Here is a 57,459-nt window from a genome sequence, read left to right as displayed (position 1 = left end):
GCGGCCCAGCTTGGCCTCTGGTCGCACCTTCCGAAAGGCCGCCATTGCCTGCGTCAGGATCTCGTCGCGATGGGCCACGAAAAGGATGCGGCCGGCCTTGGCTCGGATCGTGTCGAAGGCGGCCAACCAAGTTTTGCCGAGGCCTGTCGCTAGCACGACCAAACCGGCGCGGTGGCCGTTCGATCGGCTCAGCGTTAGGGCCTCCAACGCTTCTTGCTGGATGGAATGCGGCTCTGGCGGTGGGCCTTCCTCGGCCACCACGCGGGCAGTGAACTCGGGCATCGGCCGCGCTCTGCGGCGATTGGCATAGGCGTCGATCCAGGCAGAAGTCAGGGGCTTAACCTCTGGGCGTGCCACCAGGTCTTCGAAAGCCGCGGCGACACTGTCAGCGGCATCTTCGGAATGCAGATTCCACTCTACCCCCTCGGTCAGCGCCGACTGCGAAAGGTTCGAGCTTCCGACAATCGCTGCCCCCCGCGCATCCGCAGCACGGAACAACCAGGCCTTTGGGTGAAAACTTAGACCGCCGGTTTCGAAAACGAACAGCTCCGCCCCTTCTAGGTCCAAAAGGCGCGCTAAAGCCGTTGGATCGGTCGTTTCAAGGTAATCGCCCACGACAATCCTCAGCCGACCACCCCGCGCCAGCATCTCACGGAACCAAGGCTCAAGGAGTGCCACACCGCTGTCCATTGCAAAGGCAATGGCGAGGTCGACAGACTTCGCTGTATCCAGTCTTTCAGCGAGCAAAGGCAAAAGCGGGTCACGCCCCCCGGTCGTCAGACGCGACCCGGATCCTTCCCTGAGATGGAAATGGTCATTGGCCGATGAAGCGACAAAACCCGGAGTGCCGCGCCCTAGTGCTGCGCCCACCTCAGCCAGCATCGCCATCTGCTCCGGTCCGTTCAGCTCATCCCATGTCGCTACATGACGCGGCGCCGGGATCAACCCAGCCACTCGGCGCAAACAGATTGGGCAAGACACGCGTGGGTCAGACACGGAGATCCTTCAAACACAAGACTACGGCGTCATTGGACGGTATTGGATGAAACTTGTCCAGGCACTTGGTTTGTTTGAACAAATCGGTTGTGCGTCCGGTTTAGGCCGTTGGTGCCGCCGACAGGTCAAATCTACCTTTCCGGGAACAACCCAGGCATCCAGTCGCTCGCCAGCCTTGCTGGAAAGCTCAGCCGCAAAGGCGCGCGTTGGGTGTCTGATTTCAGCGCCCCCAATGCCAGCAGTTCGGCCGTGACCTTTCGCGCCTGACGGTCGCTGACGCCGAGGAGGCTGGGCAATGCCCCGCGCTCGATCTCGCCGGACATCAGCGCCTCGCGCATGACGATATCTGCCCCCTTGGCGAGCGTCCCCTTGGCCATTTCGCCTTTGCACCAGGTCATGATCCGCTCGCGCAGGCGTTGCGGTTGCATGAGGGTGTCCATGAAGCGGACCTGGTCGATGCAGGCCTCCAGGAAGAAGGTCGCGAATTCGGCCAGGCGCTGTTCGGAGAGGTTGCCTCGGCCGTCAGCGCCCCCGTGGCGGGGTTCGTCGGCGGCCATGAGGCGCTGTTTGTACTCGGCGTCCCGGCGGGCGAGGCCCCGCGCGGCGGACCAGAGGCCATCGGAGCCGACGGTGTCGCGCAGCATGGCGTGGGCGACCATGCGCGAGACGCGGCCGTTCAGGTCGACGAAAGGGTGGACCCAAACAAGGCGATGGTGGGCGCAGGCTGTAGCGATGATCGCGCCGCTTCGGCCCTGCAGCCCGTACATCTTGCGCATGTGCACCAGAAGGCGCGGTACGGCCCCGGGGCTGGGGGCGACATGCTTGCCGACCTGGACGAAGTCCGTACGGAATTCACCGGGGAAAATCGGGATCTCTGTGCCGTCCGGTCTGTGCACGACGAGCAATTCCGGGGGCAGGTTCTGGCAGAAGCGGCGGTGGATTTCGCGCAGGCTTTCGGGCGCAAGCGGGTGGTCGGTCAGGCCGCCCGTGTCGATCCAGCGCTGTACTTCGATGTGGGCGACGGCCTCGAGCTGAAGGTTCCGTTTCTGGGCATCGGCGCTGAAATCCTTGTTCAGGGCGCGCTCGATGTCGATCGGGTGGGTGTTGTGGCCCTCGATCAGGTTCGAGTAGTAGCAGTTCATTGATCGGACGAGATCGGCCAGCGGTGCCCGGATACCTTCAGGCAGGGACGATCGCAGCCCTGACGACTGGCTGGCCAGTTCTACGGCAAGGTCGTTCAGCGGAGCCCGATACTTTGACGCTTCCTCAGGGATCAGCGGCTCGACGATAGTGATCGCTTCGCCCTTGTCTGCTATGGTATCGGTCAACATGGTGCCCCTTGATGCACGGCTCCTTAGCCCTGTTCGAGTTCCGGTTCATGTTCCGGGTTTGGAAGGGTGTTTAGCTCATTTAACACCAATCAAATAGAGAAAAAATCTGCCGTCACATCGCAGAGAAAGTTCGCTCTGTTCCGCTACAAGTTCCGTTTCAAGTTCCGGTTCCTGTCCCCCTCACAACTCATGCCCCCAATCCCGTTCCCTTAGCGCCGCCTCAGCCGTTCTTCGGCGGCCTTCGCTTGCTTCAAGCTCTCGCTCAGCTGCCTGTCGATCGCCCCCAAGTTCGCGGCTTCGCTCAGCAAGCCACGCAAGGCCGTCATGGAGTCGATCTGCGACTGAATGAGCAGCGCCACGCAGTCGGCCAAGCCATCCATCCTCAGCCCCATCCGGTTGGTCGAGCGCGCTTCCAAGACGCGCAAGGCCTGTCCCGAGGTTTCGGAGGCTGTCGCCAACCGTTCGACGTAGCCAAGCAATTCGCGCTCCAGCGCTGTCAGCGGCGTCTGCATTCATTTCTCCGATATCTGAATGCACAACACCGATCTCTGATCGCTGATCGCGCATGTCTGAATACTCGCCCGTTCCGGGTCGGTCAGAAGGTAGGTCATCCCGCCCTGGTCGAGCCGCTGCAGGCCAAGGCGCGTCAGTTCCGACTTCGACAGCATCACGCTCCAGAACCAGCTGAGAACGAGCAGCACCGTGATCGCGGCGGTTGCGGTCGCCAGCAGGATCACCGGTGCAAGGGTCAGCCAGCGCGTGATCCGGCGCTGAAAGCTCTGCATCGTGTCTGAGGTCGCGTGCAGAAACATGCGGGTATCGGCTTCGATTGTATCGCGCGCGTGTTTCGCAATGGCCGTCAAATCGCTCCTGAAGCTCTGCAGCTGGGATGCCATCAAGGCGGCGTTCTCGTGCCGCAGGGCTTCCAGATCCGCGTTCAGCTTCTCGCTGAGCCGCGGGGTCGGCTTTCCAGTCGTCATGGAAGATGTCTCCTTTCAGTCGCCAGCGTTCGCTCGTGTCGGGGTCCTGGACGGTGAGGTATTCCTTGCCCGCACGCGGGACGGTGAAGCCGACATCGGTCATCAGGGCGACCATGCTGGCGCGGTCAGTGATGGAGCCGACTGAAATCTCGTCGAGGATCCATCTCTGGACCTCCTCACGGGTCTTGGCCCGTTGCGGGGTCTCAAGGACGGGCTGGACCTCCTGCGCGCGGCAGGCGCCCATTGGGTCGGCCCAGCCGTGGGCCTGGTTCATCAGGTCGCGAAGGGAATCGAAGGCGGTCTGATAGCCAGGCGGGGCGATGTTCAGGCTTCGGCCAGAGGAAAGGTCGAGGCGCGGGGTGCAGAAGTGCAGCTCCACGCGGCCCTCATGGCTGTGGCGAACCCAGAGGATGTCGAACTGCTCGGGGTCGAGGCCCGCGAAGGCGAGCTTTTCGAAGCCGTCCATGACCTTGGCCTGCTGCGCCTCCGTCGGGGCATCGTCGGCGGCGAAGCTGATGACACCGGCGCGGTAGGTCCATGCATGGGGGCTGGCGTCGATCAGCGCCTCGGTCCGGTCGGGGTTGCCGCGCAGGACTTCAGGGCGCGGGTCGCGGACCGTGTGCGTGGGCTGGCCAGTCGCATCGCGGATCAGGTCACGGTTGGCATCGTAGGCCAGCACCTGATCGGCGATCAGGTAGCCGACGGGGCCAGACCCGCGCCCCTGGCCGTTTGGGAAGAACTTGATCAGCATTCGCGGCCCTGGGCGAGGAGCTGGGCAAGCTGGCGTTCCACGGAGAGAAGGCGGCGCGCGACCTCGACCGCGTCGATGGTCGGTGTGAGGCCAGCGGCATGGGCGCGGTTCAGCCAGCGGGCGATCTGGTTGAGGTTGCCGCCGATCCGCCCGACGGCAAGCACCAGCGCCGGATCCACGCGCGGGGCGGGCTTGCGGCGGCGGGCATCCGTGCGGCCAAGGGCTTCGCGCAGAAGGGCCGCCACCGGGACCCCCGCCGCTTCGGCCTTTTGCCGAAGCTCGGCCTTCTCGGCCGCCGTGCAGCGGAACACGAAGGTGTCCGTCAACGCGGGCTTCTCGCGGGCAGCGCCCGCGCCGGTGGGGTTCGAAGGGGAGGCTTGCCACCCCTCGCAAGGCCCCGTGTCAGCAGCGCCAGCGTATGACACGGGTCGCCTTGCTCCCTGCTCATCCCGCATGACGCTGCTCCATCTGCCCGGATTCCTTCCCGGCAAGACAGCGCAGCCGTCGCACCTGATCCCGCCATTCCGGGCTTCCCCTTGGCGCGGGACTTCGGGCCGGAACCCAGAAGCCGCGATGATGGCCGTTCACCACCAAGGGCAGGCTTCGGTCGAGCGTCGCCAGCCCTTCCTGCGCCAATCGGTCGTTCCAGTCCCGGGCAAAGCAGATGCCCTGCGGGACGAAGACCAACGGTGGTGGCGGCGCGCTACGGGCCGGGGCTGTGCCGGATTGCCCTTCCTCGGGCAAATCCGGCGCGGCAGCGGCCGTTCTTGGTTTAAGTTCCTTTTCTCTGTTCGGGGGGCGTTCCTGTCCCCCTTTTCCGGACAGATATGTCCCCTCGGGCGGACAGGATTGTCCCCCTTTCGCACGGGAAAGGGGGACGATCTTGTCCCCCTCGCGCCGCCGCTGCGTGGCGCGCCGCAGGGCATCTTCGGTTGGGCGGTAGCGCGAGGCGTTGCCGCGATTGGTACCGCGCACGACGGTCAGGTGGCGCGCCATCTCGGGCTTATTCAGGGCGCGCTTCACCGATTTCGCATGCCGCCCAAGCGCCGTGCCGATCGTCTCGAACGATGGATGGCATTCGCCAGTGTCATGGTCGGCATGGGTCAGCGCCAGATAGGCGGCGACGCGGAAGGCGTTGTCGTCAAGCGCCTGGTCGAGGACGAGATCGAGGAGGTACTGCAGCTTGACATGGCAGAAGGGCAGAATGTCAGACATGCAGGCCCCCGATGATTGCGCCGGAGTCCGCGCTTTGGTATTCTGTCAGAGCAGTGACTTCGAATGCGCCGTCGAGGTGGGTGGCCGCCCCCTCGACGGTTTTTCTTTGCCCCGGATCGGCGGAAAACCGGTTTGACAATCGCCCCTTAAGTGCTTGATTTTCCGTAGGGGGTTTGACAGGAAAACGCCGCGCAACCAGTTGATTTCCCGCGCCGGTGGACGGCTTGAAAATCCGCGTGTCGCTGGTTCGATTCCGGCTCTGGGCACCACTTAAATTCCCTTGTTTTGTTGAACTTTCTGGGTCGAACCAACGGCGGGCTCTGCGTGGTTTTCGTCTGCTGGGCTACTTCTGGGCTACATTGCGCTAGTGGTAGAGCAAACATGCTGTGAACCCAGAGTTCTGCCTCAGGTCCCTTCCAGCGCTCGAACTAATTTTGTCAGAAACCAACAATCCCAACAGCGGAAAGTGACCAGCGGTCCTATAGACCTTGTGCGGTGCCCCCGCCAAGCCGCGCAGAGCGTGCTTGCGTTGACCGCACCTCGCCCACCACTCAGGTCGCGGATGCAGCCCAGCGGACGCCCTATTGCGTCTGGCGACGTGTCGGAGGCCTGAGCGGGCAGTTCAGGAGGTTGAGAGACGCCCTGAGCGTTCTCAGCCGGGCCAAGGAGAGAGAGCGTGCCTGCCCCACAAGATGCGGCGAAAGGCGCTGCAACCGGGCGATCGTGAAAATCGCTGACAAGCTAGGTGGAGCCCTATGCGAAGGACTAGACCTATTTCCGCAGATGCAGTTTCATCATGATGTTCGATGATGGTGAAGCAGCAGGACATGGAGGTCAGACGGAGGTGCTCGCGGTGCGAGGTTGCTGGGGAAGGACGGGCCGAGATCATCTACGATGGGGTATCGATGCGGTCGGCTGTGTGCCGGGATCGGGAAACGGCAGCAAAGCGGGGTCGGTCGACCGCAAGATGGTGGGCAGGACGAGCTCGCCCTGGTCATGCCCGACAACTCGGAACGCCGCCGCCGCCAGCAAGAGCTCAACATCCGCGTCATCATGGGCAACCCGCCTTACGCTGTGTCGCAGCACATCGACTACCCCCATCTCGACGGACGCATCGCTGAAACATATGCTGCGCGGTCGTCCGCAACGCTGAAGACCAAGCTCTACGATAGCTACATTCGGGCTATCCGCTGGGGAGCAGACAGGCTGGGGGAGAGCGGTGTGCTGGCCTATGTGACCAACGGCGGCTGGGTCGACGCAAACACTGCCGACGGCATGCGTAAGTCAATTATCGATGAGTTCGCGTCGATCTACATCTTTCACTTGCGAGGGAACGCACGAACGTCCGGCGAACAACGTCGGAAAGAGAGCGGCAACATCTTCGGAGAGGGCAGCCGCGCACCTATTGTAATCAGCGTGTTCGTCAAGAACCCCAGCGCCAAGCAGCAGGGCCGGATATTTTTCCACGACATTGGCGATTACTTGTCGAGGGAGGACAAGCTGAAGATCGTCGCCAGCTTCCGTAGCGTTCTCGGCATAAGAGTGAAGAGCGGGTGGCAACAGATTGTGCCCGATAATCACGGCGACTGGTTGAAGCAGCGCGATGACAGCGTGGCTGACTACATCGGCATCGGAGACAAAAAAGACCAGCAGGCGCCCGCGCTGTTCGAGAGCTATTCGCTTGGTGTGGCGACTGGCCGCGACGCCTGGTGTTTCAATTCTTCAAGGATGCGACTTGGTCGGGCTATCGAACACAGTATAAATCACTACAACTCGCGACTGGCAGAATTCGTTCGCGCTCGCGCGGCTGATCGGACTTTGGCGCCCGAGCCTTACATGGCATCGTCCCCGGGCGACCTGTCGTGGACGGCAAATCTTCGCACGGCATTTGCACGCGAAGAAACGTTGAACATCTACGAAGGGACTTTCGTCACTGCGACCTACCGCCCTTTCTTTCAACAGCACCTCTATTTCAGTAGGCAGTTGATCAACCGGGTAGGACTCTTCCCACGCTTGTTCCCGGAACAAGGCACTTCGAACAGGGTGATCTCCCTGTCGAGCACAGGTAGCCGGGCTGGATTGTCGACGCTCATGACTGACAATATCGTTAGTTTGCACATTGCGTCGATGGACGGCTCCCAGTGCTTCCCGCTCACCCTCTACGCCCGTGCCGACACCGATGCCGACGACGACCTGTTTTCGATGGTCGAGGACGCCAAGCCCACCTACCGCACCCGCCACGGCATCACCGACGCGGGCCTCGCCTACTTTCAGGCGGCTTACCCGGGCGAGACGATCACCAAGGACGACATCTTCTACTACACCTACGGCCTCCTGCACTCCGAGGACTACCGCCGCCGCTTCGCCGACAACCTGACTAAGGAACTGCCTCGCATCCCCTGTGTGAAGCAAGCCGCCGACTTCTGGGCCTTCGTCCAGGCCGGCCGTGCCCTGGGTGATCTCCACGTCGGCTACGAGACCATCGAGCCCTACCCGGTGACCCTGAAGCAGGGTGACCTGTCCCTCGCCTCGATCGACGACTCGGTGAAGTTCTTCAGGGTGGAGAAGATGGCCTTCGGCAAGGGCAAGGACCGCTCGGTCATCCACTACAACCCGAACATCACCCTGATCGACGTGCCGCTGGAAGCCTACGACTACGTCGTGAATGGCAAGCCCGCGATCGACTGGGTGATGGAGCGCCAGGCGGTGAAGGTCGACAAGGACAGCGGCATCGTGAACGACGCGAACGACTACGCGAACGAAACCGTCGGCGACCCGCGCTACCCCTTCGACCTGCTGTGCCGCGTGATCACCGTCAGCCTGGAGACGATGAAGAGCGTCAGGGCACTGCCGCCGTTGGAGATTTGAGATGAGCGAACTGAAGACCCTATTCAAACGCGTCGAATACGACCTGGAGGGCCTCCTGCACTTCATCGACCTTGGCGACATCGCGCTTCCTGACATCCAGCGGCCTTTTGTCTGGACCAACGCAAAGGTGCGCGACCTGTTTGACTCGATGTATCGCGGTTTCCCGGTCGGCTACTTCCTGTTCTGGGAGAGCGAGTCCGAGGCAGGGGTGAAACAGATCGGCGTGAGCGCGAAGCAGTTCAAGAAAGCGTCGCGCCTGGTAGTCGACGGCCAACAGCGCCTGACCTCGCTCTACGCAGTGTTTCGCGGGCAGAAAGTGCTCGACGCAAACTTCAAGGAAAGACAGATAGAAATCGCCTTCCGGCCGCGCGATGGAAAGTTCGAAGTGACGGACGCAGCGATCAGACGCGATGTCGAGTGGATCCCAAACATCTCGGATCTCTGGTCCAGCCGGAAATCCTCCTACACCCTTGTGAAGGACTTCTTGGGTCTGTTGAAAAGCAAGGTCGACTTGCCGGACGCGGATGAAGAGGTCATCGCTCACAACCTCGACAGACTATTTGATCTCCGCAAATACCCGTTCACGGCGCTAGAAATCGCCTCATCGGTCGATGAGGAGCAGGTCGCCGATATCTTCGTGCGCATCAACAGCAAGGGCGTGCCGCTGAATCAGGCGGACTTCATCCTGACCTTGCTCTCTGTTTTCTGGGAAGAGGGCCGTCGGGACCTTGAAACCTTCTGCCACTCTGCGCGAACGAGCGCGAAGATCGACGGCAAGGCATCTTCGTTCAACCACCTTATCGACCCCGATCCCGATCAGCTCTTACGCGTCTCGATCGCCTACGGTTTCGGGCGTGGGCGCCTCAAGAGTGTCTACCAGATCCTGAGGGGCAAGGACGCCGAGACTGGCGAGTTCTCGGACGAAAAGCGTGAAGCCCAGTTCCAGGTGTTGAAAGACGCGCAAGCCGAGGTGCTCAATCTGACGAACTGGCATCAGTTTCTCAGCGCGATCGTGGGCGCCGGGTTCCGTAGTGCAGAGATGATCTCCTCGAACAATGCACTGCTTTACGCCTACGCGTTCTACCTGCTCGGTCGCAAGCGCTACGGCGTTCCTGAGCACGTTTTACAGAAGCTTATCGGCCGGTGGTTCTTCGCGACTTCGCTGACCGGTCGCTACACCAGCTCTCCCGAGTCTGTCATGGACGGCGATCTTGCGCGTTTTCGATCAATCACCACCGCGGACGGCTTCTGCGCGGTTCTGGACGGCATCATCGAGAGCAACCTGACAAGTGACTATTGGCAGATAACACTGCCTTCGAAGCTCGACAGCTCGTCGGCGCGAAATCCCGAATTGTTCTGCTACATCGCGTCCCAGAACTTGCTCGGCACGCACGTCCTCTTTTCACATAAGACGATCCGCGACCTGATCGACCCAGCGCTCCAAACCAAGAAGAAGCCTCTAGAGCGTCATCATCTCTTCCCACGCGCTTTTCTCGAAGCCAGCGGGATCGTCGATCTGCGACACATCAATCAGATGGCAAACTTCGCGCTTCTTGAATGGCCCGACAACATCGGTATTGGCGATGACGCACCGGACGTCTATGTTCCTCAGGTGCTTTCTCGGCTCGACGGGGATGTCGCCCGCAAGATGATGCAAGATCATGCACTACCTGAGGGATGGCATAAGATGGTCTATGACGACTTTCTGACTGCGCGTCGCTCGTTGATGGCCGCAGTGATCAAGAAGGGTTTTGAAGCCCTTTCTTGAGTGGTCCGCAGGGGAGGCCTGACGGCGAGGCTCTCTGAGTGCCCAAGCGCAAGAGATCCTCGACTGCGCAATTCCCTATGATGGATGCTACGTCCTCCAGCCGCGCAGACGAAGATAAAGCGTCGTGTTAACGGAATGGCGCTTTCGAGAACATGATCGTCGTGTCATGTTAAGGAAACGCAGTTTTTCGAACATGACGTGATGCACATGTTAAAGCCGACTTACACACTTCCGACACTGCCGCCGCCGGTCGATCTGGAGACGGTGAAGGTGCTCAAGGCGCTGAACCTAGCGTCGCGGGCGCTGGCGGATCTGAAGGGGCAGGCGCGCACGATCCCGAACCAAGGCATCCTGATCGACACGCTCGCGCTGCAGGAAGCGAAAGCATCATCAGAGGTCGAGAACATCGTAACGACGCAGGACGAGCTTTTCCAGGCCGACCTCTTCCCTGATGGCCCGCAGTCTCCGGCCGCCAAGGAGGTCGCCAGGTATCGCGACGCACTGCGTCTGGGGCTCAGCAGGTTGTTGGAAACGAGTGGCCTGATCCCGAACTCGACGCTGATCGACATGTTCCGGCTCCTCAAGGATCGCGACGACGGTTTTCGTGTCACGCCCGGCACCGCGCTAAAGAACGAGCGGAACGGCGACATCGTCTTTGTGCCTCCTCAGGACGCGAACGAGATCGTCACGTTGATGACCGCCCTGGAGCGCTTCGTGAACGACGACGCGGTGTCCGACCTCGACCCTCTGATCAAGATGGCGCTGATCCCAACACGCTCGAAGCAGGCCCGACTGGCGGACTTCTGCGCGACCTCGGTAGCCATGTCGTCGACCAGATGCTCTGGCTCCTGGGGCCGGTCGTCTCTGTCGATGCCCAGATGGACTTCGTCGATCTGCAAAAAGGTCCGACCGACGTTGCGTTCACGATCACTCTTCGCCACAAATCCGGAGCGCACTCGCACCTATCGGCAAGCAAACTGAATCATCTGACTTCGCGGGAACTCCGGGCATACGGAGCCAAAGGCAGCTACGTGTCCCACGCTACCGATGTGCAGGCGCAGGCAATCTTCGCGGGCAAACGCCCCGCAGATGACCCCGACTGGCTTCGGGAGCCCGAGGCGGCGTGGGGGACACTGTTGCGATGTCCGCGACCGGTGCTGCAAGGGTGATCGATGGTGACACAGTGGAGATCACTGGCACCGCCTTCCGACTGTCCGGCATTGATGCACCTGAGCTAGGCCAACCCTGTATACGTTCAGACGGTGTCGCATTCGATTGCGGCGAAGTAGCCATGCGCGGATTGGAAAAGGCCATAGCTGGAGGTGAGGTGACATGTAATGCCGACGTCCTGGATTTCTATCGCCGCCCGGTACCCAAGAAAATTTTTGCGCTTCGTCGAGTTTTTCTCGGAAGAGGCAGACCGACGCAGAAATCACAAGAAAAGGAAAAACTATTTCCGAAGCACAGTGCGGAACGTTGCATTCAGGCTTCCGCGAAAAGCAGGCACCAGCGCGGACCTGGTCCGCCTTTTACAGATCGGCGTATTCGATCCCGATCGCTTCACCGATTGTGCGGATCTCATCCTCGACCGAAGCCGCCCGGACCGGCCTGGGGGGGCCGATCTGTTCGAGAGCATCCGTGCAGCGATCCCCGAAGAGCATCATCGCGAATTCGGGGCCGCACTGATAGGAGGTGTAATAGATCCCGTCTGCCCAGGGGGCGTGGGCATGGATGGCCTCGGCCCAAGCACGCGTCGCCGGGTAGTGGAGGGTGCCGCCGCTCAGGAGAGCATTCCCCACCAGACCGAGGACGCGCTGGCCAATTGCGGTCAGGTCGACGAATTCCAGCGCGCGCCGTGTCCGAACGGTCGAGTGTTGGTGCTCATCGAAGTCCTGGGGCGACACGACGGTCATCGCCGCCGGGTCCGGTATGGCGTCAGGAGCGCGAAGAATGATTTCGCAGGTCGCACAGCGAAAGGATTGCGCCGCATAGATGGTCGGGATGATCGCTCCGGTCCGGTCGCGGATCGGAGCGAAACGCGCATTCCCGCGATCGGTAGCGTTGAACTGGCAGGGGCCATATGCCCCGTGGTAGATCCGATGGAGTTCCACACCGACAGACAGGCCGATGCGGAGAGTTGCGCGGAAATTCTCCGGGATCGGATCCGCCAGATCGATCACGATCCGTGCGGGCATCAGCCATGGATCTCCGGCTCGATCTCACGGCGGAAGGCGTCGACGATCTCCTCATCCGCCCGGCCAAGAAGCTCCGCCGGCGCGCGGCCGAAATCGGCATGGGGCCGGGTCAGCCAGTAGCAAAGGCGAATGTGGCTCCAATGGTCCGGTCGCATGCGGTTCAGTTCGCGCAGCACCGGATAGATCTGCCCGGCCTCCAGATCGAACTGGAAGAGCGGATAGAAGGGCCGGCCATCCCGGTCGATACGGATGAGCTCCCCCCGCTCCTCTTTGCGCCGGAGCGTCGCGGAGGGGTTGGATTTGGACAGCCGCAACAGTTCGCAGGCCTCGGTTTGATCGGCCATGTCGAGTGTAGCCAGGAAACGCTCCTGGACCCGAACCCGGTTCAGGGCCGTCTTGACCGCGAGGTTCCGCCCGGAAGGCAGGGCCTCCCGGATCATCTTGCGATAGTTGTCCGCGAGCGCTCTCACCTCCGCGGAAAGAGCAGCCTCCGCCGCATCGGCAAAGCGGGACACCGTCCGGCGTTCCGATACATGTGCCGCCCCGATCAGATCTCCGATGAAGACCAGGACCATGCCGGTTTCCGTAGCATGAGCCTGCAATTGTTCGTGGTTCAGGATGCGGCGCGGTGCGGCACGATCCGACCGCCCCGCCACCTCGGAGACGATGGTCGAGATATTTTCTTCGGTCTGCACCAAGTAATGCATAGCTTCGCTATCTTGGATATATCGTCATCACTTACTATCCAATATAGCACAAATCCACCTATTTGCAAGAAGCTCAGTCCTGCGCGGCACATGCGGGCGACCGTGCGACCCTGGTCCTCGACAACGCAGGTCAGCATGGACCGCGCTGGCAGGCGGTGCTGCCAGTGCCGAACATGCAGTGGGTTAGCGACCTCACCTATGTCGCCACCCTGCGAGGCTTCGTCTGCGTCGCCTTCATCATCGACGCCTACCTGCGGCACCCGAATGCCCAACATCCTGTTCCAGAGACCAACAGCATCGATGTATCGACCCAGTGAAACTCTGCTCATGCTACAAGGGAGCACGCCACCCGAGCACTCGGAGACTGGATCAGCTTCTACAACAACCGCCGCCCTCATCAGGCGATTGCCATGCGCACGCCGGCCGAGGCATTCAGATTAGCGGCTTAACCTGAGCAGATTCCGCTGGGTCGATACAAAGAAGCTGGAGATCAACTTTTCTCTATTGGAAAAGATCATTGAATCTGGATATTTGACGCCCGAGAACCGCTCACCCAAAAAGGGTGTCGGCGCAATTCCCATGATTGCCGAGGCAGATATCATCCGTTTTATGGAGGAATATGTTATGCGAAGAATGCCTGATATGCGCGCGGATGCGGACCGCCCTAAAATCAGCACTATCATTGTTAAATAACATAGTCTCTATACTATGGCAAAAAACTGAGACTATCATTCCCGCCAGGGCGTGACGCCCAATGGACGGCGCCGGGTGTTGGGATAGTGGATGGTCTATAGACTATCCATGGAACTCCACCTCTATGCGGGAATGATTGGATTGTCAGGCGTATGTGGTCCGGGCACATGTCCAGCTGGCACAACGGCGGCGGCACCAAGAATATGCTTCTCTTGATCATCAAAAAAGATGTGTGCGCCCATAGATTTGAGGATAGGGGCCTTGCTATTGGGGCCAACGAAATGTGCTTCGTCTGCTGGAGTGCCCCAAGCACGAAAGGTATGCACAACGCGCGCATGAGCCGGAGCATTGCGCGCCGTAACGAGGCAGATACGAACTTTACTTACGCCGCGACCGTTGAGATGTATGGTTCGCAGCATGCTCAATTTCTTTAAAAACTCGCCAAAAGGTCCGCCCAACATAGGGTTCATCGCATTCTCCACTTCGTGCTGCAGGAAACCCTCAAGGCCTTTCTCTTTGTAGACGAGGTCTGATTCTGCGCTAAACAGAACGGCATCTCCATCAAAGGCAATGCGGACCTCGTCCTCGTCGACTAGCGCACAACCCTCGGAGGGAGGCATTCCTAGCTTGGCAGCGGCGGTGTCGGCCGCAACTGCGGCCTGAACATCAGAAGCATCATTCGATAGAAATAAGTCAATATTCCAAGCTGGAATATAGGGAGAAAGCGGGCGGCCACTTGTGAAGCTTCCAAGTTTTATGGGTAGGCCATAAGAATTGATTGAGTTAAACGCTCGCAGAGATAGGTCGGGCGAGTTTCTGGACATCAGAATGACCTCCACATATGGCTTCTGTGGATCGTCGTTGAGAGCCAGTATTCTCTGGATCACTTGGAATGCGGTGCCTTTGGGTAGCAAAATATTTTCGCGATCCCGCTGATACAAACAATAGGCTGCCACCCCTTGCTCTTCAAAAACTCTGTGCTTTTCGTCAAGATCGAATAGAGATCTGGTGGATATGCCTATCCGAAGCGGTCGGTTGATCAGACTTTCTCGAGCGGCTTCTTGTTCCAACTGCATACCCACATGAATCATTATTGTAGCTCAAATCGTGCGCAAAGATCTGCATCTGCAGATCGCACATGTGCCGATGCCAACCCATCGACCGTCGCATTTTCCAGCACGGCTGCCTCCGGGACGAGAAGATACGACCATGGCTTCTCGCCAGCTTGCTCCGCTTGCGCTTTCGTCGCAACGAACGCCCAGAGCGCTGCCGCTTCCGCCTTTCGCAAGACCACAGGATCGGCCATGTCGCTGGCCCGCTTGGTCTCGATGATCAACTTCTCGGCTTCAGTCTCCACCACGAAGTCTGGTTGGTAGGAGTTGCCATCACTGTCGAAAATCTTGAACTGGTTCGGCCCCGGCTTCATCCACAGGAGGACTTTCGGATCCTGTTCAAGGATAGCCGCCATCTTCCGCTCCGTGTCGGAGTCGAATTTGGCCATCTTATAGCAGCCTTTCTTGAAGCCGGTGAAGATGAAGCGCCGGATCTGGTTCAATTGCTCAGGAGGTTCGCGGAAGTCGCGCATGACTCCGGCCCCGCTACCGTCGAAGGTCTGCGGGCGCAGTTGGTCGAAGGCGGTGTTCACGGTGACGCGGTAGCTGGTCTGTCCGCGCCACATGTTCTGCTTCGTCTGAGCAAAGATCGCGTCCGCCATTGCCCGGGCGTGTCCCTGCAGGACTGCGTGGAGCTTCTCTGCTTCCGGGTATTTGGCTCGGAAGTGCGCCACAACCTGACCAGCCAGGTCGTAGAGAATGGCCGCATGGGCATCATAGTCGACTTCTGGGAAGTCCATCAACTTGGCGACAATATAGTCCTCAAGCCGCTCCGGCGTGTCGCCGCTGGTATCACCCGAGATGATATTGCGCTGCTCGGTCCGCAGAACCTGGATCAGAAGCTCTCGCGACAGCGGCTGGAAGTTCCAGCTCTTCAGGTCGAGCCGGAACGCCTTGAAGCCGAATGAAACCTGATCCTTTGGCGTTATGGTGAGCGTCGGGATCGCGATCGTCCGCGCGATCAGTTGCTTGCAGACCTCCTCGACGACAGCGGCGGCCTGTTCTGGCGTCACCGATGGGAAAAGGCCGTCCTGCATCTTCTGCGCCGCAAGGGCGGTTTCGGTGATGCGCTGCATGACCTTGGGATCCTTTAGATCCTTGATCGACGAAACCTGCTTGCTGACCCCGGGCAGCACAACGCTCAATACCGTTTTTGCCAGGTTGATTTCTTCGGGTTTGTTGAACCGGAAGGGTGGAGCGGATTCGGCCAGACCCGAGGCTCGCGTCGCGGCAGGTTGTTCATAAGCTCCTGCTGTGCCCCCTCGAGCCGCTGCCGCTGCAGACTGGGCCTCGGCCTCCTGGACCATCTGGTCGATGATGGACGGAGCCGTCACCAGGACCGGCTTCGACGACGGCACGTCCCCGCCATCCCCGATCGTCACTGTCTTCAGCTTGCGCGTGACGCCATTGTCTTCTTTCGCGCGTTCGATCAGGTCGTTGAAGCGATCATGGGCAATGACGGTCAACTGATCGACCACAGCCACGCCGGTGCGCTTGCCATAAGGCAGCCGCAGCCCGCGACCCAGCGTCTGCTCGGTCAGGATGTCCGAGGCCGAGGCGCGCAGCGGGACGATGGTGAAGAGGTTGGAAACGTCCCAGCCCTCTTTCAGCTTGTTGACGTGGATGACGATATCCGTGTCGCCGCCCTTTTCGATGTTCAGCAGGCGTTGGGCATTCTCGTCGCTTTCCTCTCCGGTCAGCTTGGAATGGATCTCGATCACCCGGCCCTTGTAACGGCCATCGAAGAACTGCTCGGATTCGATGAAATCCCGCACCTGCCTTGCATGGGTCGTGTCCTGGGTCACCACCAGCATGAAGGGCCGCACCACCCGCACATCATGCTGCCGGGCATAGGTCTCCAGCGCCACCTTCACATGCTCGTGGTAGTTTATGCCGTCTTCCAGCTTGATCCGTTCCAGCGTGGCCTCGTCCACCGACTTCGGGTTGAAGTTGGCGCGGGTGCCGACGGCGGGTTCCTTGACATAGCCGTCCTCCATCGCGTCGGGCAGGTCGTAGCGGTAGACGACGTTGCGGAATTCCTGTGACTTCGAGCCGACCGATTTCGGCGTTGCCGTCACCTCCAACCCCAAAATCGGCCTCAACTCGGCAATCGCCCGCGCCCCGGCCGTGCCGCGATAGCGGTGGGCCTCGTCCATCAAGAGGACAAGGTCGTCCAGTTCGGACAGATAGGCGAAGTAGCTGTCGCCGATATACTCCTGCAACCGCTTGATCCGTGGCGCATTGCCGCCGCGCACCTCGGAATTGATCTTCGAGATGTTGAAGATGTTGATGATCGCGCCTTCACGTCCGAAGAAATCGGTGCCGCGCACGCCGCGGCCTTCCTCGTAGTTCTCGGCATTGACGATCAGGGGCGCGTTATGGGCGAAGGCTTCGATGCCCCGGAACACGTATTTCGGACTGTTCGGCTGGAAATCCGACAAGAGCTTTTCGTAGATCGTCAGGTTCGGGGCCAGGACGAAGAAGTTCCGGCTTTTGCCGATCATGTAGAGATAGCTGATGAAAGCACCCATCAGCCGGGTCTTGCCGACCCCGGTCGCCAGCGCGAAACAGACCGAGGGGAAGTCGCGCTCGAAATCCTCGAAGGCCGCATCGGGCAGGTTGCCGTAGGCTTGGCGCACGGCGGCCTTGGCGGCCTCGACATCGGTGGTCTTGGAGGGCGCGATCAGGTCGGTGATATCATCCAGCCGCCGCAACGCCTCGGCCTGCGGCTTGCGCAGGGACAGGCGCTGCGTGATCTGGGTGACGGCGCGCTTGGGGTCAACGGGGTTCATCCTTATGCCTCCCCGTCGTCATCAGTACCGGTGGCGAAAAGGTCGCCGGTGTCGGTATCGCGTCTGGCACGGGGGACCGGTTTCGCGGCGGGAAGGTCCTCCTCCTCTTCCGCCATCATCGGCAGGGATTCGATCTTCAGCGAATAGTCGTCCTTGCCCCATTCGCAGGCCGCCAGCACCGCCTGCGGGATTTTCCGCAACGTCAGGTTGGCCAGCCTGTCGGCGCCGGATTCGTAGGCGGTGCAGCAGATCAAGAGGCTGCGGCTTTCGCCCACCTCGTCCGATATGGCGCGGAGCTGGTCGAAGGTCAGGCTGTTGGTGGTGACATAGATGAACGAGGTTTCCGAGGACTGGCCGTGCATCCAGTAATGTTCGGTCGAGGGGGCGTAGGTGTAGTTGAAATGCTTGCACATCGCCTCGGCCAGCATGGCAGGATTGTATTCCTTGCGGATCACCCAGTTGCCCCACTGGTCCTTTTCCAAGAGCGAGGGCGCGAGGCGGAAGAAGCGGTATCCGCCGCCGCCCTTCCAGCCCGCCGCCTCGGTCACGCCGCCCTTGTCCTGCCCGTCGATGACCTTGTTCAGGCGGGGCACGATATGGGTTTTGGCATGTTCCCCCAGTTCCACCATGATCCAGCGGCGCCCCATCTTGTGCGCCACCGCGCCGGTGGTGCCAGACCCGGCGAAGGAGTCGAGGACAAGATCGCCGGGGTTGGTAGCTACCTCCATTACCTTTCGAAGCAGTCTCTCCGGCTTTGGGGTGCCGAATAGGCTGGTTACAGGAATTTCAGGAAACAAGTTTTTCAATTCATACTTGGCTTGCCGATTGTGCCCTGTTTCATCCAAATCCACCCAGAGAGAAGATGGTGGCAGGCCTGACTGATCCGATAGATAGGTTCTGCGTATCAAGCGTTTCCCGTCCGGCGAGAATCTAATCTCGCCAGTTTTCATCTTTGCGTCGATTGTTTCGCGAGACCATCGCCAACCATTGGGGGGATGTTTAATAGTGTATCCTTGGGGAGATACCACATCAAATTGCAGATTTGGCCGCAGCCCCGGATTCTGCATATTGTTGCCGTCAAACCAAGGACCGCGAGGATCGTTGTCTGGATTCTTGAAGTGCTTCCTTTTCGATGGGTCATTAAGAAAATTCGGCCGCCAGTCCGGATCTTTCGCGTAGACCAACAAGCTGTTGTGATCCAGAGAAAATTTGGTGACGTTATTGTTGCTACTGTCAGATGTTCTCCAAATAGTGTCCGAGATGAAGCAACGGCGACCAAAAATCTCGTCACACATGACTTTCAGATAATGGCCTTCATTGTCATCAATGGCAATCCAAAGCGAACCGTCCTTAGAAAGAAGATTCCATATAATCTCCAGCCGATCCCTCATCATCCCCAGCCAGAGGGAATGCTCCAGCCCGTCGTCATAGTGCTCGAACGCCGACCCGGTGTTATACGGCGGGTCGATGAACACGCATTTCACCTCCCCCCGCACATTCGGGTCGGTCTCCAGCGCTTTCAGCGCCAAGAGGTTGTCACCATGGATCAGGACATTGTCGAAAATATTCCCCTCGCGCCGGGCCTCGGCGTGATGCGAAAACTCGGGGTCTTCGATCAGGATGCGCGGTTCCAGCCGGGGGCGGATGTCCTTGCCGATCCAGGTGAGTTCCAGCCTGGTCTTTCCCGTCGCCATGAAAGGCCCCCTTACGTCAACGTCCAGCGTATCGTGAACAGGTCTTCGACCTGCGGTGTCAGGTTCAACTGCTCGGCGATGGCGTCGAGCATCCGCTCGCGTTCCTCGTCGATCTCGCGCAGCCGGGTGTGCAACTGGTGGCGCAGGTCGTCAACCTGCCGCTTCAGCGCCTTGCCTTCGCGCTGCAACTCCAGCTTGGCCTGAAGATTCGGCGTGGCGCGGGCCAGCTTGGTCTTTTCGGTGGCCTCTTTGGTCAGGGCCTTCATCTGCTGTTCATAGGCGACCGCGGCATCGTTGCGCCATGCGTCGAGGCGCTCATCCTCTTCGTTGAGGAATTCGCCCAACCGCTCCTGCGCCCGGCCGATCAAGGTGGTCTGCCGGTCTTCCACCATCCCCGCCAGCGGACCTTCCGGCAATTCCTCCCCGATGGCCCCCACCTCTTGTCCGGGCACCATGAGCATCCGCTCGGCCGTGGCAGGGTCCAGCGGCGTGTCGTCATCGGTGAAACCCGCACAGATGATCTCATCCCAGGTCCGCGCCGGCGTTTTCAGCGTCAGCCGCGCCACCCGCATCCAGCCGGACTGGCCGCGCAGCCGGGCGACATCGCCCAGATTGCCGTCATAGGCCGGATAGTTGAAGACAAGCCGCGCCGGGGCCAGGCTGCGCCCCTTGGCCTGCGCAACCAGCCGGTCCGCCAGCCCGCCATCGGCAAGCCGGAAGAAGTTCCAGCCCCGTTCATCGGCCTCGGGCCATTCGGTCGACCAGGTCGCGCCGTCATGATCGAAGCGCTGCGCGTGGTCGTCATGGAACCGCGCCCCGGGCAGTTCGGCCCGCGCAAGGCCGAGAAGGGCGCGCTTGAATTCGCCCAGGGCCGCGCCGACGCTTTCCTTGCGGCCCAGCAGGCGCTCGATGACCTTGTCGTCCATCTCGGCCAGAAGCTTGTTGCGGGCGTCCTGCTTGGCTTCGTCGATCTCGACGCTGAATTCCGCCTGCAAGCGGTCGAAGGCGGCATTGATCTCGGCGTCCGTCCGGCTTTGCTGGACGATTTCCAGGATGCGGCGTTCGATGTCGACGCCGGATTCGATGGCGCCCAGCACCTCGTCGGAAGAGCCGAAGACGCCGTCGAACAGCTTGAACTTCTGCTCTAGCAGTTGATGGATGCGCTCCTCGGCCTGGTTCTTGCGGTTCAGGAAGTTGATGACGGTGACGTCGATCTTCTGGCCATAACGGTGGCAGCGCCCGATCCGCTGCTCGACACGCTGAGGGTTCCAGGGCAGGTCGTAGTTGATGAGCAGCGAACAGAACTGAAGGTTGATGCCCTCGGCCCCGGATTCCGTGGCGATGAGGATGCTGCGGTCATGGCGGAAAGCATCGACGATGGCGGCCTTCATGTCGGCCGTTTTCGAACCTGAGACCACTTCGGTGCCACGGTTACTGGCAAGCCAAGCCTTGTAAAGTGCGGCGCTGTCATTGTCCGAATTCGACCCGTTCAGGATGACGGTCTGCCCGGCAAAGCCGTTCGCTTCGAGAAGGTCGCGCAAGTAGCTCTGGGTGCGGACGGATTCCGTGAAGATGACGGCCTTGCGGCTCCCCCCCTTCCCGGTGATTTCGGTCATGACGCCGGGCAGGCAATCCAGGAGGGCCTTGGCCTTAGCATCATCGGTGATCGACTTCGCGAGGTCGCGGTAACGGGTCAGCTCGGCGATCTCGGCCTGAAGCTTCTTGGGATCCACCTGTCCGATCTTGTCGTCCGAATGATCCTCGACGGCATCCGCCTCGGCCCCCGCGCCAGCGTCGCGCCATTCCTCCGCCTCCTCGGAGAAGCCGTCAATGTCCTCAAGGGTCTCGTCGTCGACGATCAGCTTCGCTTCGAGACGATGGACGATCTTGTCGAGCGTTTGCGCGATGGCGAAGGACGACGATCCCAGGATCTTGCGCAGCATCAGGGTGACGAGATGCCGGCCATTCTGGCCGAGCGCGATGGTTTCTGGGTTCTGCAGATAGGCGGAAACCGAGTTGTAGAGATCGACCTCCAGCCGGTCGGGCGTGAAATCGAAGGTCTTCGGCAGGCGATTGGTATAGTTGATCAGGCCTGCCTTCTGAACCTGCCGCCGCAGGGTGCGCCTACAGATCGGATCGAGCCGCCGTGCCAGGAGCGCCCGCGACGTCGCATCCTCGCGCCCGCCGAACTCCGCGCGAAAGGCCTGTTCGGAACCGAAATAGGTGTCGTCGATGATGGTGACGAGGCCGTAAAGTTCCATCAGATTGTTTTGAAGCGGCGTGGCGGTCAGCAGCAGTTTATGGCATCCAGCCAAGGCATCGCGCAGGATCGCCGCCCGTGAGTGTTCTGCAGCTTTGTAGACGTTGCGAAGCTTGTGGGCCTCGTCGAAAACCACGAGATCCCACTTTACAGCGCGTAGGGCATCAGCGATACGAGCCGCGTATTCGTAGGACAGAATTATGATGCCCTCGCGCCGCCCGATCGGATTTGGCTGGTCGGCGGCGACAAGGTCTTTCAGTTTCTTCGCGTCCAGAATGATGGACGGCAGAGAAAACTTTTCCCGAAGCTCATTGGCCCATTGCTTGCGGAGCGAGGCCGGCACAACCAGAAGCAGGTTGCGGCTCCGCTCCCACCAACGCTGGCTAAGGACGAGCGCGGCCTCGATAGTCTTGCCGAGGCCGACTTCGTCGGCAAGCAGAACCCCCTTCGACAGGGGCGAGCGCAGGGCAAACATCGCAGCGTCGACCTGGTGGGGATTGAGGTCGACCCGTGCAGACGACAAGGACTGCGTAAGTGCCTCATCCTCTCCGATCCCCTCACGGGTCAGGTAGTGGGCAAAGTATTTTGCCTGGTGGGGGCTGAAGACATCGGTCAGTTCGGTCATGCACCTGAAATTTCAGCAAGAGTTGCTATTGCCACCCTTCTAGCACGATAAGAAAGGCGATCCAGTCGGAAGTCATTCGCCCGACCAGCGATGCCAGCCGGAATCACGTAGGGCGCCGTGCGTCGGATGGGGATTGAGAAGAGTCTGGGTTTGCCGAGCGACAGGACGCGAACCCCGCTACTCCTGCGCATGCATCCCTGGGGCCTTTACAATGAAGCGGATCATCGGGAGCAACGCCTCCCAAAGCACATCCTGTTCGGGTTTGTCCAGCTGCCGGTAGACTGCGATCAGGTCTCGCTCGCGCTCCGTCAGCATCTCGCCGGAACTGCCCGTTCCAATGGGGGGGGCCGAAAGCAGTTCGAACGGCTGACATGCCAGCGCGGTGGCAAGGCGCTCCATCCAGTCGACCGTCAGCCTCCGGCGTCCTTTTTCGAGGTGGCTGATCTGTTGGTTGGTCGTGCCAACGCGATCCGCGAGGTGCTGCAAGGTCAGACCTTGTGCTCTCCTGAGCTGTGATATCCTGTTCTCCATCCTGTCGGCATCCAACAATCAGTTGGATTGCGCAAGCGGATAGCTCCGGCGGAGGAGCGACAGGGCGACTGCCGGATCCCGACAGTTCTGCCTATGTATGAAAATCGGAAAAATAAAACAAAACGTATGGACTCGTGAGGGGCTCCTTCCTAACCTTGCAGCGCCTGCGCTGCACGGTCCTTGAGGCCGCACCTGGGGTACGGAGGCAAGAGTGACACGTAAAAAGTATCGCATCACCGTGCCTGGACGCGCGCTTTCATCTGAGGGGCGCCGGCGGGCGGCGGCCTATGTTCGCATGTCGACCGATCTGCAGCAGTATTCCACCGACAACCAATTGGCTGCCATCCGGGCCTACGCCGAGAAGAACAGGCTGGAGATCGTGCGGGTCTACGCCGACGAAGGAAAGAGCGGGATGCAGGCGAAGGGTCGGGATGCTTTTCTCGACATGATCCGCACCATCGAAGATGGCGAAGCCGATTTCGCAGCGGTCATCGTCTACGACCACAGCCGCTGGGGGCGTTTCCAGATCCCGCACGAGTCGGAGAGATATGCCTGGGTCTGCGCGAATGCGGGCATCGATATCCACCTCTGCATCGGCGGTGTGCCGGAGGGCGCTGAGCATCTGGGTGCCGTGATCTGGAGCCTTAACAGCTATGGCTCAGGCGAGTTCCTTCGTGTTCTGTCAGCAAAAGTTCATGCGGGCCACTGCAACCTGGTCCGGCTGGGGTTTCGTCAGGGCGGACCTGCCGGCTACGGTTTACGGAGGGTGCTCCTGAATGACAAAGGCCACATCAAGCAGGAGCTGAAACGTGGAGACCGTAAGAGCTTGCAAACCGAGCGGGTTGTTCTGCGGCCGGGCCCGCAGGCCGAGGTTCGACGTGTCAGATGGATGTATGAACAGTTCGCCTCGCACGGCCTGTCCGAGTCCGGCATCGCCGCCGAACTGAACGCGAAGGGTATCCTGACCGATTTCGGGCGCCCATGGACCAGCGCTACGGTGCATCAAGTTCTGACGAACGAGAAATATATCGGCAACAACCTCTACAACCGAACCTCTGCCAAGTTGACGGTGCCGCGACGGGCGAATGCGCCCGAGGACTGGGTTCGCGCCGATGGCGCATTTCCCTCTATCGTCCCGCATGATCTTTTCCTGACGGTGCGGCAGATCATTGCCGAACGGAACCGCCAGTATTCCAATGAGGAACTGCTCGAACGTCTTGCCAGCCTGTTTCATCGGCGCGGCATGCTATCCGGTCTCATCATAGACGAGACCGAAGACATGCCACCCGCCAGCGCCTACCAGTCGCGCTTCGGAAGCCTGATCCGGGCCTACGAGAAGGTCGGTTTCCATCCAGTGCGGGACTATCGTTACATCGAAATCAATCGTGCCCTGCGGCTTCTTCATCGGGAGACGGTGCAGTCCACAGTAGCGCAGATCGAGGCGCAAGGCAGCCGCGTCCGACGAAATCCAGTGAATGACCTTCTGGCGATAAACGATGAGTTCACCGCCTCGCTTGTCGTTGCACGGTGCCAGCAGACCGCAGCGGGCGGGCGGCGCTGGATCATCCGGTTCGATGCAAGTCTGGATCCCGATATCACCGTCGCCGTCCGGATGAATGGCGCGAACGATGCGGCCCTCGACTACTACCTCCTGCCACGCTCGGAAATCACGGGCCATAGGCTTGGCCTCGCAGAGGAGAATGGATTTATGTTCGATACCTATCGCTTCGACACCTTGGAAGACTTCGTCGTGATGACCCGGCGCAGCCAGATTGCGGAGCTCGTGTCATGGTGACCCCGCTTGCGCCGGCGCCGATACAATGGATTGCGATAGACCGGATCCAGATCTCCAACCCCCGTGAACGCAATCGCCAGACCTTCAAGGAGCTTGTTGAAAGCATCTCCAAGGTCGGCCTCAAACGGCCTATCACGGTATCGGGCGGAGAAAATGGTGACCCCTATCAATTGGTTTGCGGCCAGGGCCGAATCGAGGCATTCCTCGCACTCGGGCAAAAGGAAATTCCAGCGGTCATTAGGGACCATACCGTCGAGGAACGTCTGGCGCACAGCATCATCGAGAACGTAGCTCGACGCCAGCATCGTCCACTGGAACTGCTTCAGGACATCGGTTCGATGCGTCAACGCGGATATTCCTGTGAGCTTATCGCGCAGAAAACGGGATTGTCGCACGGATACGTTCGGCAGATCAGCCAGTTGCAGGAGGCCGGAGAGGAACGCCTGATCAACGCCGTCGAGGCCGGACGCATCCCGCTGAACATCGCGCTGGAGATTGCGCGGTCGGAGGACAGCTCGATACAGGAGTCGCTCGCGGCTGCCTACGAGGCGAAACAGCTTAAGGGAAACCAGTTGCTGGCTGCGCGCCGACTTATCGAGCAACGTCGCCTGCGAGGAAAGAGAAACCGGCCTGATCCGCGCAAGAAGAGCACATCCGGTATCTCTCCCGAAATGCTCATGACGACTTGGAACAAGGAAATAGCAAGACAGCGCGATCTCGTCCGTAAGGCGGATCGGACTTCAAGCGACCTTACATTCATCATCGCGGCCTTGGATGCGCTGTTCAAGGACGAGGATTTCTACACACTGCTTCGAGCTGAAAAAATGGAAACTCTTCCTGCGCCCATTGCCAGCCTGGTTCTGGAGAGACGCCAATGACCGATCCCGAGCCTCCGAAGATTGGAGCAGCCTTCGAGCCTGACCTGATCGAGATCCCGTTCGACCGCATTATTTCTGGAAAAACTTTGCCGGCCACGGCACAGGCGAGCCGGAAATTTCAGATCATCGTGGAAACAATGTTGCGGGCAGGCATGGTCGAGCCGCCGGTAGTGACGCGAATGAAGGACGGAAGCGGCAATTTCCTTCTGCTGGACGGTCATGTCAGATTCGGTGTTCTGAAGGCGAATGGTTCCGAGCGGGTGACTTGCCTTGTAGCAACCGACGACGAGGCATTCACCTACAACAAGAGGAACAGCCCCGTCGCTACGGTTCAGGAACACCGGATGATTTTGAGGGCGATAGAAGACGGCGTCTCGGAGCAATGGCTGGCAGAGATGATGAAAGTCGACATCAGCACGATCCGTCGGAAAGTCCGCCTTCTTGACGGTATCGCCCCGGAAGTTGCCGAGATGCTGAAAGACAAGCGGTGCCCGATTGCCAGTTTCCAGATCTTGCGGAAGATGAAGCCCGCTCGTCAACTCCATGTGGCGGCCTTGATGGTTTCCATGAGCAGTTATTCATCCGGATTTGTCCAGACCATGCTGGATGCCACCAAGCCGACCGACCTATTGGTTCTGCCAAAGTCTAAGGTGAAGGGTCTGTCGCCGGAGAAGGTAGAACAGATGCAAACGGAAATGGCCGATCTCCAAAACCGTATCCGGGAAATCGAAAGCTCCTATGGAGCCGAAAATCTGAAACTGGTTCTGGCATCCGGCTATATCGCATCGCTTATGGAAAACTCACAGGTCAGGAGATTTCTCGACCAGCGCCACAAGGAGATATTCACAGAGTTCCGGCGTATCGCCGAACAGCGAAGCAGGCAGGTCGCCATTCAGGCAACGGGTTAGCCTATAGCGCCTGCCCGATGCGGAGCCGGTCGCCGGCCCATCGCCAGCTGCCTTGCGATCTTGGATCGACGGGCGATTTCACTCTTGCATCACAACGGCAAGGATCGTTTCCGACAGATCGGGGCCAACGCGCTGGAACCCCAGCAGTCGCGCCACCGCCCTGGTCATTTCATCCGGTGGCATGACGCCGCTTTCGCTGCGTATCCGGGCGACTGCGGCTGCGATTTCCATCGGTGGCAGATATTCGGCCTTCAGAATCCCACCCGCCTCGTCTCTGCGATCGCGCACCGGCGGCGCAGCCGCCTGTTCCTCCGTCAGAACGAACGAACCGACCCGACGCAGGCGGTTGTCGCTGCGCCGCATTGCTGCAGCCAAAGCCCGCATCGCCGCATCGACGATGCGTCCGCCTGTGCGGGCCTTGCCGAAGGCCGCCGCGATCCGGCGCGCGATCTCGTCCACATGAATCGGTCCCTCGATCTCGACGATCCTGATGATGAGATCGCCGATCTGTCCCTGCGGCGCCTCGTGCGGCTCCACCGCGCTGCGGACAGACAATTCCGCGCGCCGGTAGGGCGGCGCGCTCAGTTCCAGGTGGCCGATCTCGATCGGACCCGAGGTTTCATTCTCGGGCGCCAAAATTGGCGCCATCCCTCCAGTGTTCGCGCCCCGCACCGCGATTCCGTCCGATGCTGCTTCCTTTGCCGTCAACAGGGCTTCGGCAAGCCGCCGGACTTCATGCTCGCGGCGATGGAACCAGTCCGTGCTCCAGATCCGGTGGAAGCGCCAGCCGAGGCTTTCCAGCACGTCCTGACGCAGACGGTCCCGCTCGCGCGCCCAAAGTGCCGCATGATAGGCCGCGCCATCGCATTCGACGGCCACAATATACTGGCCGGGGCGGTCCGGGTGGCGCACGCCGATGTCGATGCGGAAACCGGCGGTGCCGACCTGCGGATCGGCCTCATACCCGAGACCGCGAATGATGCGGATCACATCCTCCTCGAACGGGCTGTCAGCCTCGAGACCGGTGGCCACGCGTTCTTCGATGACGCCGGTCTTCGCGAAATCGAGGAAGCGTTTCAGGACGCGCGGGCCTTCCCGCGACGACCGGCTCGGGTCGATGTCGCCAGGATCGAAGGAGGCAAAGACTTCGCAGCGGATTCTGGCCCGTGAGAACAGCACGTTCAGGCGCCTCTCGCCGCCTTCGCCGTTCACCGGGCCGAAGGACATCGAGGCCAGCCGCCCGTTCGGTTCCTGCGGACCGTAGCCGACCGAGATCAGGATCACGTCGCGCTCGTCGCCCTGCACGTTCTCGATGTTCTTGACGAAGACATCCTCGGCCCGGCCCTCGCGCAGGAAGGCGTCAAGCACCGGATCGCGGCGGCGCTCGTATTCCAGCACCTCGGTCAGCGTATCCGACTGCGCCTTGGAAAACGCCACGACGCCCAGCGACAGGTCCGGGTAGGTGCGGGCATGTTCAGCGACCGCCTTCACCACATGCTGCGCCTCGATCTTGTTGGTGCCGGCGCGCGCTGTCGTCGTCTTGCCACGGGCGTAGACGCCAGGCACACGGTGGAACTTCAGCCCGTAATTCGGATCCAGCTGTAGCGGCGATGGCGGCAGGACCAGGTTGTCGCCATAGAATTCGGCATTCGAGACCCGGATCAGCGAAGGGTCGCGCGACCGGTAATGCCATTCCAGCATCCGCGAGCGCAGTCCCCTCGCTTCGCAGAGCGACAGGATACTCTCCATATCGGCAGCCGTGGCGCCGACCGGCTGATCTTCGTCTTCCTCCTCCTCATCGCCCTCATCTACCAGCCTGTCGAAAAACGAAGTCGGCGGAAGCTGCTTCTGGTCGCCCACCACGACGATCTGGCGCGCCCGCGCGATGACGCCCAAGGCATCCTCCGGCCGGATCTGCGAGGCTTCGTCGATCACCAGCAGGTCGAAGGTCACCGTGTCGGGCGGCAGGAACTGCGCGACCGAGATCGGGCTCATCAGCATCACCGGCTTGATGCGCTGCACCATGGAGCCGGCGTTTCTCATCACCCAGCGGATCGGCTTGTGGCGGCTTTTCCGGCCGATCTCGCCACGGATCACGCCCATCTCGCCCATGCTGCCGCGGGGAATTTGGGCGAAATGGCGCGCCAGGATCAGCGCCTGCGCGTCGTTCAGGCGTGAACGCTCCTTTTCCTGGAACAGGCGCACCAGCTCATGCCGGTCCAGCCCGGCCAGCCGCCCAAGTTCCGGCCGCGCGGCCCGTGCCGCGTTCCACCGCGCCTCGGCGCAGGCATAGGTGAATTCGTCCACCGCCTTGTCAGGATCGACACGGCCATCGCCGACCGCATCGACCACATCGCCGGCCCCGGCCTCGACCATCTGCGCCGTCGCGCGCGCCAACGCCGCCCAGTCGGCATAACTCCAGCTCTCGGTGCGCATGTCCTCGAAGGCTGCGGCCAGCTCTCCGATATCCACGCCGCGCAGGTCCGGGACGAACTCGGCCTGCTCCAGACTAAGCTTCAACCGGGCAATCGGTTTGCCGGCCTGCTCTTCAGCATTACGGGCCAAGGCCGCAAGAGCCGCTCGCGCAGGAACATCGGCCGCCACCAGTGCCGACAGGACATCTTCGGCCGAAGCGAAACCAGTGATCTTCAGCTTGCCCAGCCAGGCCGAAACTTCGGCGAATCCCGCGAAATCGGTGCGCTCGCAGCGCCAGTTCTCGCCCAGGGCGGCTTGCAGCCACGCCTCATCATCGGCCAGCCGTCGACGAAGGGTCTGCACATGGGCCAACTGGTCGACCAGCGCCAGGCGCTCCGCCGCTGCCTTCGGAAGCGGTGCCGACAGCAGCCCTGCCAGACCTGCCGAGGCTTTGCGATAGGGCCCGAATATCCGCGCGAAGAAGGAAGCCTGACCGCCGGCGATGGCGACCCGCAAAGATGAAATATCTGCCGTCCACGCCGGTTCTGCGAACCGGCTCTCGGCGTCACGCCGCGCCTTGGACCATTCGCTGCCTGCGGTCAGGGCCTCGGCCAGCCGGGCCTGATCGACACGCTCGAACAGGCTCTGCGTGACAGCGGATTGCGCATCTGAGGGGGCCGAGGACAACAGCTCCAATATGGCTACCAACGCTGTCACATCGGAAAGCGAAAGCGGCACGGGCCGAAGCGCCGTTCTTGCCAGCCGCGCGGCCTCTTCCGCAAGTTTCCGCAGCGCGCTGGATGCCGCTTCCAGTTCCAGCTCCAGCCTGGAAAGGTCGGTTGGCTGAAGGTCGTAGTCCCGGGTGCCCCGGAAAGGATGCGCCTCCGGAGCGCCGATCCGGGTCAGGGCCTCGACGAAGCGGGCGATGGCCTGGGCCGCCACACGCCTTTGCGACAACCCGAGACGGTCGAGATGATCCAACGGGATCGACGGCGGCTGCACGCCTTTTCCGATCAGTCCGATGATCTCGGACATGGCCCGGAACGGCGTATCGCCCGGCGCTCCCATGGGCTGATGCAGCAGGTCCGAAATCCTGTTCAGCGTGTCTCGGTCCTGCCGCAAGGCCGCCGCGTCCGCAATTGCCGGTAGCGCCGCCGCGCTGGCCATCAGGGTTCGGCCCAGTTCCTGCGCAAGTGCCTTCTTGTTGGCGCTGCGGGAATGCAGTTCCAGGCAGATGTCGCGCAGGCCGGATTTTACGAGCCGATGATGCACGACCGACAGCGCCGCCATCTTCTCGGCCACGAAAAGCACGGTCTTGCCGTCATGCGCCGCCGCCGCGATGAGATTGGTGATCGTCTGGGACTTGCCAGTTCCCGGCGGTCCCTGAACGACCAGGTTCGACCCACGCCGCACCTCCTCGATCACCTTGGTTTGCGAGGCATCTGCATCGACGACCTGAACGATGTCGGCGGGATCGAGCAGGATGTCGAGCTTGTCCTCGGGCCCGAACAGCGATTGCCCGCCATCGAACCCCTGGGCCAGCAGTCCTGCCAGAAGCGGATTGTCGGTCAGCCCGCCTTCGGACCAGGAGGTCGGGTCCAGGTCACGATGCATCAGAAGCTTCGCAAAGGAAAAGAACCCAAGCTGCATTCCATCTGCATCGACCGACCAACCGGGCTGACCCGAGACCGCATCGGCCACGCGCGCATAATATTGCGACGGCTGCCATCCCTCGGCCTCGTCCACCTCCGGCAGTAGAACGCCGAAATCCTGCCGCAGCCGCTCCTGCAGGGGCAGGTTGGTGGTGATATCGTCCTCGCGGGCCCGGATGTCATAGGTCGAGGTGCGTTCGTTCCGCACCAGTTCCACCGGGAGCAGCACCAGCGGTGCCTCGCGCCAGATGTCGGAGTTGCGGTCCTCCCGCCATTTCAGGAAACCGAGCGCAAGGTAGAGGATATTGAGGCCCTGCTCCTCTTCGGCGATGCGCGCATCGCTGGCCAGCCGCAACAGCCGCCGTGCCTGCGCCTCCGGGCCAAGGGGGGTATCGAGAAACTGGTCGGTGAACCGCTCGGGTCCGGCGGATTCCACGATTTCAGCCTCAGTGGACAGCAGCGAAAGCTGCTCACCCTCCTGTTCCTCATCCTTCCGACGGTCTTTTCCGGTCGCCTTGAAACGCAGCCGTTTCGCCTGGTCGCGCAAGAGGTCGAACACATCGTCGGACCGTTCGTTGATGATCGTCAGGCAATTGGCGCGCTGGTTCGCCCGGTTCACATGGATCAGCCGATTGCGGGTTCCGGTTTCCAAGAGCTTGCGCCGCGCGGCATCAAGAACCTTCGTCGTCAAGCGATCCGCGTGATCGAGCATGATGAGTTTGTCCTTTTCTTGTCGGATGACACGCAGCCACCGCCCGCAACGATGCAAACCGAGGTCTGACCAGATTTTGACCAAACCACGGCTTTACCGGATTAATTCACCGATTGGCGCGTCGGAACAACCCGGGAATTGATCGCATATCCGCCTGGACAGTCTGCCCGCGCCTGGTAGCCTGGCCGGCGGAAAGGAATCCCCGCGCCGATGACTGCTGCCGACTGCCCGATCTGTGCCCGTGCCATGGGGCTTGCCGCCCTGCGTTGCGCCGGAGCCTCGGGCGATCTCATCGCGCCGGGGCGGCATGTCGCGGCTTGGGCCGATCTGGACGCGACGGAACAGCTGGCGATGCTGTCGCTGATCTCGGCTGCGCTTCGAGACGGTGCGCCCGTGCTGCGGTCCACCCGGACCCATGGGCATTTCACTCTGGAACTCGATGAAGGTCCGGCAGATGCACCTGGCCTGCTGATCGCGGGCGGCGATGATCCGCTGCTGACCCATCTCATCCGCCATATCGACACGGCCGAAGCGGTCGATCTGGCCATCGCCTTCGCGCTGGACAGCGGGGTGAGCCTGATCTTCCCATGGCTTGAGGATCTCTTGGATCGCGGCGGGCAGTTGCGGCTGGTGGTCGGCGACTATCTGGATGTGACCGAGCCCTCGGCCCTGCGCAAGCTGCGTGATCTGGACAACGAGGGGCTGCCCGGCCGGTTCGAGCCGCATGTGTTTGAAACCCGTGGCACCAGCTTTCACCCCAAGGCCTGGCTGTTTCGGGCCACCGGAACGGGCGGCGCCACCATCGTCGGCAGTTCCAACCTCAGCCGCTCGGCGCTGACCGATGGCGTGGAATGGAACCTGCACAGCGCCTCGCCGGGCGATCTGCGGGCGGTCGAGGGGGCGTTCGAGGCGCTGCTGGCCGACCCGCGGGTGGTGCCTCTGACCGATGGCTGGATCGACGCCTATACCGCGCGGCGCAAAGCCCGGCCTCTGCCGGATTTCGCCGGGAAGATCGCGAATGCTGAGCCGCCGAAAGAGGCGCCGGAACCGCACGGCATCCAGATCGAGGCGCTGGCGGCCCTGGCGGCGACGCGGCGCGACGGCCATCACGCCGGGCTGGTTGTTCTCGCCACGGGCCTTGGCAAGACCTGGCTTTCGGCCTTCGACAGCCGCGGCTTCGACCGAGTGCTGTTCGTCGCGCATCGCGAGGAGATCCTCGCGCAGGCCATGGCGACCTATCGCCAGATCCGTCCCGAGGCGCGTTTCGGCCGCTATTCCGGCACCGCCAAGGAGGAGGGCGAAATCGTCTTCGCCTCGATCCAGACACTGGGTCGGGCCGAGCATCTGCGCCGCTTCGCCCCCGCTGAGTTCGACTATATCGTGGTGGACGAGTTCCACCACGCCTCGGCCGCGAGCTACCGCGGCCTGCTTGGTCATTTCACCCCGCGCTTCCTGCTGGGCCTGACCGCGACGCCCGAGCGCACCGACGGCGGCGACCTGCTGTCGCTTTGCGATGAAAACCTCGTTTTCCGCTGCGATCTTTACGAAGGGATCACCCGGGGCCTCTTGGCGCCGTTCCATTATTTCGGCGTGCCGGATGATGTGGATTACGCGCAAATCCCATGGCGATCCGCCCGCTTCGACGAGACGGCGCTAACCGAGGCCGTGGCGACCCGCTCCCGGGCCGAAAACGCGCTGGAACAATTGCGTCAGCATGGCCAAGGTCCGGCCATCGGCTTTTGCGTTTCGACCCGCCACGCCGATTTCATGGCCGAATATTTCACCGCCGCCGGGCTGCGCGCGGCCTCGGTCCATTCCGGCCCGGGATCGGCGCCCCGGGCCTCATCGTTGGAGGCTCTTGGCCGGGGCGATCTCGACGTCCTCTTCGCCGTCGACATGTTCAACGAGGGCGTGGACGTGCCGATGATCGGCACCGTGCTGATGCTGCGACCGACCGAAAGCACCATCCTGTTCCTGCAACAGCTGGGCCGGGGCCTGCGCCGCCATGGCGACAAGGTGCTGCGGGTGATCGACTATATCGGCAATCACCGGGTTTTCCTCACCAAGGCCCGGGCGCTGCTGGCCGCTGCCGACGGCGACCGTTCGCTGTCGCAGCGGATCGAGGCTGCGGCTGCGGGCACGCTGGACCTGCCGCCGGGTTGCGAAATCACCTATGATCTTCAGGCGCTGGATTTCCTGCACGCGATGCTGAAGCAACGGCCCGGCGGCGACGAGGCCGAGGCCTGGTATCGCGATTTCCGCGCCCGGATGGGCGAACGCCCCCGAGCGGCGGAATTTGCCGGTGCCGGGTTCCAGCCGGCGCGCACCGGCCATGGCGGCTGGTTCGACTTCGTGCGCGATATGGGCGATGCGGTGCCGGAGGCCTCGCAGATCCACAAGACCTTGCTGCAGACGGTGGAGCGGGCGAATTTTCCCGATGCCGGACCGCTCTTGCTGCTTCTTGCGCTGCTGTCGGATCCGGAGCGCGGCGAGGCGCGCGAACGCCTCGTCCAGAAGGCGGCAATTGCCGCTCGGCGCCGCAATCTTCCGCTGGGCCTGGATCGGTTGGATACCGCCTGGCCGAATTGGGCGATGAGCCCCGAATTCCGGGTGGAGGGCGACCGGCTGTCCCTGCGCCGTCCGCCGGCGGCAGGCTTGCCCGACCTGCTGGAAGAGTTGATCGACTGGCGGCTTGCCGGTTTTGCCGGTTTTGCCGGTGCGGCAGGCGCGGGACAGGAGATGGACGATGCGGCATCCCCGTTCCGGACCACGCCGCAGCTCTGGCACGAATACATGCGCGAAGACATTCCGCCGCTGTTCGGCGCGGTGTTCAACCCTGGGAACTGGAATTCCGGGATCGTGGCACTGGACCGGGATCTGGTCCTGCTGACCACGCTCAAGAAAGGCACCATGGCCGCCGGCAACCATTACGAGGACCGTTTCCTGTCGCCCACCCGCCTGCAATGGCAAAGCCAGAGCCAGACGCGGCAGGCCAGTCGGCACGGCCGGATCCTGTCGGGGCAGTTGCTGGACCACCGGGTCCACCTGTTCGTGCGCAGTGAAAAACTGCGCGGCAAGACCGCGGCTCCCTTCCTCTACCTCGGCATCCCCCGCTTTGCCGGATGGCACGGTGAAAAACCGATCACCATCGACTGGGATCTGCCCGAGCCGGTGCCCGAACATTTCCGCAAGATGCTGCGGGTGCCATCCTAGAGTCCGGCCTGATGTCTTCCGACACTTCGTCATGCGCGACGGCCGGGGTGCTGAAATCATTTTATGGCCACTGGTCGCGAGGCGGCAGATTTTTCGACCACAGCCCAGTCGACCCGCCTGTGTCATTCCGGTTCGATTCCGAGGAGATCAAGGTTGATCAGCCCGCGTCGTTCGGGTTCTCGTCGTCCTCGGGCATCTTCCTGGGATAACCCAGCGAAATGTTCATGATCCGCGTTCGGCCGACGGGCTGGAAAGGCGGCGATGAGTGTGGCCGAACAGCCAGAGATCCGGGCCGTGCCGGGAGATTCAACCGTCGGCAGATGGGCGTCAACCTGTCGATTGGGTCGGTTGCGGAGGGACTGGGGCCGTGATGCGTCATGATCGGGAGAAGCCGGGACCACGCCCGGCTTCGGCCTGGAAGCGATCGGGATGTCTTGGCTGTTGTGCGGAGTTGAACCCTTAGTGCGGCGCATCCAAGGTGCTATACTCTAGATGTAATGATGGAGGGACCGATGCACACGACGACTCCGCACAAGGTCGGGGAATCGGTGATGATGGTGGTCCCGCCCACGTTGCTCGATCTGCTCCACATCGGAGCCGGAACCAAGGTTGCGCTGACCGTCGACAACGGGCGACTGGTGGTCCATCCGCAGTCGCGCCCAGGCTACACGCTCGACGAGCTTCTGGCACACTGCGATGCTTCGGCCGAACCGACCGGAAAGGATCCCGCATGGATCAACGAGGCTCCGGCAGGTGCCGAGTTGATCTGATTGAGCACGGTGACATCTATCCCGTGCCGCTGGACCCTGCGCAGAGCAGCGAAAAGCAACGCGCTCGGTGCTGGTCGTCTCGCCCGGGCCGTTCGACCGGCTGACGGGCATTCCGACGGCCTTGCCTATCATGCAGAGCGGTTACTTCACCCGCACGGCAGGTTTGTCGTGTCGCTGATGGCTGACTGCCTCATCCAGCGCGCCGCAAAAAAACCCTTCAAGAAGGATCAGTCGCCGGTGCTCTGGGCGTCAAGGTATTGCCGCACCCGCCAGAGGTCGAGCATCTGCCCGTTGCGGATGATCTCCAGAGCGGACCGCCCCCCGAAGGCCGCGTTCTCGCGCCGCATCCAGCCGTAGAGGCGTGGCCCGTCGTTTCCGAAGACGAGCCGCAGCGCGCCATGTATGCCGAGATAAAGGGACAGGCGAGTCTCGAGGTCACGCCCGATCCGGCCGATGTTCCCGGCTTTCCAACTGGACCAGGTGCGGCTGGACAAGCCGCCGAGCAGATCCCTGGCCTCCGTATCGCTGACGCTCCACAGGTGGAACAGGTTCACGATTGCGCGGGCGGCGGCCCGGGCCTCCGCATCGGTCAGGTGGGGCGTGGTTGAGGCCAATGCGCTTCGCTGTAGTCCCGACATCATTGCGGCCTCCTGTCATCACGACCACGATCAAGGGCAGAAGGTCGTTTGTCAAAGCGTCCGATCCCGATCACGGCCGGACCAAGGCATCCGGCCAGTTGCTTGGCAGGTTGTTGGTCAGGTCGCCGGCGACGACCAGCGCATCGACCGCGCCAAGCATGGGCCTGCCCGTCCAGCGCCGTCATCAGCGGGCCGCGGGCATCAGGCACCGCCAGCTTCACCGCCGAGGGCACCACGCAATGGATGGACTGGCCATGGTTCACATGGTCGTTCGGATGCAGCGCCGCATAGTCGCCGGCCGGACGGCCGCGGACCCCCTTCGTGATCGGGGCGGCGTGGCGAGCAGGCTGGCGACGGCATCTTCGCTCGTCGGCGCGAACGTTCCAGGAGTTCTCCCCGCGCCCCCGTGTCACCCCTGTTCGCTCCCGATAAGATCCAGATCGATCAGCCCCTTCCGGACGCGCCTTTCGGGGTCTCCGGACCCACAAACATCCTTCTTGCTGGAGCGCCGGCAAGATGGCGCTGATGCTTTGACCGCATTCATCTATCCAGCCTGATGCCCTCCCGTTTGACGGCGTAACTCAGCGTTGTCACCACATCTTTCGCATCCTCGAAGTCTGCCTTCTTCGCTGCCAACAGGTCGCAGTTGACGCCGGATCTTCGGCGAATCCTGTAGGTGTTCATCGGCTCCAGCACTTCCTCCGGTGCATCGTCGCGCACCACGACGAGGATATCCCAGTCGCTGTCGGGCCGGTGATCGCCCCGGGCGCGGCTACCGAAGAGCCAGATTTCCTCGGCGAAGAGTTCGGTCCGGCACAGGGTGATCAGATCCCGCGGCCTTGGCTCTTCCCGGAAGAACCCCTCGACTCGCCGCCGTGTCATTCCCGTTCCCCGATCCTGTCGAGATCGATCAGCCCCCGCCGAACGCGCTGTTCGGGATCTCCTGGGCGAAACTCGTGTTCATAGCCGATCGAGACGTTGCGCAGCAGCGTGCCGCCGGGCGCGCGCAGGTCGGCGGAGCGGTGGGTGTGACCGAAGATCCAGGCGTCGGGGCGATGGCTGTCGATCAGGCTGTCGAGATCGGAGGCAAAGCAGGGTGACAGCGGTGTCATCGTGCCCGCGACCGAGGCGGAGGGCGCGTGGTGCGTCACCACGACGGTCCTGCCGGGCCAGGGCTTCGCCAGCTCCGAGATCAGCCAGCCTCTCTGCCGTTCATGGACGGCGATGGTGTCCTCCGGCCGAAGCGCGCGTTCCGGGTCGCCGATCAGGATGCTGCTCCAGCCATAGGCGGCGGCGCAGTCGGGCATCCTCTGTGCGGCATGGCGGATGGATTCCTCGAAGGCGACCGGATCCCCGCCCGCACAGAGGCGCATGTCGGTCCAGAGCGTGGTCATCAGGATGCGGGTGTCGCCCAGCACCAGCCGTTGGCATTGCCCGAAGCCGCACCCCGCCTCCTGGCAGATGCGGGCAAGATCGCGGTCCAGCGTGTCGAGATTGCCGTGATAGTAGTCGTGATTGCCCGGCAGGATCACGGTTTTCGCGGCCGGATGGAGGGTGCCGAGCCAGCGGATCTCCTCCGGCCATCGGTCGAGGGCGGCCTCCGCCAGATCGCCGGCGATGATCAGCAGTTCGGCGTCGCGGCCGACATGGCGGATCGCCCGACCGAGGCGATGCCGGGCCTCTTCGGAGATCTCGTCAAGATGCAGGTCGGCGAGGATCAGGACCTTCATGGCCGGTCCTCTTCCAGAAGGCCGCGCAGCAGCGTCTCCGCCTCGGCGCCGGGTTCCCTGTCCTCCATCATTCCGTGTCCTTCCTCCCGTCCGCCAGCAACCCTGGCGCATCGGTGTCGATCAGCCCGCGCAGCAGGATGTCGGTCTCGTCGCCTTCCGGCACCTCCCCGGGATAGCCCTGCGAGATGTTCATGATCCGCGTGTGGCCGACCTGACCGGCGAGGCGGCGGTGGGTATGGCCGAACAGCCAGAGGTCGGGTTTGTGCAGCAGGATCCAGCCGTCAAGGTCCGACGAGAAGGCGGGCGTCAGCCGATCGATCGGCCCGGTGGCGCAGGGGCTCGGCCCGTGATGCGTCACGATCACCGTGGGTCCGGCATGGGGCCGGGCGATCCGGTCGGTCAGCCAGGCCAGGTGCTCGGCATGGACCTCGGCGGTGTGCCGGGGCAGCAGTATGTCGCTACGGGCGTTGCGCAGGATCAGACGGTAATCGTTCATCGCCTGCCGGGCGGCGTTCCCGGCGGCGGCCTCGTCGCCGGTAAGCCGGAAATCGGTCCACAACGTCGCGCAGAGGAAGCGCACCCCGCCGAACACGACCTCGGCCTTTTGCGCCCATGTCATGCCCGCATCCTCGACCATCGCCCGCAGCCGGTAGTCGCCATCGAGGCGGAAGTGGTAATAATCGTGGTTTCCCGGCAGGATATGGATCTTCGCCGGATCGATGAGCCGGGAGAGGCGGGCCAGGGCATCCGGCCAGTTGCGTAGCGGATTGTTGGTCAGATCGCCGGCGACGACCAGCGCATCGACCGCCCCGAGCACTGGCGCAAGTGCTGCAAAGGGATCGCGTCCCGTGCGCCGCCAGAGATCGGGGTGAAGGTCGGCTGTGACGAGGATGAGCATCGGACTTTCCTGAATGAGAAGCGTTGGAAACATGGATGGGCGGCTATGCGAGGTCGAATAAGGCCGGCACGTCGGCGAGGCGGGAGATCCTCCCCGGGCCAGGAGCTCCTCCCGGCACCAGATGCAGGGCGGGTAATCCGGCCGCCCCGGCGCCGCGGACATCCGATGTGAGGCTGTCGCCGACCATGAGGATGTCTTCGGCCGGAAGGCCGAACCTGTTCTGCAGGGCCGCGAAGAACGCGCCTTCCGGCTTCACGGCGCGGACATCGGCATCGCAGGAAAAGCAGGTGACATCGACGTGGCCGCCGAGCAAGCGTAGCGCGGGTTCGACATAGGCCGAGGCCAGGTTGCTGGCCAAGGCGAACCAGAAACCGGCGGCGCGTAAGCGCCCCAGCACGGCAAGGGCTTCCGGCACCAGTTCGATGGAGGCGAGTTCCCGGTCGAGATCGCGCCGCCATTCCGGGCGGAACTTGGTGCCGCAGGCCGCCGCGAAGGCCTCTATGGTGGGAATGGGCTCGCGGCGCGGGTCGAGCATGTGGCCGCCCGGCTGCCGGTGCGCCTCCGACAGCAACGACCGCCAGGGATTTGTGGGCGCACCAATGTGCAACAGGGTTCCGAAGCAATCGAAAGCCACGGCGCGGATATGCGATCCCGTCATGTCAGGCCTCCCGATCTTCGGGGATGCTGCGATTGATCTTCTCGACGTAACGATGCCCCGCAGGCAAGGTGAGGTGGCCGAGGGAGAGGTGGCCGCCGATGCACTCCGGGCAGAGATGATCGTCTTCAGTCAGATCCCTCGGCAGTCCTACGCCGATCCTCGCGATCGTCGTGCCGTCCTGTGCGACGACGAGCCGGTCGCTCCGCACCAGGGCGTGGCCGAAGACGGTCTGCGGGTCGAGCGTCGCAGAGCACCAAGCGCACAGGACCGTCGGAAAGGCGCAGCCAGGCTCGACCTCGTCCCAGTGCCGGTTGACCGGCAGGGTTGCCGCGCGCCCCTCGATCTCCGGCAGGGTGATGGGCCGGAAATCCCATATATCCACGCCGACATTCACGCTGTTGCGGGTTCCGGGCCAGTTCCGATGCACATGGCCGAACAACTGCAATCCGCCCCGCCGTGCCCCGGGCCAGGTGATCATCGGGTAATGGCACAGGAACAGCCGCCTGCCATCCACCAGGATGTCGGCTATCTGGGTCACGCTGTCCCAAGGCAAATCACGGATCCACGGCCGATCATGGTTGCCGAGAACAAGGTGCTTGCGGCCAGGAAACGCGTCGAACATCGCCCGGACCGCAGCCCGCTGGGTCCCGTTGGACTTGCCGACCGCGAAATCTCCGAGGATCCACAGATCGTCCCCGGGCCGGACCCGCGCCCGATATTGTTCAAGGATATGCGCGTCCATCGCCTCGACATCGGGAAACGGACGGTTGCAGAACCGGATGATGTTGGCATGGCCGAAATGCGGGTCCGCCGTGACCCAATGGGTCATGTTTGGTCCCCCTCGGGTCGATCTTTCGGCCGCAGCCTTGCCAGCTCGCGCCGCGCGGCGTGCAGGTTGTCCCGCAGACTGGACATATGCTGGCGGGCGGCCATCGCACCGCTGGATACGGCGCCTGCCGTCGCCGGCTCGAGCGCCGTGCCGGCCAGTTGCACCAGCACCAGCAGATCCTTGATGACGGCGGCATCATCGGCGGCGTCCGTCAGAGCCGACGACGCATGGGCGATGGCCGCCTGTTTCCTTGCCGTCCGGACATGCTTCTTTCCAGACATCGGGTTACCTCCTGTGCCGGTTCAGGATCGCGGAACGCATGGCGGTCGCGGGCCGGGCGGCATCAACGCGCTGCCCGGCCGGCGGAGCGTCGAATGCCTGCTTGATGAAGGCGTCGAAGACCGTGAAACCGGCCATCTTCAATGCCTCCTGCGGTCGGAACGGGCCTCGGCCGCAGCGTGGAACTTCATGATCCGGCTGCGGGAGACGGCAAGAAGGCGCGACAGGGTATCGAGATCCTCGAAGGGCATGAAGCCCGGGGTCGGGGGATACATCGACCAGGGGTCATGCTCCGTCCCCACATCCGCGGCCGGCAGGCCGAGGCCGAGCCGATACCAGCGCGACACCGTGCGCGCATGGCCCACGTCGGCATCGAGCGCGACCAGGGGAGAGGTGCGGGTGAGGGCATTGCCGAGCCGCGGATGTCCTGCAACGAAACCGCAGAGGACGACGACACCTGTCGGCGAAGCCAGCGGCCGCCACAGGTCGATGACAGGCGCAGCGGCGAGGTCGTCGGCGGCCGGTCCGGCCTCAGCCGCGGCGATCGCGGCCATCAAACGGTCCAGCCAAGCAAGGTCGTCGGGGGGCATGGCCTGTTCCTTTCGTGTCAGGGTGAAGAATTGCGCAGTGCGGGGGGCGGCGCCATGCGGGGGGCGTTCGACCGGGTTGGATTCACCCTGTCAGGAATTCCGTGGCGGTTCCGGCGGTCTCGGGCACGCTGCCGGTTGCTGCGCCGCCCGTGTGCTTGGCCCTTACAGGTGCCAGCCATGCGGCCAGGGCTTCACCCGCCAGCAGGCGCTCGCGGGCCAGTCCTCCGGCCATTGCCTCCAGATGCTGGCGATGTATGGCGAGGATCGCGCCCGCCCGGTCCTCGGCAGCCTCCAGCCGGATGCGGATGCGGGCGCGGGCCTCCGGGTCACGGAGGACGACCTCCGGCGGGGTTTCGATCCAGAGCGGCCCATAGACACCGAGGCCAAACAGCGTGTCGATCGACACCGCCAGTTTCGTTGCCCGGGCGAGATCGGAGTCCTCCGGTCCGCCGGCCCCGCCGCAGACATCGCCGAAGACCATGCGTTCCGCCGCTCGACCGGCCAGCCCGGAGGCGAGTTCGTCCTCGAAGTCAGCCAGCAGGTTCTGCTGCCGGACGAGCCTCCTCGTGGTCGTGCCGCCGCTGTCCGAAAGCCCGACCCGCATTACCTCGCCGCAGCCGAGGGCCGCGGCGACGATGGCATGGCCGCATTCGTGGATGGCGGCCCGCCGGATCCAGGCTGCGCCGACGACATCCCCGGCCACGAACTGTGCCCGCAGGTCCTCGAGGCGAAGTTCTCGCTTGGCTGCCCGGGCCAGAGCGCGGGCCTTGCGGACCGCCGCATCCACTTCGGCTGCACTGCTGCCGGTGGCGATGCGGGCAAGATCGCGCAGCTTCTCCTCACCGAAGCTCTCGCCGAGATGGCCGCGCAGGATGCCGTGGATCGCGGCGGTATCCGGCATGGGCACCTCGATCTTCAGGTCGAACCGCCCCGCCCGCAGTACGGCGGGGTCGATCCGGTCGGGGTGGTTGCAGGCCCCGACCACAATCACGCCTTCCTCGCGGCTGATGGAATCCATCTCCTCGAGAAAGCCGTTGATGACCTGCATCCTGTAGCTCGAGCCATGCCGGTCCCCTTCCTCGCGCGAACCGACCGCGTCGATCTCGTCGATGAACAGGATTGCCGGCACCTGCTTGCGCGCCTCGGCGAAGCTGCGCCGCATGGCTTTCAGCATGTCGCCCAGGTGCCCGGCGGCCTGCCACGCCGCAAAGCTTGCGGCGATGAAACGGACGCCGGCGCTATTGCCCATGGCGCGGGCCAACCACGTCTTGCCGGTGCCGGGACGACCGTAGAGGAGGAGCGAACGGCAGAGATCGGGCCAGGCCAGCTGCTATTGCTGCCAGAGACTCAGGTCCGCCACCAGTTGCCGCACCGCGGTCAGCGCCTCGCTATCGCCCGCGATATGCTCGAGCCGAGGCCCCGTCACGGCGGCCTTCTCCTTGGCGCCAAAGAAGCCCGTCAGCCGTCGCGCGGCCTCCAGCGCATCCGGGGCGCGCAGGGAAACGCGGAGCGCGATGTCCTGCAGATCCGCCAGGGCGGTGTCGGGCGGCAGGACGTCGCGCAGGGCATCGGCGTCGATCTCATCGCCATAGGCCAGCCGCAGGTGATGCAGCATGATCTCGCGGTCGACCGCCGCCAATCTGACCGGCGCGGGCAGATAGCGCGCGAGGTCCGGCTCCGGCGCCGCGTCGGCGGGTTGCAGGATCAGCAACGGCACCGCCAGTTCCAGCGCTTCAGCAATGTTACGATGGAAACGGCTCCGCTCCAAGGCGCTGATTCCCTCACCATCGGTCTCGGGCGCCAGCCGCAGGATGGCGGGCCTGTCCCCGCTGGAAGCATGCCGGACATGCGCCGGCTTGCTGCCGATCCGGCAACCGGGCGGAAAGAAGGCGAGGCGCAGCACGTCGCCGATCACCCTGACCTCGTCCAGTTCAACGCCTCCGAGCACCATGACGGCGCCGGGCGCCAGACAGCGGAGGAAAGCCTGATTGCTGCCGAAAGTGGCGGCGAGCCGGAGCGCCACCGAGACCTGAACGACCGAGGGCTGCGGCCGGTCCCGGGCGGCATCGTTTGGCCCCCCGTCCGGAACCTTGTCGAAGCCGAGATCGTCCAAGCCGGGGAGATCGTCATCTTCCGGCGGAGGTTCGGCTTCCATAAGCAGTTCCGGCATTGCGCAGGCCAAGCCGTCGGCTTCGGGAGCGGTCCGGACCATATCGCTGCCATAGCCATTCTGGGCGTCATCCCGCAGTGTCACGGTGAAGGACAGCCGCTGGAGTATCTCCTCGGCATAGGGCGACCAGGATGGGGGCTGATATCGGGGCATGGAGCTGGCCTTCCGGTAGAAAACAGGGGACCGGCCCACGAACTCGGCCGTGGGAGCGGTAAATCGGGTTCGGGGTGGCCGGCGCTACCGCCGGACTTCAGCGGAGCGAGGGTCCGTGCCGGGCGGTGGGCATGAAGGGACGGCCGGTCAGCCAGATGGAAGCATCGAACGTATCTGGCGACTGTGTCATGGCGGCTTCCATCGGTCGGACATGCGCGGGCCACAGGCGAAAGGCCCGGAAACCGCGATGCGGAGGGGTGCAGGTCAGGATGTTCGGAGCGGCCAGTAGAGGCGGCCGTTCCCTCAGCCATAGTCAGCGAACAACCCACCGCGCAATAGGAAAAATTTTATAATTTTCATATGCTTGCATTTTTCCGGAGGCCGATTTGCGGCCTATCCTCTTGGGCTGCCGGTAATAGCTGTCGGGTATTCGTTGTTTTTCCGGGCGCAAGAAAAGTTGGATGGTCCGCACGCCAGGCCTCTGTCCGAGGCTTCTGGAAGCCATTTTGCTCTCCAGAGGAGCGAATCACTGGGACGGATATGCGAGGTGAATCGCCGGGCTTTGGTGGTTCTCGTCAGCCTGCTTCGCCAAGGTGGCTTGCCGAGCGGCACAGCACCGGAACCGGAAAAATAAACTTTCAGCGCGAAATCAGAAAGCCCGCTCTCGCCCCGGCATCGAGGAACTCGTCAAGAAGCCCAGCATCGGTGTCGATATGGCGAGGGGGGGCGCAGTCGAAATCTGCAGGCGATACGCGATCCCCGAACAACAGGATCGCCTGGGCGGAACTGTCCCTGATCGACGACCATATGGTGCCGTGGGCGTTCGGGAATTCTCGCCATGCTTGGACCGCCAGGGCGCGACAGGATGCGTAGGCTGTAGCGGCAGGCCGGAAAAATTCTTCCGGATCGATGCCCCAGCCTCTCAGTTCCGGCGTGAAGAATGGCACGAGGTCCATATCCCGGCGAAGCCTCAGAATACTCACGCCCCTGGTGTCGAGAACTTGTCGCGGCACGGCAGAATAGGGCGATGGAATTCCGCGAAAGATGGTCTCATATGCCGCGCCATCGAACGTGGTGGCAGCATAGAGCGTAGGGATGCAGGTGCCGGCATCATCGTGGATCGGTGCGAATCTGGTAGGCGCGCCGAGGCATGGATTGAACAGCGCGCCGGGATAGGCGCGATCATGGTTTCTGTGCAGTGCGGTGCCGGCGGACAGCCGGAAAAAACGGATGGTCCGCAGGTTTTTCGGAAGGACGATGCTCACCCGATCACCGGCTGCGCCTCTTTTCCGGCAGCGTCGATGACGCCGGGATCGCCTTCCCGGATCAGATCGAGCGGGCGGGCACCGTCCAGAAAATCATTCGGTGCGACGAGCCAGAACGCCCGTTGCCAGGCGGACCGGTCAGCCGGAAGTGCCCGCAGAACCTTTTGCAGCAGCGGCAACGGCTGGCCATCGGCGTCGAACTGGAAGGTCGGAAAGACCATTCGTCCGTGCAGGTTCAGCCCGAGAATGCGGCCAGCCTTCTTCCAACTGGCGGCGGTCTGTGCCTTGTTGGTCCCGCCATGGCCCGCACGATCATGAACCGCCGCGGCGTCGATCACGGGAAATTCGTTCAGGAATGCCTTGCGCATCTCGGCATTGGCAAGATCGATCCGCGCTTCGACGGCGGAGAGCGGGTCGAACTCGAGGATCACCTCGAGCAGATCTTCAATGCGTTTTTCCTGAAGTTCCTTGCGTTTCGCGGGAAGCAGACGGAAGACGGTCGAAAGCACATGCCAGACCGAACCACTACTGCCGGCCTGTCCTGGAAGAACCATGACAGCACCGTCATCGGACAGATCCTTGAGCTTTTCGCGCAGAGCAACCACCGGAATTGCTGCCGGCGGGAACCGGCTCGGCGCTCCGGCATCAAGCAAATACAGCTTTTCAACCACGATGGCCTCCTTTTAGTCAAACAGCGCCACTGTAGGGCACCCACACGGGAGAGCATATATGGAATATCCATATAGATAGTATATGAGATATGTCAAGATAGCCAAGGCGGGAACTGCCCTGCGTTGGACGAACTTCGGCCCCGATCCGAGGCTCGAGGGGACCAGGAGATGAGCTTCTTGCCGGATTTTTCTGCGCAGCCGCGGCTTCAGGGAGGAATGCTTCGCCCGGTGGCACGCCCGGCGGCCTCCGCTTCGATGTGGTCGAGCGCCGACGCCAACTGATCCAGCGCGACCTTCTGAGGATCGGCGACATGGTCAAGGATATGGCTGGACGCGAAATAGCTCTCCAAGGCACGCGATGTGCCCTCGTCCTTGTGCGATGCCTTGTGCGCGAGGATCTGATCGATCGTGCGCGGGGCAGTTCCCAGGATCCTCATGATCGTGGCCCCGGTGCGGCGCAGGTCGTGCCGATGCCAATTCCCGGTTTGGGAGCGCGTATGGATCGCCTTGGTGATCCGGGTCCAGTTGCCCAACGGGCCGCCCTCGGAATTCGGAAACACGAGATCATCCGGCCTGCGGGCAGCGAAACCCGGCAGCTGGCCGAGAAGTGTAATGGCAGCGTCCGACAACGGCAGGCTCTGCTGCCGGGGCGCCCCGGATATCGTCTTTACATAAGGCTTGTGCCAAGCACCGGAGTTCTCGCGGAAATCCCGCCATCTCATCCGCTGAAGTTCTCCCACGCGGGCGCAGGTCAGCAGCAGAAAGCGCAGCGCAATGGGCCGAAGGTCGGCCTCGGGCCCTACCCGGGTTTCAAGATCCGGCGGCGCCGGCCAGATCAGGAGGGGGAGGATCCTTGCGAGTTCGTGATGGTCGAGAGCGCGATCGCGGAACCCCGTGATTTCATTGTCGTCGCTCGCTGGGTCGTGGGTCTGGCGCAGATCGGCCACATCCAGCCGGCCAGGACGTCCCAGACCGATCTTGTTGAACCTATTGCGATGGGAGCACCAATCGAGGACAGGCATGAGATAAGCGCGGGCTTTTGACACCTGGCCATTCGCGCTCGTCTTGCCGGACTCCGGCAGGTAGGTGTTCATCGAACGTGCCAGCTCCCCGAGTCCTATTTCGGAAATGCGGGTATTCAGGAACTTGCCGAAGACGGCCTCGATCCGGTGCCAGGCCTCGCTGCGTTTTCCGGTCCCGGTTTTCTGCCAGATCTTCCGTTTGGCCGACATTTCGGCAGCGTATTCGTCGAGGATAATGCCGAGCGTCGGGATGCCGCGTTGCAGCTCCGCGGCAGTTGCGGCCGCCACACGTTCGGTTGCCGCCGTGACATCGGCCCCTTCGCGCACCCTCCGACGAAGTTCTTCGGTCTTGGCGCGAGCCTCGACCAGCTTGATATCCGGATACTGCCCGATAATCGCGTTCTGGATTCTACCGTCCGATCCGCGAAGCCGCAGGGCAAAGGTCTTCTTGCCGGTCGGAAATGCCCGCAGAAGGAGGCCGGCCTCCTTGCTGTCCGATATCTCGGTGCGCGCCGAAACCTTCAGCGTCCTAATGTAGGCATCCCTCAGTTCGCGCTTCGCCATGATCACCTTCCCCCGTGCCACCGTTGTGCCACGGCCGATCCCGTGGCACAACGGTGGCACAGGACGGCCAAGCTACCCCTGATGAAGATGAGTGGTGGCGATGAACTCTTGGAATAATTCTATTCACTATAAACATACAGATATGCGAAAAAGTATTTCCAAAAATACCTCATGGTGAAACATGGGAAATCGGGCTGAAAACCCATCTTGGCGGATTGAAAATCCGCGTGTCGCTGGTTCGATTCCGGCTCTGGCACCACTTAACTCCAATAATTCAGCAACTTGATGATTGTTCTGCTCGCTTATCTCGCAGCAGGACCGCTTCGATCAAAGATCGGTCAAACACTGTCGTAGGGGCATCGCTGTGGTCTAAAGAGTTTCATCCCTTCCTTTTCTGGTCAAGCAAGCCAGAAGCGTGCCTGACGAAACCTTAGGGATATGGAATCGGTCGACCAGAATGCTGCACCGACGAGGTATCCCGGCAGGACACTGTTCGAACCTCGCGAGGCGGAGGTTTGGTCGATCAAAAACTTCCTACTCTATGGGGCCCAGTTCTTGAACTCGATCCCAAAGAAGCCGGGGCTGTCCGAGTAACGGTCACCTTTGGGGTCCACGTAACTCAGCCAGTAGAGCGAAGCTGGTTCAGCCCTAATTGGTCTCTGGCGGACTAGGCTCGCGACTCATTGATCACATTCAGACGATGACGCTTGCAGCGACGCCAAAGTCCCCTGGACCAAGGTCCACTTGGCTGCGCCAGCGAATCGATATATTGCAGAAAACATATCGAAGAGCGCCATCTTGAATACGCACACAGCACTTGGAACGCCGGGGCTGATCCGGCTCGAAGACCTGAGGCTCGCGCTTGCCCGCGACACCGTCGCCGAGGGTCGGCGCAGGCGCAGCTGGGAAATCGAGGGCACCTACCATTGTTTCATCGTCGGCACCCGCTTGGCGACCACAGATGTGCGACAGGGCGCTTGCGAGGGATGGCCGCGAGAGTGTCGGGGCGGATACGGCGGAGTTCTCTCGTGACGGCGCGACGCCGCTTAATGTTTGTGGCAGGCCGGGCATGCGCGAACGGCTGTGCGGCATCGTGTCGGGTCTGGGCGGCAGTCTTGACGACCATGACGGCGGGACCCAACATGCGCCAAAGCCTGTTGCCGGGGCGGGTCGGGCGGGACGACGCGGTGGTCTTCCCGGTCGACTGCGTCAGCCATTGGGCGATGAAGCAGGTCAGGCGGCTCTGTGTCGCGCAAGACCGACCTTTCTACGCCTTGCGGTCGGCCAGAATTACCGCCTTTCTGGGGGCGTTGCCGCAGATCAGGGCGGCCCTGACGGGTTGAGACCGATGATGCGCTTCAGCGGGGGCGCAGAACGTGACGGGAGGGAAGGATGCAGACACCGGCCAGCCAGCACGTCACGCGCGTCGAATCCGCCATCCGCTCCGGCCAAGCGGCGCGGTCGACGATTGCGGCCTCCTGGGCCCGGTCGGTTGCGCTCTACCGGCTGGACCCGGCCGCCGCCGGACAGGCCAACCGGCTGACGGCCTCTGAACTTGCACTCGCGCGCGAGCGGATGGGAGCCTTGCTTCCCACCGCCGCCCCGCACCTCGACCGGCTGTTCCAGACCGTCGGCGGGCTTGGCGGCTGCATCGTGCTGGCCGATGCCGAAGGTGTGGCCCTCGACCGTCGCGGCCATGCGGGCGACGATGGCGATTTCCAGGCGGCGGGCCTGTGGACCGGAACCGCCTGGTCCGAGGCGCGGGCCGGTACGAACGGGATCGGCACCTGCCTGGCCGAAGCCCGAGCCGTCACCATCCACCGCGACCAGCATTTCCTGGCCCGCAACATCGGGCTCAGCTGTTCTTCGGCCCCGGTCTTCGGGCCCGAAGGCGACCTGATGGCGGTGATCGACGTCTCGACCGCGCGGGCGGACCTGCCCGAAGCGGTCAGCGGGCTGATCGGCGCCACGGTCAGCGAGGCCGCCCGCCGGGTCGAGGCCGATCTTTTCGGCCAGGTGTTCCACCGCGCGCGCGTCGTGCTGGTGCCGGGCACCGACCGCGCCGTCGGGGCCATGCTGGCGGTCGACGCCCAGGACCTGGTGATCGGGGCCAGCCGGGCGGCCCGGCAGCAGCTGAACCTGTCGGGCAACCTGGCGCTGTCGCCAAGGCCGCTTGCCGACGTGCTGGGGCAGGGGGCTGCCGACGGGTTCGAGGATGCCGAACGCGCCGTCATCGCCCGCGCCCTGGCGCGCACGAATGGCAACATCTCGGCTGCCGCGCGGGCGCTTGGCCTCAGCCGCGCGACGCTGCACCGCAAGCTCGACCGGCGCTGACCGCAGTTTGTCCCGGAACCTGTCGCAGGTCTGCGACAGGTCGGCCCTGCGATTCGATCCACCCGGGATGACCGACTCACTCCTTCCCCGCAGCATTCCGTCAGGGTCGCCTGGAGGAGGCGGCCGAGCCAAAGGAGGAGAACGCATGACCAAGATGGATCCCAAATCCCTGACCGCCGCGCCGTTCCAGAAGCGCTACGACAACTTCATCGGCGGCGAATGGGTCGCGCCGAAATCCGGCCGCTACATGGAAAACATCTCGCCCGTCACCGGCCTGGTGGTCTGCGAGGTGGCGCGGTCGGACGCCAAGGACATCGAACTGGCGCTGGACGCTGCCCACAAGGCCCGCAAGCGCTGGGGCGAGACCAGCACCACCGAACGCTCGAACATCCTGCTGAAGATCGCCGACCGGATCGAGCAGAACCTCGAAGCCATCGCCATCGCCGAGACCTGGGACAACGGCAAGCCCCTGCGTGAGACGATGGCCGCCGACATTCCGCTGACCGTCGACCATTTCCGCTATTTCGCCGGGGCGATCCGCGCGCAGGAAGGCTCGATCGGCCAGATCGACAACGACACCGTGGCCTATCACTTCCACGAACCCCTGGGCGTCGTCGGCCAGATCATCCCGTGGAACTTCCCGATCCTGATGGCGGCGTGGAAGCTGGCCCCGGCGCTGGCGGCGGGCAACTGCGTGGTACTGAAACCGGCGGAGCAGACCCCCGCCTCGATCATGTACCTGATGCAGTTCATCGCCGACCTGCTGCCGCCGGGCGTGCTGAACATCGTCAACGGCATCGGCGAGGAAGCGGGCGCCGCGCTGTCCTCGTCCAAGCGGATCGCCAAGATCGCCTTCACCGGCTCGACCCCGGTCGGCAAGATGATCATGAAGGCCGCCGCCGACAACCTGACCAACATCACCCTGGAACTGGGCGGCAAGTCGCCGAACCTCTTCTTCGCCGACGTGATGAATGAGGACGACGCCTTCCTCGACAAGGCGCTGGAAGGTTTCGCCATGTTCGCGCTGAACCAGGGCGAGGTCTGCACCTGCCCGTCCCGCGCGCTGGTGCAGGAATCGATCTACGACCGCTTCATGGAAAAGGCCGTCAAGCGGGTGAATGCCATCGTCGCGGGCGATCCGCGTGCGACCGCAACGATGATCGGCGCACAGGCGAGCCAGGAACAGTATGACAAGATCAGCTCGTATCTGGACATCGGTCGCAAGGAAGGCGCCAAGGTGCTGACCGGCGGAGCGGTGAACCACTTCGGCGGCGATTTGTCCAAGGGCTTCTACATCCAGCCCACCATCTTTGAAGGCAACAACAAGATGCGGGTGTTCCAGGAAGAAATCTTTGGACCGGTCGTGTCGGTGACCACCTTCAAGACACTGGAAGACGCGCTGGAGATCGCCAACGACACCGTCTTCGGCCTTGGTGCAGGTGTCTGGAGCCGCGACACCAACACCGCCTACCGCGCCGGTCGCGGGATCGAGGCGGGCCGGGTCTGGACCAACTGCTACCACGCCTATCCGGCAGGCGCGGCCTTCGGCGGCTACAAGCAGTCCGGCATCGGGCGCGAGACGCACAAGATGATGCTCGACCACTACCAGGAAACCAAGAACCTGCTGGTCAGCTATTCGCCCAACAAGCTGGGCTTCTTCTAAGCCCGCAGGACCGACAAGAAGGGGGCGCCCGTCGCCCCCTTCTTCATGCCGTCGTCAGAACACCCCCACCACCTCGTACATCACCGGCTCGAAGCCGCGGCACAGCTCGTTGATCCTGCGGTTGCGCTCGCGCATCTCCGGGGTGCGCAGCATGGCCTGATAGTCCTCGCGGGCACGCCATTGCGAATAGTTGCAGACCCGCGTCCTGGCGTCGTTCATGTGCAGCCCCGCGTTGATGAACCCCGGCTGGCGGCTGATGCAGTCGCGGTAGGCATCCTCCAGCGCCTCGACGAGGTCAAAGGCCATCGCTGGCGTGGTCTCGAAAGTGGTGATGACGGTTTGTCCTTGGAAATCCTTGACAATCTTGGGCATGTCGGCCTCCCTTTCCTTGTTCGCAGGATGGCACGAACCGGGGGCAATGGCATGAAGTTTCTCGACCCGAACGACCCGTTCTTCGCGCGTCCCTGGGTGCGCTGGGTGACGGTGCTCCTGCCCCTTGGCTGGGCGGGGGTGGAGTTCTGGCAGGGCACGCCGTTCTGGGGGATGCTTTTCCTTGCCGCAGGCCTTTACGCGGGCTGGATGCTGTTCTTCAACCGCTCGCCGGACTAGTTCATCCAGTCCGGTCGCGGCAGGTTCAGCGCTTCGGGGTCCGACAGGTAGATCGCGCCGAAGACCAGGATCGCCGCCAGGATCACCGCGAAAGCGATCTTCCAGACCGACCAGGGCCGCTCGCCCTGCACCTCGCCAGTCTGGCCGTTGACCAGGAAGCGGTAGCTTTTCCCGTTGTACTTGTAGGCCGCCATCCAGATCGGCAGCAGGATGTGCTTGAAGGTCTCGTCCGACCAGTCGGTGTCGACGGAATGGACGCGCTGCTCATCCCCGCCGATGTCGCGGCGCACGTCCTCGCGGATCACATCCGACATGCGGTCGCGGGCCTCGTCATTGCCATCGGCCAGCGATACCGCATAGCCCTCGGCCTGAAATCCGGCAAGAAATTCGGGGTTGTACGGGGTCAGCGCGCCAAGGTCCCAGGGGGTCAGCTCATCGCCCAACCGCTCCGGCAGGCTGCGCGAGGCCATGATCAGCACATCGTCGAAATCGCGCGCGACCCGGCCCGAGGCGGAATACCAGCGGGTGCGACGGACCTGTTCCTGCCGGGTTTCCATCTTGCCATTCACCCGGACCTGCACCGTCCGCGTCTCGTAGTAGTATTCCCCCCGCTCGCCCGAATAGCGGCTGGAGGTGTCGGCATCGAAGGTCCAGAACGGCACATAGACCCCGTTCATCGCCCGGCCCTTGCGGGCATATTCCAAAAGCGTGCTGGGCGCGAACCACAGGCTGCCCATCCAGGCCACCATCGCCTTGCGCGCTTCGGCTTCGGTCAGCGCGAAGGGCACCAGCGCCTGCGGCTTGATATGGCGCTGGGTGCCGGTGTCCAGCACCACGGGTGTCGCGCAGAACGGGCATTCGGTGGCATGGGTCGCCCCGGTGATTTCCACCTGTGCGCCGCAGTTCGGGCAGGTCGTGGTGCGCACATCGACCATTTCGCCGCTGGAAAGGTCGTCGCGCAGTCCTTTCGCCAGATCAAGCTCTTGCAGGGCCTTTGCCCGGCTGCGCGGGGCCTCGGCGGGAATCTCCTGCACATGGCCGCAGTGGTCGCAGACCAGCCGCGTCTGGCCCGGCGCGAAGCGCAGTTGCGCCCCGCATTGTTCGCAGGGCCAGCGGTATTCGTCTTGCGGCATGATTGGGTGTCAGGGTTTCGGCGGTGGCGGCGGCACGCTGTCCAAAAGGCGGGCGAGGTCGGTCTCGGCGGCCATTTTCCAGCCGTCCTGGCCCGGCGTCCAGACCATCGTCGCGCGGGTCAGCCGGCCTTCGGCGGCGGCCTTCGCCAGATCCCCCTCGCCGAAAGGCCCCGAGGTCGCGCCATCGACCGCCAGATGCCACTGCTTGCCCGCGGGCGGCGGCGGAGGGGGCGGCGGTGGCGCGGCAGCGGCCCCCGGCTGCGCCCCCCAGGGACCCATGTTCTGCGCCATGCTCGCGCCCATGCCCATGCCCATCCCGGCACCCATCGCCGAGCCCATCGCCGACCCCGGCTGGCCCATGCTTTCGGCGGCGTTGTATTGCATGTAGCGGTTCAGATCGCCCACCACGCCCATCGAGGTGCGCTTGTCCAGGGCCTTCTCGACCTCTTCCGGCAAGCTGATGTTCTCGATGTAGAATTCCGGGATCGACAACCCGTATTCGCCGACCTTCGGCGCAATCGCGTTGGCGATGATCTTGCCCAGATCGGCCAGGTTCCCCGCCATGTCCAGCACCGGAATCCCGGACTTGGCCAGCACCTGCGAGGCTTCCTGCACGATGATGTTGCGGATCTGGAAGCTGATCTCGTCCGCGGTGAACTCGCCATCCGTCCCGACGATTTCCTTGATGAACTTGCCGGGATCGGTGACGCGCATCGAATAGGTGCCGAAGGCGCGCAGGCGGACCGGGCCGAATTCCGGGTCGCGCGCCATGATCGGGTTCTTGGTGCCCCATTTCTGGTCGTTGAACCGGGTGGTGTTGACGAAATAGACCTCGGACTTGAACGGCGACTGGAAGCCGTGGTCCCAGTGCTGGAGCGTGGTCAGGATCGGCATGTTGTTGGTCTCAAGCATGTAGAGACCCGGGGTGAAGACGTCCGCAAGCTGGCCTTCGTGGATGAAGACCGCCGCCTGGCCTTCGCGCACCGTCAGCTTGGCGCCGTATTTGATCGCCTGGCCCCGGCGATCAAAGCGCCAGACCATCGTATCTCGGGTGTCATCCAGCCAGGAGATGACATCTATGAACTCGCCCTTCAGGAAATCGAAGACCATTGGACTCTCCGTTGCTTGCTCAACTGTCGCCGCCGGTCATCCGGCGGGCAAGGGTTTCGACGATGGGCCGCACCTCGGCCACCGACATGCCGGGGTGCAGTTCCGGGCTGTAGAGGATGCGCAGCATCATTTCGTCCTGGTCGGTCAGCAGCGCGAATTCCTCGTCGTCGTTGAAAATCGACGGCCGCGCGCGCGGGGAATCGTTCGGCAGGCCAAGGCCTTGCGTCATTTCCTCGTGCAGGCAGGACAGGCGCAGAAGGTCGGGGTGTTCGGCCCGGATCACCGCGAAGGCCCGGGTATAGGCGCCGGAATTGCCCTCGGCCATCGCATAGACCAGGCAATAGGTCGACCGAGGCATCTGGGTGATCCCGGCAACGTCGGATGGCGACAGGCCGGGCAAGGTCGCATTGATCACCGGACCCAGCGCCTCGCGCTCATCCTCGGACACGACATAGACGAAGAAATTCGGGTTGCCGTCGTCGACCGACATCGGATGCCCGGTGATCTGCGCAAGGCGTGCGACGAAACTGGCGATCCGGGCGCGGTCGGTGGCCTGCCGGTCGGGCGAGACGCTCGGCCCGAAGCGGACGCCGACGCGGATCGGCGCCTCCCAGCGGCGCAGGCGGCTTTCGGTTTCCTCGCGCACGAACCCGCCCGAGCCCCGGCGGTATTCGTCATACAGCGCCACCCGCATGAAGTTGTCCGTCAGCGTCCGGGCGCTGACCGGAATCCCCTCGCCACCGTCGGTCCGCAGCATCCCCTGGCTCAGCAGAAGTTGCTGCACCTGGGTGTAATAGCTTGCCGCTGCAGCGCTTTTCGCCGTCGGCACGGCGGGGACGACGGGAACCGGCATGGGCGGCGGCTGGACCGGCGCGCGTGCCAGGCAACCGGCAAGCGCAAGGCAGGCAGCCCCGGCCACCAGCGTTCGGACTGTTCTTCCCGCCGCCATTCCCGTCCCGCTTGCCCCTCAGGCCCCGGTTGACGGAGCGGACTGCCGCGCCTTGGCCGAGGCCAGCGTGTCGCGCAGTTCCGCCTCCATCTTCACCAGCTCTGCCTCGGCCGCCGCACGCTTCGCCTTGCCCTCGTCGGCGATGGCCAGGCTTTCGTTGATCGTCGCGATCAGCGTCGCATTCGCCTGTTTCACCGTCTCGATGTCGAAGACGCCGCGCTCCATCTCCTCGCGCACCACCTTGTTGGCTTCCTGCAGGTTCTCGGCGTTCGACTTCAGCAGCTCGTTGGTCAGGTCGTTGGCATCCCGAACCGCCTCCGCCGCCTCTTTCGAGCGCTGGATCGTCACCGCCTGCGCCAGTTGCGTCTCCCACAGCGGCACGGTGTTCACCAGCGTCGAGTTGATCTTCGTCACCAGCGACTTGTCGTTCTCCTGCACCAGCCGGATCGAGGGCAGCGACTGCATTGTCACCTGCCGCGTCAGCCGCAGGTCATGCACCCGCCGCTCCAGGTCATCCCGCGCCGCCCGCAGGTCGCGCAATTCCTGGGCGCGGATCACCTTGTCGCCCTCCGCCGCCGCGGAAACCTCGGCCTCCTTCGCGGGGATGGTCTTGCCATCGGTCTCGGCCAGCTTGGCCACGCCCGCCGCGATATAGAGCGCAAGCTCGTTGTAGAAGGTCAGCGTCTTCTCGTACAGGATATCCAGGCTCTTGATATCCTTTAGCAAAGTGTTCTCGTGGATCAGCAGCTCGCCGGTGACCTTGTCGATCTGGCCCTGCACGTCCTCATATTTCGCGACGAATTCCGCGAAAGGCGCGGCGCGGCCCAGCAGGCGCTCCCACCAGCTTGCCTCGCGGCGCAGGTCCAACTCATCCACGGCAAAGCCCCGGATCGTGGTGACGATCTTGCGCAGGCTGTCCCCCGCCGGGCCCACGTCCTTGTTCTTCACGTCCTGCAACATGGCCTGGCTGATCACCTGAAGCTCTGCCTGCGCGGCCGAGCCGAAGCTGATGATCGACTGGGTGTTCGACAGGTCCACCTCGGCCATGCGCTTCTTGATCGCCTCGGCCTGGTCGGCGGGCGCGGCCTCCAGAGGCACGACCTCGGCCATCGGTTCGGCCAGGATCACGGCGTTGACCTTCTCGACCTCGGTCAGAAGGGCCTGGGCATCGGCTTGGACGGTCTCGGACATGGGCAACTCCCCTTCGGGTTCAATGGTCAAGCTTGAGGCGGTCGCGCAGCACGGCGATTTCCACGTCAAGGTCGGTGCGATTGTTCGACAGGAACGCGGTGGTCTTCTGCGCGAAGGTGGTTTCAAGGTCGGTCAGCAGCGACTCGTAATCCGAGCGGGCGCTGGCGTCCCGGGTCTGGGCATAGTGGTCGGCAAACTTCACCGTCGCGTCGCGGGCGCCCATCAGGTAGATCGACAGGTACTTGCGGGCCGCCGTCAGGTCGCCGGGATCGGCCTCGACCGTGCGGAACAGGCTGCGCGCGGCGGCGGCGAACTGGTCGACCCGGCGTTCCAGGCTGCGGTCGCGGGCGCGCAGGATCGCGTCCTGCATGCCCTTGAGATAGGCCTCGCCCTCGGCAACCGCATTGGCGACGCGGCCGGTCTGGAAGGCGTCGATCCCCTCCATCCCCTTGTCGGACATCGGGTCCAGCCCGAAGGCCCCCAGATGCAGCGCGGTACCCACCAGCGCGTAAAGCACCGGATAGACCAGCCCCTGATCCGCGATCACGCCCCCCAGCGCCAATGCGGCCCCGGTCAGCAGCGCCCCCAGCAGCTTGCGCGGCAGGGCCGGGCGGCGGGCTAGCGTGCGGGATGCGTAGGCGGCTTCCGCCCGCAACCCCTCGCGGGTCAGCCAGGCCGAGAGGATCAGGCAACCCCCGGCGGCGAGGCCCAGCAGCATGGCGCGCGGATCGTCGCCGAAGGCGGGGATGAGGAACAGGAAGGCCGACAGGAACAGGACCGTCGCCCGCCACAGGCCGCGCGGCAGAACGGGGGCCAGCACGGGCGGCAAGGCGGGGCCACCGGCAGCCGGGCTTGGGCTTTGCGGCGAATACTTGCCGCCGAACCGTTCTGCCATCACATGCCCCCCGACCAGGCCACATAGGCCACCAGGGCAACGAGCAGGGCCAGCGACAGGTTCCGCAATCCGCTTCCTGACATGGTCCCCCTCGCGAACCGCCTTCACGCAAGGACCTTAGCCGATGCCCCGCGCCCTTGCCAGCCGCCAAGACGGGGAATAGGCGGCATTATTCCCCTGCAAGGGTCAGCCCTGTCGCGGGCCTTTCGGCCTTGGTCCCGGACGGGGGCCGGTGCCACGCGCGGGCTTTCCGCGATCCGCCGGTGGCCGGTCGTCGCCGCTGCGCGCGGGCGGTCGGGTGGCCTTCTTCCAGGTCTCGGACAAGGTCTTCAGCCCCTCGCCCGGCTTGAGCGTCTTGCGGGCGGACTTCGCCGGATCGTCGGTTGAGCGGCCCGCCTTCGGCGCAGGCTTCGGGTCGGCTTTCGGGGCGCTGCGCTTCGGGCGCGGCTCGCCCTCTTCGGTCAGTCCCAACTGGTCGCGCAGGATGCGGGGTTTCACTTCCTCGACCTCGCCGGGTTTCATCTCGTTCAGCCGGAAGGGGCCATAGGAGGTGCGGATCAGCCGGTTCACCGTCAGCCCGACATGGGCCATCGCGCGACGGATCTCGCGGTTCTTGCCTTCGCGGATGCCCACGGTCAGCCAGGCATTCGCGCCCTGGTGGCGGTCGAGCTTCACGTCCATCGGCTGGAACCGCTCGCCCTCGATGGTGACGCCCTTGCGCAGCGGGTCGAGGTCGGGATCGGTCGGGTTGCCCTTCACCCGCACCCGGTATTTCCGCAGCCAGCCGGTCGAGGGAAGTTCCAGCCGCCGCTTGAGTTCGCCGTCGTTGGTCAGCAGCAGCAACCCCTCGGAGTTGAGGTCGAGACGACCGACCGACATCACCCGCGGCATGTCCTCGGGCAGGTGGTCGAAGACGGTGTCGCGGCCCTTCTCGTCGGACGCCGAAGTGACCAGCCCCTCGGGCTTGTAGTAGAGCCAGAGGCGGGGCGGTTCGGGCTGGCCCACCGGCTCGCCCCGGACGGTGATCTTGTCCTTGGCGGTCACGTTCAGGGCGGGGGAGGTGATGGTCTTGCCGTTGACCTTGACCTCGCCCAGTTCGATCAGCCGCTCCGCCTCGCGGCGCGAGGCGATGCCGGCGCGGGACAGGACCTTGGCGATGCGCTCGCCTTCGGGGGTTTCGCTGGGGGATTGCTTGTCTTTCGGCGCCATCGCGGTGATCCTTGGGCGCGAGGTGGCCAGCCCCGGGG

Annotated in this window: 47 protein-coding genes and 3 pseudogenes (1 of these 50 only partly in view); 16 read left to right on the top strand and 34 right to left on the bottom strand. The window is 63.1% G+C overall.

Annotation, left to right across the window (positions count from 1 at the left end; all coding sequences use genetic code 11):
* From ACE3P6_RS07755 to ACE3P6_RS07735, 5 genes are all read right to left on the bottom strand, one after another.
* Window positions 1-954 carry the 5' portion of a DUF3427 domain-containing protein gene (locus tag ACE3P6_RS07755; protein WP_374393458.1) on the bottom strand. 1,854 nt of this gene lie to the left of the window's left edge, so the window shows 954 of its 2,808 coding nt (coding positions 1-954); it begins with the start codon at window positions 952-954; the stop codon falls past the left edge of the window.
* A gap of 173 nt (window positions 955-1,127) precedes the next feature.
* Window positions 1,128-2,324, bottom strand: a complete 1,197-nt coding sequence (locus ACE3P6_RS07750; RefSeq protein ID WP_374393456.1) for a Fic family protein — start codon at window positions 2,322-2,324, stop codon at window positions 1,128-1,130.
* A gap of 183 nt (window positions 2,325-2,507) precedes the next feature.
* Window positions 2,508-4,058 (bottom strand): mobilization relaxase, encoded by a 1,551-nt coding sequence (locus ACE3P6_RS07745; RefSeq protein ID WP_374393454.1) that lies wholly within the window; start codon window positions 4,056-4,058, stop codon window positions 2,508-2,510.
* The gene (gene mobC / locus ACE3P6_RS07740; RefSeq protein ID WP_374393452.1) at window positions 4,052-4,384 is read right to left on the bottom strand and encodes a plasmid mobilization relaxosome protein MobC; all 333 of its coding nucleotides are present in this window, start codon (window positions 4,382-4,384) and stop codon (window positions 4,052-4,054) included. Before mobC ends, ACE3P6_RS07745 begins: the two co-directional genes overlap by 7 nt.
* 118 nt (window positions 4,385-4,502) lie before the next feature.
* Window positions 4,503-5,273 carry a helix-turn-helix domain-containing protein gene (locus tag ACE3P6_RS07735; protein WP_374393449.1) on the bottom strand — a complete coding sequence of 257 codons (771 nt, stop codon included), beginning with the start codon at window positions 5,271-5,273 and terminating at the stop codon, window positions 4,503-4,505.
* A 996-nt stretch (window positions 5,274-6,269) separates the two neighbouring features.
* Between ACE3P6_RS07735 and ACE3P6_RS07730 the strand changes: the two genes are divergently transcribed.
* From ACE3P6_RS07730 to ACE3P6_RS07715, 4 genes and pseudogenes are all read left to right on the top strand, one after another.
* Window positions 6,270-8,141, top strand: a complete 1,872-nt coding sequence (locus ACE3P6_RS07730; RefSeq protein ID WP_374393447.1) for a type ISP restriction/modification enzyme — start codon at window positions 6,270-6,272, stop codon at window positions 8,139-8,141.
* Window position 8,142: 1 nt separating this feature from the next.
* The gene (locus ACE3P6_RS07725) at window positions 8,143-9,909 is read left to right on the top strand and encodes a DUF262 domain-containing protein (RefSeq protein WP_374393445.1); all 1,767 of its coding nucleotides are present in this window, start codon (window positions 8,143-8,145) and stop codon (window positions 9,907-9,909) included.
* A gap of 201 nt (window positions 9,910-10,110) precedes the next feature.
* Window positions 10,111-10,413: pseudogene (locus ACE3P6_RS07720) on the top strand (Fic/DOC family N-terminal domain-containing protein); the annotation flags it as partial.
* Between the two features lie 293 nt (window positions 10,414-10,706).
* Window positions 10,707-11,078: pseudogene (locus ACE3P6_RS07715) on the top strand (Gfo/Idh/MocA family oxidoreductase); the annotation flags it as partial.
* A 360-nt stretch (window positions 11,079-11,438) separates the two neighbouring features.
* Here the strand turns inward: ACE3P6_RS07715 and ACE3P6_RS07710 are convergent.
* A complete protein-coding gene (locus tag ACE3P6_RS07710) occupies window positions 11,439-12,104 on the bottom strand; it encodes an RES family NAD+ phosphorylase (RefSeq protein ID WP_374393443.1) in 666 nt (221 codons plus the stop codon).
* On the bottom strand, window positions 12,104-12,799 hold the full coding sequence (locus tag ACE3P6_RS07705; RefSeq protein ID WP_374393441.1) for a hypothetical protein: 696 nt from the start codon (window positions 12,797-12,799) through the stop codon (window positions 12,104-12,106). Before ACE3P6_RS07705 ends, ACE3P6_RS07710 begins: the two co-directional genes overlap by 1 nt.
* A 185-nt stretch (window positions 12,800-12,984) precedes the next feature.
* Here ACE3P6_RS07705 and ACE3P6_RS07700 point away from each other — a divergent pair, with 185 nt between their 5' ends.
* The 3 genes and pseudogenes from ACE3P6_RS07700 (at window position 12,985) to ACE3P6_RS07690 (ending at window position 13,504) form a co-directional block, all read left to right on the top strand.
* Window positions 12,985-13,128: a hypothetical protein gene (locus tag ACE3P6_RS07700; RefSeq protein WP_374393473.1), complete on the top strand. Its 144-nt coding sequence runs from the start codon at window positions 12,985-12,987 to the stop codon at window positions 13,126-13,128.
* 27 nt (window positions 13,129-13,155) lie between these two features.
* Window positions 13,156-13,260 (top strand): annotated as a pseudogene (locus ACE3P6_RS07695) (integrase core domain-containing protein); the annotation flags it as partial.
* Window positions 13,261-13,315: 55 nt separating this feature from the next.
* Entirely contained in the window at window positions 13,316-13,504 is a 189-nt protein-coding gene (locus ACE3P6_RS07690; protein WP_374393439.1) for a hypothetical protein, read from the top strand.
* A 122-nt stretch (window positions 13,505-13,626) separates the two neighbouring features.
* Here the strand turns inward: ACE3P6_RS07690 and ACE3P6_RS07685 are convergent, their stop codons facing one another.
* The 5 genes from ACE3P6_RS07685 to ACE3P6_RS07665 form a co-directional block, all read right to left on the bottom strand.
* Window positions 13,627-14,595: a 5'-nucleotidase gene (locus ACE3P6_RS07685; RefSeq protein ID WP_374393437.1), complete on the bottom strand. Its 969-nt coding sequence runs from the start codon at window positions 14,593-14,595 to the stop codon at window positions 13,627-13,629.
* Entirely contained in the window at window positions 14,595-17,408 is a 2,814-nt protein-coding gene (locus tag ACE3P6_RS07680) for a DEAD/DEAH box helicase family protein (protein WP_374393434.1), read from the bottom strand. The genes ACE3P6_RS07685 and ACE3P6_RS07680 overlap by 1 nt, the downstream gene beginning before the upstream one ends.
* Before the next feature lie 2 nt (window positions 17,409-17,410).
* Window positions 17,411-19,102: a site-specific DNA-methyltransferase gene (locus ACE3P6_RS07675; RefSeq protein WP_374393432.1), complete on the bottom strand. Its 1,692-nt coding sequence runs from the start codon at window positions 19,100-19,102 to the stop codon at window positions 17,411-17,413.
* An 11-nt stretch (window positions 19,103-19,113) separates the two neighbouring features.
* Window positions 19,114-21,987 (bottom strand): SNF2-related protein, encoded by a 2,874-nt coding sequence (locus ACE3P6_RS07670; RefSeq protein WP_374393430.1) that lies wholly within the window; start codon window positions 21,985-21,987, stop codon window positions 19,114-19,116.
* A gap of 177 nt (window positions 21,988-22,164) precedes the next feature.
* Complete coding sequence (locus tag ACE3P6_RS07665; protein ID WP_374393426.1) at window positions 22,165-22,518, bottom strand: helix-turn-helix domain-containing protein; 354 nt, start codon at window positions 22,516-22,518, stop codon at window positions 22,165-22,167.
* A gap of 211 nt (window positions 22,519-22,729) precedes the next feature.
* On the opposite strand from ACE3P6_RS07665, the gene ACE3P6_RS07660 reads away from it, so the two are divergent.
* From ACE3P6_RS07660 to ACE3P6_RS07650, 3 genes are read left to right on the top strand one after another with little or no spacing between them, the layout of a single operon-like run.
* Complete coding sequence (locus ACE3P6_RS07660) at window positions 22,730-24,313, top strand: recombinase family protein (RefSeq protein WP_374393424.1); 1,584 nt, start codon at window positions 22,730-22,732, stop codon at window positions 24,311-24,313.
* Complete coding sequence (locus tag ACE3P6_RS07655) at window positions 24,307-25,191, top strand: ParB/RepB/Spo0J family partition protein (protein ID WP_374393421.1); 885 nt, start codon at window positions 24,307-24,309, stop codon at window positions 25,189-25,191. The genes ACE3P6_RS07660 and ACE3P6_RS07655 overlap by 7 nt, the downstream gene beginning before the upstream one ends.
* Window positions 25,188-26,099, top strand: coding sequence for a plasmid partitioning protein RepB C-terminal domain-containing protein (locus ACE3P6_RS07650; RefSeq protein ID WP_374393419.1), 912 nt, complete (start codon window positions 25,188-25,190; stop codon window positions 26,097-26,099). The genes ACE3P6_RS07655 and ACE3P6_RS07650 overlap by 4 nt, the downstream gene beginning before the upstream one ends.
* A gap of 78 nt (window positions 26,100-26,177) precedes the next feature.
* Here the strand turns inward: ACE3P6_RS07650 and ACE3P6_RS07645 are convergent, their stop codons facing one another.
* Window positions 26,178-30,878, bottom strand: a complete 4,701-nt coding sequence (locus tag ACE3P6_RS07645) for a DUF3320 domain-containing protein (protein ID WP_374393417.1) — start codon at window positions 30,876-30,878, stop codon at window positions 26,178-26,180.
* Window positions 30,879-31,088: 210 nt separating this feature from the next.
* Between ACE3P6_RS07645 and ACE3P6_RS07640 the strand changes: the two genes are divergently transcribed.
* Both ACE3P6_RS07640 and ACE3P6_RS07635 read left to right on the top strand, forming a co-directional pair.
* Window positions 31,089-34,091, top strand: a complete 3,003-nt coding sequence (locus ACE3P6_RS07640) for a DUF3427 domain-containing protein (RefSeq protein WP_374393414.1) — start codon at window positions 31,089-31,091, stop codon at window positions 34,089-34,091.
* Window positions 34,092-34,603: 512 nt separating this feature from the next.
* Entirely contained in the window at window positions 34,604-34,861 is a 258-nt protein-coding gene (locus ACE3P6_RS07635; protein WP_374393412.1) for an AbrB/MazE/SpoVT family DNA-binding domain-containing protein, read from the top strand.
* 227 nt (window positions 34,862-35,088) lie between these two features.
* Here the strand turns inward: ACE3P6_RS07635 and ACE3P6_RS07630 are convergent, their stop codons facing one another.
* The 14 genes from ACE3P6_RS07630 to ACE3P6_RS07565 all read right to left on the bottom strand — a co-directional run bounded on the left by ACE3P6_RS07630 (window position 35,089) and on the right by ACE3P6_RS07565 (window position 46,328).
* The gene (locus ACE3P6_RS07630; protein WP_374393409.1) at window positions 35,089-35,502 is read right to left on the bottom strand and encodes an MbcA/ParS/Xre antitoxin family protein; all 414 of its coding nucleotides are present in this window, start codon (window positions 35,500-35,502) and stop codon (window positions 35,089-35,091) included.
* A 537-nt stretch (window positions 35,503-36,039) separates the two neighbouring features.
* Entirely contained in the window at window positions 36,040-36,381 is a 342-nt protein-coding gene (locus ACE3P6_RS07625; RefSeq protein WP_374393407.1) for a nucleotidyltransferase domain-containing protein, read from the bottom strand.
* Entirely contained in the window at window positions 36,378-37,229 is an 852-nt protein-coding gene (locus tag ACE3P6_RS07620) for a metallophosphoesterase (protein WP_374393405.1), read from the bottom strand. Before ACE3P6_RS07620 ends, ACE3P6_RS07625 begins: the two co-directional genes overlap by 4 nt.
* Before the next feature lie 67 nt (window positions 37,230-37,296).
* On the bottom strand, window positions 37,297-38,127 hold the full coding sequence (locus ACE3P6_RS07615; RefSeq protein ID WP_374393403.1) for a metallophosphoesterase: 831 nt from the start codon (window positions 38,125-38,127) through the stop codon (window positions 37,297-37,299).
* A gap of 43 nt (window positions 38,128-38,170) precedes the next feature.
* A complete protein-coding gene (locus tag ACE3P6_RS07610; protein ID WP_374393401.1) occupies window positions 38,171-38,785 on the bottom strand; it encodes an HAD family hydrolase in 615 nt (204 codons plus the stop codon).
* Window position 38,786: 1 nt separating this feature from the next.
* Window positions 38,787-39,614, bottom strand: a complete 828-nt coding sequence (locus ACE3P6_RS07605) for a metallophosphoesterase (RefSeq protein ID WP_374393399.1) — start codon at window positions 39,612-39,614, stop codon at window positions 38,787-38,789.
* Window positions 39,611-39,895 carry a hypothetical protein gene (locus ACE3P6_RS07600; RefSeq protein WP_374393396.1) on the bottom strand — a complete coding sequence of 95 codons (285 nt, stop codon included), beginning with the start codon at window positions 39,893-39,895 and terminating at the stop codon, window positions 39,611-39,613. Before ACE3P6_RS07600 ends, ACE3P6_RS07605 begins: the two co-directional genes overlap by 4 nt.
* 4 nt (window positions 39,896-39,899) lie before the next feature.
* On the bottom strand, window positions 39,900-40,031 hold the full coding sequence (locus tag ACE3P6_RS07595) for a hypothetical protein (RefSeq protein ID WP_374393393.1): 132 nt from the start codon (window positions 40,029-40,031) through the stop codon (window positions 39,900-39,902).
* A 2-nt stretch (window positions 40,032-40,033) separates the two neighbouring features.
* On the bottom strand, window positions 40,034-40,483 hold the full coding sequence (locus tag ACE3P6_RS07590) for a DUF6634 family protein (protein ID WP_374393391.1): 450 nt from the start codon (window positions 40,481-40,483) through the stop codon (window positions 40,034-40,036).
* Window positions 40,484-40,565: 82 nt separating this feature from the next.
* Entirely contained in the window at window positions 40,566-41,810 is a 1,245-nt protein-coding gene (locus tag ACE3P6_RS07585) for an AAA family ATPase (RefSeq protein WP_374393471.1), read from the bottom strand.
* Between the two features lie 3 nt (window positions 41,811-41,813).
* Window positions 41,814-42,806: a hypothetical protein gene (locus ACE3P6_RS07580; protein ID WP_374393388.1), complete on the bottom strand. Its 993-nt coding sequence runs from the start codon at window positions 42,804-42,806 to the stop codon at window positions 41,814-41,816.
* A gap of 638 nt (window positions 42,807-43,444) precedes the next feature.
* Window positions 43,445-44,071: an RES domain-containing protein gene (locus tag ACE3P6_RS07575; protein ID WP_374393385.1), complete on the bottom strand. Its 627-nt coding sequence runs from the start codon at window positions 44,069-44,071 to the stop codon at window positions 43,445-43,447.
* Entirely contained in the window at window positions 44,068-44,742 is a 675-nt protein-coding gene (locus ACE3P6_RS07570) for a hypothetical protein (RefSeq protein ID WP_374393382.1), read from the bottom strand. Before ACE3P6_RS07570 ends, ACE3P6_RS07575 begins: the two co-directional genes overlap by 4 nt.
* 206 nt (window positions 44,743-44,948) lie before the next feature.
* Entirely contained in the window at window positions 44,949-46,328 is a 1,380-nt protein-coding gene (locus ACE3P6_RS07565) for a tyrosine-type recombinase/integrase (protein ID WP_374393380.1), read from the bottom strand.
* A 986-nt stretch (window positions 46,329-47,314) separates the two neighbouring features.
* Here ACE3P6_RS07565 and ACE3P6_RS07560 point away from each other — a divergent pair.
* The 3 genes from ACE3P6_RS07560 to adh all read left to right on the top strand — a co-directional run bounded on the left by ACE3P6_RS07560 (window position 47,315) and on the right by adh (window position 50,325).
* Window positions 47,315-47,671: a DUF2325 domain-containing protein gene (locus ACE3P6_RS07560; RefSeq protein ID WP_374393378.1), complete on the top strand. Its 357-nt coding sequence runs from the start codon at window positions 47,315-47,317 to the stop codon at window positions 47,669-47,671.
* A 49-nt stretch (window positions 47,672-47,720) separates the two neighbouring features.
* On the top strand, window positions 47,721-48,662 hold the full coding sequence (locus ACE3P6_RS07555) for a helix-turn-helix domain-containing protein (protein ID WP_374393376.1): 942 nt from the start codon (window positions 47,721-47,723) through the stop codon (window positions 48,660-48,662).
* Between the two features lie 145 nt (window positions 48,663-48,807).
* A complete protein-coding gene (gene adh / locus ACE3P6_RS07550; protein ID WP_374393373.1) occupies window positions 48,808-50,325 on the top strand; it encodes an aldehyde dehydrogenase in 1,518 nt (505 codons plus the stop codon).
* 54 nt (window positions 50,326-50,379) lie between these two features.
* On the opposite strand, the gene ACE3P6_RS07545 is transcribed toward adh, so the two are convergent.
* On the bottom strand, window positions 50,380-50,697 hold the full coding sequence (locus ACE3P6_RS07545; protein ID WP_374393371.1) for an antibiotic biosynthesis monooxygenase: 318 nt from the start codon (window positions 50,695-50,697) through the stop codon (window positions 50,380-50,382).
* 51 nt (window positions 50,698-50,748) lie between these two features.
* Here ACE3P6_RS07545 and ACE3P6_RS07540 point away from each other — a divergent pair, with 51 nt between their 5' ends.
* Window positions 50,749-50,934, top strand: a complete 186-nt coding sequence (locus tag ACE3P6_RS07540; protein WP_374376822.1) for a hypothetical protein — start codon at window positions 50,749-50,751, stop codon at window positions 50,932-50,934.
* On the opposite strand, the gene ACE3P6_RS07535 is transcribed toward ACE3P6_RS07540, so the two are convergent.
* The 6 genes from ACE3P6_RS07535 to ACE3P6_RS07510 form a co-directional block, all read right to left on the bottom strand.
* Complete coding sequence (locus tag ACE3P6_RS07535; protein WP_374393369.1) at window positions 50,931-52,067, bottom strand: primosomal protein N' (replication factor Y) - superfamily II helicase; 1,137 nt, start codon at window positions 52,065-52,067, stop codon at window positions 50,931-50,933. The genes ACE3P6_RS07540 and ACE3P6_RS07535 overlap by 4 nt on opposite strands.
* Before the next feature lie 9 nt (window positions 52,068-52,076).
* Window positions 52,077-53,177, bottom strand: a complete 1,101-nt coding sequence (locus tag ACE3P6_RS07530) for an SPFH domain-containing protein (protein WP_374393366.1) — start codon at window positions 53,175-53,177, stop codon at window positions 52,077-52,079.
* Window positions 53,178-53,196: 19 nt separating this feature from the next.
* Window positions 53,197-54,030, bottom strand: a complete 834-nt coding sequence (locus ACE3P6_RS07525; protein ID WP_374393363.1) for a DUF2927 domain-containing protein — start codon at window positions 54,028-54,030, stop codon at window positions 53,197-53,199.
* Window positions 54,031-54,144: 114 nt separating this feature from the next.
* Window positions 54,145-55,317 (bottom strand): toxic anion resistance protein, encoded by a 1,173-nt coding sequence (locus tag ACE3P6_RS07520; protein ID WP_374393360.1) that lies wholly within the window; start codon window positions 55,315-55,317, stop codon window positions 54,145-54,147.
* A gap of 19 nt (window positions 55,318-55,336) precedes the next feature.
* Window positions 55,337-56,212 (bottom strand): 5-bromo-4-chloroindolyl phosphate hydrolysis family protein, encoded by an 876-nt coding sequence (locus tag ACE3P6_RS07515; protein ID WP_374393357.1) that lies wholly within the window; start codon window positions 56,210-56,212, stop codon window positions 55,337-55,339.
* Between the two features lie 186 nt (window positions 56,213-56,398).
* Entirely contained in the window at window positions 56,399-57,421 is a 1,023-nt protein-coding gene (locus ACE3P6_RS07510; protein WP_374393468.1) for a pseudouridine synthase, read from the bottom strand.
* Window positions 57,422-57,459 lie beyond the last annotated feature (38 nt).

The organism is Tabrizicola sp. (genome assembly GCF_041911175.1).
Classification (GTDB): Bacteria; Pseudomonadota; Alphaproteobacteria; order Rhodobacterales; family Rhodobacteraceae; genus Tabrizicola.
Note: the sequence above shows the minus strand (reverse complement) of the source record. Positions and strands in the feature narration are given on the sequence as shown.

Excerpts from the sequence above, each read along its gene's own strand:
- ACE3P6_RS07745 (WP_374393454.1), bottom strand. The coding sequence starts at position 4,058 with ATGCTGATCAAGTTCTTCCCAAACGGCCAGGGGCGCGGGTCTGGCCCC.
- ACE3P6_RS07735 (WP_374393449.1), bottom strand. The coding sequence starts at position 5,273 with ATGTCTGACATTCTGCCCTTCTGCCATGTCAAGCTGCAGTACCTCCTC.
- ACE3P6_RS07730 (WP_374393447.1), top strand. The coding sequence starts at position 6,270 with ATGCCCGACAACTCGGAACGCCGCCGCCGCCAGCAAGAGCTCAACATC.
- ACE3P6_RS07725 (WP_374393445.1), top strand. The coding sequence starts at position 8,143 with ATGAGCGAACTGAAGACCCTATTCAAACGCGTCGAATACGACCTGGAG.
- ACE3P6_RS07710 (WP_374393443.1), bottom strand. The coding sequence starts at position 12,104 with ATGCCCGCACGGATCGTGATCGATCTGGCGGATCCGATCCCGGAGAAT.
- ACE3P6_RS07700 (WP_374393473.1), top strand. The coding sequence starts at position 12,985 with ATGCAGTGGGTTAGCGACCTCACCTATGTCGCCACCCTGCGAGGCTTC.
- ACE3P6_RS07685 (WP_374393437.1), bottom strand. The coding sequence starts at position 14,595 with ATGATTCATGTGGGTATGCAGTTGGAACAAGAAGCCGCTCGAGAAAGT.
- ACE3P6_RS07680 (WP_374393434.1), bottom strand. The coding sequence starts at position 17,408 with ATGAACCCCGTTGACCCCAAGCGCGCCGTCACCCAGATCACGCAGCGC.
- ACE3P6_RS07675 (WP_374393432.1), bottom strand. The coding sequence starts at position 19,102 with ATGGCGACGGGAAAGACCAGGCTGGAACTCACCTGGATCGGCAAGGAC.
- ACE3P6_RS07670 (WP_374393430.1), bottom strand. The coding sequence starts at position 21,987 with ATGACCGAACTGACCGATGTCTTCAGCCCCCACCAGGCAAAATACTTT.
- ACE3P6_RS07665 (WP_374393426.1), bottom strand. The coding sequence starts at position 22,518 with ATGGAGAACAGGATATCACAGCTCAGGAGAGCACAAGGTCTGACCTTG.
- ACE3P6_RS07655 (WP_374393421.1), top strand. The coding sequence starts at position 24,307 with ATGGTGACCCCGCTTGCGCCGGCGCCGATACAATGGATTGCGATAGAC.
- ACE3P6_RS07650 (WP_374393419.1), top strand. The coding sequence starts at position 25,188 with ATGACCGATCCCGAGCCTCCGAAGATTGGAGCAGCCTTCGAGCCTGAC.
- ACE3P6_RS07645 (WP_374393417.1), bottom strand. The coding sequence starts at position 30,878 with ATGCTCGATCACGCGGATCGCTTGACGACGAAGGTTCTTGATGCCGCG.
- ACE3P6_RS07640 (WP_374393414.1), top strand. The coding sequence starts at position 31,089 with ATGACTGCTGCCGACTGCCCGATCTGTGCCCGTGCCATGGGGCTTGCC.
- ACE3P6_RS07635 (WP_374393412.1), top strand. The coding sequence starts at position 34,604 with ATGCACACGACGACTCCGCACAAGGTCGGGGAATCGGTGATGATGGTG.
- ACE3P6_RS07630 (WP_374393409.1), bottom strand. The coding sequence starts at position 35,502 with ATGATGTCGGGACTACAGCGAAGCGCATTGGCCTCAACCACGCCCCAC.
- ACE3P6_RS07625 (WP_374393407.1), bottom strand. The coding sequence starts at position 36,381 with ATGACACGGCGGCGAGTCGAGGGGTTCTTCCGGGAAGAGCCAAGGCCG.
- ACE3P6_RS07620 (WP_374393405.1), bottom strand. The coding sequence starts at position 37,229 with ATGAAGGTCCTGATCCTCGCCGACCTGCATCTTGACGAGATCTCCGAA.
- ACE3P6_RS07615 (WP_374393403.1), bottom strand. The coding sequence starts at position 38,127 with ATGCTCATCCTCGTCACAGCCGACCTTCACCCCGATCTCTGGCGGCGC.
- ACE3P6_RS07610 (WP_374393401.1), bottom strand. The coding sequence starts at position 38,785 with ATGACGGGATCGCATATCCGCGCCGTGGCTTTCGATTGCTTCGGAACC.
- ACE3P6_RS07605 (WP_374393399.1), bottom strand. The coding sequence starts at position 39,614 with ATGACCCATTGGGTCACGGCGGACCCGCATTTCGGCCATGCCAACATC.
- ACE3P6_RS07600 (WP_374393396.1), bottom strand. The coding sequence starts at position 39,895 with ATGTCTGGAAAGAAGCATGTCCGGACGGCAAGGAAACAGGCGGCCATC.
- ACE3P6_RS07595 (WP_374393393.1), bottom strand. The coding sequence starts at position 40,031 with ATGGCCGGTTTCACGGTCTTCGACGCCTTCATCAAGCAGGCATTCGAC.
- ACE3P6_RS07590 (WP_374393391.1), bottom strand. The coding sequence starts at position 40,483 with ATGCCCCCCGACGACCTTGCTTGGCTGGACCGTTTGATGGCCGCGATC.
- ACE3P6_RS07580 (WP_374393388.1), bottom strand. The coding sequence starts at position 42,806 with ATGCCCCGATATCAGCCCCCATCCTGGTCGCCCTATGCCGAGGAGATA.
- ACE3P6_RS07565 (WP_374393380.1), bottom strand. The coding sequence starts at position 46,328 with ATGGCGAAGCGCGAACTGAGGGATGCCTACATTAGGACGCTGAAGGTT.
- ACE3P6_RS07560 (WP_374393378.1), top strand. The coding sequence starts at position 47,315 with ATGGCCGCGAGAGTGTCGGGGCGGATACGGCGGAGTTCTCTCGTGACG.
- ACE3P6_RS07555 (WP_374393376.1), top strand. The coding sequence starts at position 47,721 with ATGCAGACACCGGCCAGCCAGCACGTCACGCGCGTCGAATCCGCCATC.
- adh (WP_374393373.1), top strand. The coding sequence starts at position 48,808 with ATGACCAAGATGGATCCCAAATCCCTGACCGCCGCGCCGTTCCAGAAG.
- ACE3P6_RS07545 (WP_374393371.1), bottom strand. The coding sequence starts at position 50,697 with ATGCCCAAGATTGTCAAGGATTTCCAAGGACAAACCGTCATCACCACT.
- ACE3P6_RS07540 (WP_374376822.1), top strand. The coding sequence starts at position 50,749 with ATGAAGTTTCTCGACCCGAACGACCCGTTCTTCGCGCGTCCCTGGGTG.
- ACE3P6_RS07535 (WP_374393369.1), bottom strand. The coding sequence starts at position 52,067 with ATGCCGCAAGACGAATACCGCTGGCCCTGCGAACAATGCGGGGCGCAA.
- ACE3P6_RS07530 (WP_374393366.1), bottom strand. The coding sequence starts at position 53,177 with ATGGTCTTCGATTTCCTGAAGGGCGAGTTCATAGATGTCATCTCCTGG.
- ACE3P6_RS07525 (WP_374393363.1), bottom strand. The coding sequence starts at position 54,030 with ATGCCGGTTCCCGTCGTCCCCGCCGTGCCGACGGCGAAAAGCGCTGCA.
- ACE3P6_RS07520 (WP_374393360.1), bottom strand. The coding sequence starts at position 55,317 with ATGTCCGAGACCGTCCAAGCCGATGCCCAGGCCCTTCTGACCGAGGTC.
- ACE3P6_RS07515 (WP_374393357.1), bottom strand. The coding sequence starts at position 56,212 with ATGGCAGAACGGTTCGGCGGCAAGTATTCGCCGCAAAGCCCAAGCCCG.
- ACE3P6_RS07510 (WP_374393468.1), bottom strand. The coding sequence starts at position 57,421 with ATGGCGCCGAAAGACAAGCAATCCCCCAGCGAAACCCCCGAAGGCGAG.